General features: G+C 67.0%; 57 protein-coding genes (2 of these 57 running past the window's edge). 42 read left to right on the forward strand and 15 right to left on the reverse strand.

Going from position 1 to position 56,451, the window contains the following annotated elements; genetic code table 11:
* On the reverse strand, positions 1-832 hold the 5' portion of the coding sequence (locus tag ATJ93_RS10105) for a cystathionine gamma-synthase (RefSeq protein WP_120244526.1). It extends 356 nt beyond the left edge of the window; the window shows 832 of its 1,188 coding nt (coding positions 1-832); the start codon lies at positions 830-832; the stop codon falls past the left edge of the window.
* 128 nt (positions 833-960) lie between these two features.
* Between ATJ93_RS10105 and ATJ93_RS10110 the strand changes: the two genes are divergently transcribed.
* From ATJ93_RS10110 to ATJ93_RS10150, 9 genes are all read left to right on the forward strand, one after another.
* On the forward strand, positions 961-1,383 hold the full coding sequence (locus ATJ93_RS10110; protein WP_120244527.1) for a hypothetical protein: 423 nt from the start codon (positions 961-963) through the stop codon (positions 1,381-1,383).
* A 109-nt stretch (positions 1,384-1,492) separates the two neighbouring features.
* Complete coding sequence (locus tag ATJ93_RS10115) at positions 1,493-1,801, forward strand: 50S ribosomal protein L21e (protein WP_120244528.1); 309 nt, start codon at positions 1,493-1,495, stop codon at positions 1,799-1,801.
* 15 nt (positions 1,802-1,816) lie between these two features.
* On the forward strand, positions 1,817-2,173 hold the full coding sequence (locus tag ATJ93_RS10120; protein WP_013881564.1) for an RNA polymerase Rpb4 family protein: 357 nt from the start codon (positions 1,817-1,819) through the stop codon (positions 2,171-2,173).
* 231 nt (positions 2,174-2,404) lie between these two features.
* Positions 2,405-3,001: a DUF655 domain-containing protein gene (locus tag ATJ93_RS10125; RefSeq protein ID WP_120244529.1), complete on the forward strand. Its 597-nt coding sequence runs from the start codon at positions 2,405-2,407 to the stop codon at positions 2,999-3,001.
* Between the two features lie 81 nt (positions 3,002-3,082).
* Positions 3,083-3,559 carry a universal stress protein gene (locus ATJ93_RS10130; protein ID WP_120244530.1) on the forward strand — a complete coding sequence of 159 codons (477 nt, stop codon included), beginning with the start codon at positions 3,083-3,085 and terminating at the stop codon, positions 3,557-3,559.
* A gap of 247 nt (positions 3,560-3,806) precedes the next feature.
* Positions 3,807-4,778 (forward strand): D-2-hydroxyacid dehydrogenase, encoded by a 972-nt coding sequence (locus ATJ93_RS10135; protein WP_120244531.1) that lies wholly within the window; start codon positions 3,807-3,809, stop codon positions 4,776-4,778.
* Between the two features lie 97 nt (positions 4,779-4,875).
* Entirely contained in the window at positions 4,876-5,715 is an 840-nt protein-coding gene (locus ATJ93_RS10140) for a 16S ribosomal RNA methyltransferase A (protein ID WP_120244532.1), read from the forward strand.
* A 91-nt stretch (positions 5,716-5,806) separates the two neighbouring features.
* Positions 5,807-6,967 carry a mechanosensitive ion channel family protein gene (locus ATJ93_RS10145; RefSeq protein WP_120244533.1) on the forward strand — a complete coding sequence of 387 codons (1,161 nt, stop codon included), beginning with the start codon at positions 5,807-5,809 and terminating at the stop codon, positions 6,965-6,967.
* A gap of 1 nt (position 6,968) precedes the next feature.
* Positions 6,969-7,565, forward strand: a complete 597-nt coding sequence (locus ATJ93_RS10150; protein WP_120244534.1) for a HemK2/MTQ2 family protein methyltransferase — start codon at positions 6,969-6,971, stop codon at positions 7,563-7,565.
* On the opposite strand, the gene ATJ93_RS10155 is transcribed toward ATJ93_RS10150, so the two are convergent.
* Entirely contained in the window at positions 7,562-8,953 is a 1,392-nt protein-coding gene (locus ATJ93_RS10155; protein WP_120244535.1) for a GntP family permease, read from the reverse strand. The two genes, ATJ93_RS10150 and ATJ93_RS10155, sit on opposite strands and share 4 nt — an antisense overlap.
* A gap of 278 nt (positions 8,954-9,231) precedes the next feature.
* On the opposite strand from ATJ93_RS10155, the gene ATJ93_RS10160 reads away from it, so the two are divergent.
* The 9 genes from ATJ93_RS10160 (at position 9,232) to ATJ93_RS10200 (ending at position 21,726) form a co-directional block, all read left to right on the forward strand.
* On the forward strand, positions 9,232-10,449 hold the full coding sequence (locus tag ATJ93_RS10160) for an outer membrane protein assembly factor BamB family protein (RefSeq protein ID WP_120244536.1): 1,218 nt from the start codon (positions 9,232-9,234) through the stop codon (positions 10,447-10,449).
* Positions 10,450-10,677: 228 nt separating this feature from the next.
* Complete coding sequence (locus ATJ93_RS10165) at positions 10,678-11,685, forward strand: 5-methyltetrahydropteroyltriglutamate--homocysteine methyltransferase (RefSeq protein ID WP_120244537.1); 1,008 nt, start codon at positions 10,678-10,680, stop codon at positions 11,683-11,685.
* Positions 11,682-12,758: a methionine synthase gene (locus tag ATJ93_RS10170; RefSeq protein ID WP_120244538.1), complete on the forward strand. Its 1,077-nt coding sequence runs from the start codon at positions 11,682-11,684 to the stop codon at positions 12,756-12,758. Before ATJ93_RS10165 ends, ATJ93_RS10170 begins: the two co-directional genes overlap by 4 nt.
* Before the next feature lie 185 nt (positions 12,759-12,943).
* Positions 12,944-13,570, forward strand: coding sequence for a nitroreductase family protein (locus ATJ93_RS10175; RefSeq protein WP_120244539.1), 627 nt, complete (start codon positions 12,944-12,946; stop codon positions 13,568-13,570).
* An 86-nt stretch (positions 13,571-13,656) separates the two neighbouring features.
* Entirely contained in the window at positions 13,657-14,691 is a 1,035-nt protein-coding gene (locus ATJ93_RS10180; protein ID WP_120244540.1) for a hypothetical protein, read from the forward strand.
* Positions 14,692-14,915: 224 nt separating this feature from the next.
* Complete coding sequence (locus ATJ93_RS10185; RefSeq protein WP_120244541.1) at positions 14,916-17,450, forward strand: glycoside hydrolase family 3 protein; 2,535 nt, start codon at positions 14,916-14,918, stop codon at positions 17,448-17,450.
* Between the two features lie 279 nt (positions 17,451-17,729).
* Entirely contained in the window at positions 17,730-19,175 is a 1,446-nt protein-coding gene (locus ATJ93_RS10190) for a short-chain fatty acid transporter (protein WP_120244542.1), read from the forward strand.
* A gap of 5 nt (positions 19,176-19,180) precedes the next feature.
* On the forward strand, positions 19,181-20,635 hold the full coding sequence (locus tag ATJ93_RS10195; protein ID WP_120245241.1) for a TIGR00366 family protein: 1,455 nt from the start codon (positions 19,181-19,183) through the stop codon (positions 20,633-20,635).
* A gap of 104 nt (positions 20,636-20,739) precedes the next feature.
* The gene (locus ATJ93_RS10200; protein WP_120244543.1) at positions 20,740-21,726 is read left to right on the forward strand and encodes a carbohydrate kinase family protein; all 987 of its coding nucleotides are present in this window, start codon (positions 20,740-20,742) and stop codon (positions 21,724-21,726) included.
* Between the two features lie 23 nt (positions 21,727-21,749).
* Here the strand turns inward: ATJ93_RS10200 and ATJ93_RS10205 are convergent, their stop codons facing one another.
* Positions 21,750-22,619: a hypothetical protein gene (locus tag ATJ93_RS10205; RefSeq protein WP_342768858.1), complete on the reverse strand. Its 870-nt coding sequence runs from the start codon at positions 22,617-22,619 to the stop codon at positions 21,750-21,752.
* 204 nt (positions 22,620-22,823) lie between these two features.
* Between ATJ93_RS10205 and ATJ93_RS10210 the strand changes: the two genes are divergently transcribed.
* The 11 genes from ATJ93_RS10210 (at position 22,824) to ATJ93_RS10260 (ending at position 33,613) form a co-directional block, all read left to right on the forward strand.
* Positions 22,824-23,915, forward strand: a complete 1,092-nt coding sequence (locus tag ATJ93_RS10210) for a TrmB family transcriptional regulator (protein ID WP_120244544.1) — start codon at positions 22,824-22,826, stop codon at positions 23,913-23,915.
* A gap of 161 nt (positions 23,916-24,076) precedes the next feature.
* Complete coding sequence (locus tag ATJ93_RS10215) at positions 24,077-25,546, forward strand: substrate-binding domain-containing protein (RefSeq protein WP_120244545.1); 1,470 nt, start codon at positions 24,077-24,079, stop codon at positions 25,544-25,546.
* Positions 25,547-25,553: 7 nt separating this feature from the next.
* Positions 25,554-26,567, forward strand: a complete 1,014-nt coding sequence (locus tag ATJ93_RS10220) for a carbohydrate ABC transporter permease (RefSeq protein WP_120244546.1) — start codon at positions 25,554-25,556, stop codon at positions 26,565-26,567.
* Between the two features lies 1 nt (position 26,568).
* Entirely contained in the window at positions 26,569-27,597 is a 1,029-nt protein-coding gene (locus ATJ93_RS10225; RefSeq protein ID WP_120244547.1) for a carbohydrate ABC transporter permease, read from the forward strand.
* Between the two features lie 6 nt (positions 27,598-27,603).
* On the forward strand, positions 27,604-28,830 hold the full coding sequence (locus ATJ93_RS10230) for an ABC transporter ATP-binding protein (protein WP_120244548.1): 1,227 nt from the start codon (positions 27,604-27,606) through the stop codon (positions 28,828-28,830).
* Positions 28,823-29,026 (forward strand): hypothetical protein, encoded by a 204-nt coding sequence (locus tag ATJ93_RS10235; protein WP_120245243.1) that lies wholly within the window; start codon positions 28,823-28,825, stop codon positions 29,024-29,026. Before ATJ93_RS10230 ends, ATJ93_RS10235 begins: the two co-directional genes overlap by 8 nt.
* A gap of 93 nt (positions 29,027-29,119) precedes the next feature.
* A complete protein-coding gene (locus ATJ93_RS10240; protein ID WP_120245244.1) occupies positions 29,120-30,205 on the forward strand; it encodes a Gfo/Idh/MocA family protein in 1,086 nt (361 codons plus the stop codon).
* A gap of 142 nt (positions 30,206-30,347) precedes the next feature.
* Positions 30,348-30,743 (forward strand): DUF7344 domain-containing protein, encoded by a 396-nt coding sequence (locus ATJ93_RS10245; protein ID WP_147376641.1) that lies wholly within the window; start codon positions 30,348-30,350, stop codon positions 30,741-30,743.
* Between the two features lie 122 nt (positions 30,744-30,865).
* Positions 30,866-31,291 carry a DUF5791 family protein gene (locus ATJ93_RS10250; RefSeq protein WP_120244550.1) on the forward strand — a complete coding sequence of 142 codons (426 nt, stop codon included), beginning with the start codon at positions 30,866-30,868 and terminating at the stop codon, positions 31,289-31,291.
* Between the two features lie 144 nt (positions 31,292-31,435).
* Positions 31,436-32,326 carry an SDR family oxidoreductase gene (locus ATJ93_RS10255; protein WP_120244551.1) on the forward strand — a complete coding sequence of 297 codons (891 nt, stop codon included), beginning with the start codon at positions 31,436-31,438 and terminating at the stop codon, positions 32,324-32,326.
* A 93-nt stretch (positions 32,327-32,419) separates the two neighbouring features.
* Positions 32,420-33,613 carry a DHH family phosphoesterase gene (locus tag ATJ93_RS10260; protein ID WP_120244552.1) on the forward strand — a complete coding sequence of 398 codons (1,194 nt, stop codon included), beginning with the start codon at positions 32,420-32,422 and terminating at the stop codon, positions 33,611-33,613.
* A 3-nt stretch (positions 33,614-33,616) separates the two neighbouring features.
* On the opposite strand, the gene ATJ93_RS10265 is transcribed toward ATJ93_RS10260, so the two are convergent.
* Positions 33,617-34,726 carry a carbohydrate kinase family protein gene (locus tag ATJ93_RS10265; RefSeq protein WP_120244553.1) on the reverse strand — a complete coding sequence of 370 codons (1,110 nt, stop codon included), beginning with the start codon at positions 34,724-34,726 and terminating at the stop codon, positions 33,617-33,619.
* A gap of 212 nt (positions 34,727-34,938) precedes the next feature.
* Positions 34,939-35,109, reverse strand: a complete 171-nt coding sequence (locus tag ATJ93_RS23640; protein ID WP_013881535.1) for an HVO_0758 family zinc finger protein — start codon at positions 35,107-35,109, stop codon at positions 34,939-34,941.
* A gap of 225 nt (positions 35,110-35,334) precedes the next feature.
* Between ATJ93_RS23640 and ATJ93_RS10270 the strand changes: the two genes are divergently transcribed.
* The 5 genes from ATJ93_RS10270 (at position 35,335) to ATJ93_RS10290 (ending at position 40,104) form a co-directional block, all read left to right on the forward strand.
* The gene (locus ATJ93_RS10270; protein WP_120244554.1) at positions 35,335-36,603 is read left to right on the forward strand and encodes a glycosyltransferase family protein; all 1,269 of its coding nucleotides are present in this window, start codon (positions 35,335-35,337) and stop codon (positions 36,601-36,603) included.
* 26 nt (positions 36,604-36,629) lie between these two features.
* Positions 36,630-37,130 carry a DUF7109 family protein gene (locus ATJ93_RS10275; protein ID WP_120244555.1) on the forward strand — a complete coding sequence of 167 codons (501 nt, stop codon included), beginning with the start codon at positions 36,630-36,632 and terminating at the stop codon, positions 37,128-37,130.
* A 5-nt stretch (positions 37,131-37,135) separates the two neighbouring features.
* Positions 37,136-37,723: an NUDIX hydrolase gene (locus ATJ93_RS10280; RefSeq protein ID WP_120245245.1), complete on the forward strand. Its 588-nt coding sequence runs from the start codon at positions 37,136-37,138 to the stop codon at positions 37,721-37,723.
* 182 nt (positions 37,724-37,905) lie between these two features.
* Positions 37,906-38,715 (forward strand): DUF7388 family protein, encoded by an 810-nt coding sequence (locus ATJ93_RS10285; protein ID WP_120244556.1) that lies wholly within the window; start codon positions 37,906-37,908, stop codon positions 38,713-38,715.
* 153 nt (positions 38,716-38,868) lie between these two features.
* Entirely contained in the window at positions 38,869-40,104 is a 1,236-nt protein-coding gene (locus tag ATJ93_RS10290) for an NAD(P)/FAD-dependent oxidoreductase (RefSeq protein WP_120244557.1), read from the forward strand.
* An 8-nt stretch (positions 40,105-40,112) separates the two neighbouring features.
* Here the strand turns inward: ATJ93_RS10290 and ATJ93_RS10295 are convergent, their stop codons facing one another.
* A complete protein-coding gene (locus ATJ93_RS10295; RefSeq protein WP_120244558.1) occupies positions 40,113-40,613 on the reverse strand; it encodes an Hsp20/alpha crystallin family protein in 501 nt (166 codons plus the stop codon).
* 177 nt (positions 40,614-40,790) lie between these two features.
* A complete protein-coding gene (locus tag ATJ93_RS23645; protein ID WP_013881528.1) occupies positions 40,791-40,949 on the reverse strand; it encodes a DUF7559 family protein in 159 nt (52 codons plus the stop codon).
* Positions 40,950-41,114: 165 nt separating this feature from the next.
* Between ATJ93_RS23645 and ATJ93_RS10300 the strand changes: the two genes are divergently transcribed.
* The 3 genes from ATJ93_RS10300 to ATJ93_RS10310 all read left to right on the forward strand — a co-directional run bounded on the left by ATJ93_RS10300 (position 41,115) and on the right by ATJ93_RS10310 (position 44,148).
* Positions 41,115-42,851 (forward strand): radical SAM protein, encoded by a 1,737-nt coding sequence (locus ATJ93_RS10300; RefSeq protein ID WP_120244559.1) that lies wholly within the window; start codon positions 41,115-41,117, stop codon positions 42,849-42,851.
* A gap of 141 nt (positions 42,852-42,992) precedes the next feature.
* On the forward strand, positions 42,993-43,400 hold the full coding sequence (locus ATJ93_RS10305; RefSeq protein ID WP_120244560.1) for a TRAM domain-containing protein: 408 nt from the start codon (positions 42,993-42,995) through the stop codon (positions 43,398-43,400).
* A 346-nt stretch (positions 43,401-43,746) separates the two neighbouring features.
* Positions 43,747-44,148: an SPW repeat protein gene (locus ATJ93_RS10310; RefSeq protein ID WP_120244561.1), complete on the forward strand. Its 402-nt coding sequence runs from the start codon at positions 43,747-43,749 to the stop codon at positions 44,146-44,148.
* A 99-nt stretch (positions 44,149-44,247) separates the two neighbouring features.
* On the opposite strand, the gene ATJ93_RS10315 is transcribed toward ATJ93_RS10310, so the two are convergent.
* The 3 genes from ATJ93_RS10315 to ATJ93_RS10325 form a co-directional block, all read right to left on the reverse strand.
* Positions 44,248-45,081: a YkgJ family cysteine cluster protein gene (locus ATJ93_RS10315; protein ID WP_120244562.1), complete on the reverse strand. Its 834-nt coding sequence runs from the start codon at positions 45,079-45,081 to the stop codon at positions 44,248-44,250.
* A gap of 30 nt (positions 45,082-45,111) precedes the next feature.
* Positions 45,112-45,969, reverse strand: coding sequence for an MBL fold metallo-hydrolase (locus ATJ93_RS10320; protein ID WP_120244563.1), 858 nt, complete (start codon positions 45,967-45,969; stop codon positions 45,112-45,114).
* 131 nt (positions 45,970-46,100) lie between these two features.
* Positions 46,101-46,382 carry a MarR family transcriptional regulator gene (locus tag ATJ93_RS10325; RefSeq protein WP_013881521.1) on the reverse strand — a complete coding sequence of 94 codons (282 nt, stop codon included), beginning with the start codon at positions 46,380-46,382 and terminating at the stop codon, positions 46,101-46,103.
* 224 nt (positions 46,383-46,606) lie between these two features.
* Between ATJ93_RS10325 and ATJ93_RS10330 the strand changes: the two genes are divergently transcribed.
* Complete coding sequence (locus ATJ93_RS10330; RefSeq protein WP_120244564.1) at positions 46,607-47,314, forward strand: class I SAM-dependent methyltransferase; 708 nt, start codon at positions 46,607-46,609, stop codon at positions 47,312-47,314.
* Between the two features lie 199 nt (positions 47,315-47,513).
* Positions 47,514-48,458: a glycosyltransferase family 2 protein gene (locus tag ATJ93_RS10335; RefSeq protein ID WP_120244565.1), complete on the forward strand. Its 945-nt coding sequence runs from the start codon at positions 47,514-47,516 to the stop codon at positions 48,456-48,458.
* An 84-nt stretch (positions 48,459-48,542) separates the two neighbouring features.
* Here ATJ93_RS10335 and ATJ93_RS10340 read toward each other — a convergent pair whose 3' ends face one another.
* From ATJ93_RS10340 to lonB, 3 genes are read right to left on the reverse strand one after another with little or no spacing between them, the layout of a single operon-like run.
* Positions 48,543-48,896, reverse strand: a complete 354-nt coding sequence (locus ATJ93_RS10340) for a hypothetical protein (RefSeq protein WP_120244566.1) — start codon at positions 48,894-48,896, stop codon at positions 48,543-48,545.
* Positions 48,897-48,944: 48 nt separating this feature from the next.
* A complete protein-coding gene (locus tag ATJ93_RS10345; RefSeq protein ID WP_120244567.1) occupies positions 48,945-49,949 on the reverse strand; it encodes a CPBP family intramembrane glutamic endopeptidase in 1,005 nt (334 codons plus the stop codon).
* A 21-nt stretch (positions 49,950-49,970) separates the two neighbouring features.
* Positions 49,971-52,178 carry an ATP-dependent protease LonB gene (gene lonB, locus ATJ93_RS10350; protein WP_120244568.1) on the reverse strand — a complete coding sequence of 736 codons (2,208 nt, stop codon included), beginning with the start codon at positions 52,176-52,178 and terminating at the stop codon, positions 49,971-49,973.
* 243 nt (positions 52,179-52,421) lie between these two features.
* On the opposite strand from lonB, the gene ATJ93_RS10355 reads away from it, so the two are divergent.
* Both ATJ93_RS10355 and ATJ93_RS10360 read left to right on the forward strand, forming a co-directional pair.
* Positions 52,422-52,940 (forward strand): nicotinamide-nucleotide adenylyltransferase, encoded by a 519-nt coding sequence (locus tag ATJ93_RS10355; RefSeq protein WP_120244569.1) that lies wholly within the window; start codon positions 52,422-52,424, stop codon positions 52,938-52,940.
* An 84-nt stretch (positions 52,941-53,024) separates the two neighbouring features.
* The gene (locus tag ATJ93_RS10360; protein WP_120244570.1) at positions 53,025-53,894 is read left to right on the forward strand and encodes an SAM hydrolase/SAM-dependent halogenase family protein; all 870 of its coding nucleotides are present in this window, start codon (positions 53,025-53,027) and stop codon (positions 53,892-53,894) included.
* 46 nt (positions 53,895-53,940) lie between these two features.
* Here the strand turns inward: ATJ93_RS10360 and ATJ93_RS10365 are convergent, their stop codons facing one another.
* Complete coding sequence (locus ATJ93_RS10365) at positions 53,941-54,342, reverse strand: HalOD1 output domain-containing protein (protein ID WP_120244571.1); 402 nt, start codon at positions 54,340-54,342, stop codon at positions 53,941-53,943.
* A gap of 113 nt (positions 54,343-54,455) precedes the next feature.
* Entirely contained in the window at positions 54,456-56,000 is a 1,545-nt protein-coding gene (gene thsA, locus ATJ93_RS10370; protein ID WP_120244572.1) for a thermosome subunit alpha, read from the reverse strand.
* A 192-nt stretch (positions 56,001-56,192) separates the two neighbouring features.
* On the opposite strand from thsA, the gene ATJ93_RS10375 reads away from it, so the two are divergent.
* Positions 56,193-56,451: the 5' end (the start) of an amidohydrolase family protein gene (locus ATJ93_RS10375; RefSeq protein ID WP_120244573.1), read on the forward strand. 581 nt of this gene lie beyond the right edge of the window; the window shows 259 of its 840 coding nt (coding positions 1-259); the start codon lies at positions 56,193-56,195; its stop codon lies beyond the right edge, outside the window.

Genomic DNA, 56,451 nt, shown 5'->3' on the forward strand with positions numbered 1-56,451 from the left:
CCTCGAGCCACTCCGCGATCGCGCGGGCGTTCTCGCAGTGGCGATCCATCCGAACGGGGAGGGTCTTCGTCCCGCGGAGGACGAGGAACGACTCGAAGGGGCCCGGCGTCGCGCCGACGGCGTTCTGGTAGAAGCCGAACTCCTCGTCTAACTCCTCGTCGTTGGTCAGCAGGGCGCCGCCGACCACGTCGGAGTGGCCGCCGAGGTACTTGGTCAGCGAGTGCGAGACGATGTCCGCGCCCAGGTCGAGCGGGCGCTGCAGGTACGGCGTCGCGAAGGTGTTATCGATCGCACAGAGCGCGTCGTGTTCGTGGGCGATCTCGGCCGCGCCTTCGATATCGACGATCGACAGCAGCGGATTGGTCGGCGTCTCGAGCCAGAGCAGTTCCGTCTCTTCGCGGAAAGCGTCCTCGATGGCCTCGAGGTCGGTCATGTCGACGAAACTGAAATCGAGGTCGTAGTCCTCGTAGACCTGCGTGAAGATGCGGTGGGTGCCGCCGTAGACGTCGTTGCCCGTCACGACGTGGTCGCCGGCCTCGAGCAGGTTCAGGACCGTATTGATGGAGGCCATCCCGCTGGCGAAGGCCCGTCCGTACTCGGCGTTCTCGAGGCTCGCGAGGTTCTGCTCGAGGTCGGTGCGGGTTGGGTTGCCGGTCCGGGAGTACTCGTAGCCGCGGTGCTCGCCGGGCGCGTCCTGCTTGTACGTCGAATTGGCGTGGATCGGCGTCATCAGCGCGCCGGTCTCCTCGTCGGGGTCCTGCCCGGCGTGGATCGACCGGGTTTCGATCCGATGGTCGTCGGGCTCGGAGCTGCCGTCGTGCTCGTCGGTCATGGTCGAGACGAGGCGCGGGCGGCAGTTACGTCTGTCCTTCGTCGGCCCGCCGTGTCAGAGAGTGTCCCGCTTTCGGACGGTGTCGACCGGATACGCTTTTCCCGCGTAGTGTGAATGCAACAACACGTATGGGACGACCCTGGAAACGAATCGCGCTCGATTTCGTCGTCGGGATTACGGCACTGATCGCGGCGCGACAGCTCCGTCTGCTCGAGGGCGATGCCGATTCCGACGACGGCGATGACGACGACCGTTCAGTTCGGTTGGATCCCGAATGGGCGCTCGTCGGCGCCGCCTCGAGCGTCGGCTGGACGTACGCATACGATATCGACGCGCTCGGCCTGCGGCGGTCGGCGAAACGACGGCTGGCGCTGACAGCGTGCTGGACCCTCTTCTCCCGCCGGTTCCTTCCGAACGACGTTTCGAACGACGTCTCGAGGACGTACAGTCACACCGTCGGCACGGGCATCGGAGCGCTGTGCTACCGGTTCTGGTTCGGGCTCGTCCGCCCGCGGCCCGGATCGTGGGGCTCGAACGGAGCGAGTGAGTGACGGCATCGGGAACCGCGTCCGTCGAATCCGCGGGGGTCGCCCGCGCGGGCGCTGACGAACCCGGAACGTGCGTTTTATAACCATCACCAAGTAAGAGGGGCGTACGACTATGCCGAACTCTAATGGCCCACGTCAAGGAACCCGAGGCAAACTCTCGAACGATCCGCGAGACCGCGGCTCCTCGCCGCCCCAGCGCGCGATTCAGCAGTACGAGGAGGGCGAGAAGGTCCACCTCAAGATCGACCCGAGCGTCCACAAGGGTCGCTTCCACCCGCGCTTCGACGGACACACCGGCGAAGTCGTCGGCAAGCAGGGCGACGCGTTCAAGGTCCGCATCAACGACGGCGGCAAGGACAAGACGCTGATCGTGACCGCGGCCCACATGCGCGCCCAGGACCGGTCCGAAGACCGGGTCTGAGCCCTACAGAACAAGATGACGATCTTCAAAGAGATCGTCGACGAGGAGTTCCTCACCGTCTCGGAAACCAAGGAACTGCTCGCCGACATCGAAGCCGAACGCGCACTGGACGAGGAGCGCGAACTCCCCTACGAACTCGCGCGAGCGATCGAACACGCCAACCGATTCGCCGTCCTCGAGCCCGAGGAGGCCCAGCAGCTCGTCGACGACCTGCAGGACCTCGAGAAGGTCGACGAGCCGACGGCCTACAAGATCGCCAACCTCCTGCCGCGCAACCGGGACGAACTCCGGTCGGTCTACGCACAGCAGCGGTACTCGCTGTCGGGGGACGAACTCGACGAGATTCTCAACGTCGTGGCGCAGTACGCCTGAGCCGGTGTCTGTTTCGGGCTTCGATTTCCGAGCGTCGGTTGCCGGGCAGGTGTGCAGTGTCGGAGTTCGTTTCGACAGCGACGGCCATAGAGCGCATTCGGCAGTGACGCCCCGGAAGCGAGTGTCGCGGTCGCAGGTCGCCACGGGCGGAGGTCCGCGCGACCCACCCGCGGTGGTGGCTCCTGAACATGGGCCGACTCTTTAAGTACAGCGTACCCGTATTCGGAGATAATGAGCGAAGCCGACGGCGACGAGACGGACGTTCGGCGCGCAGTCGTGTTGGACTACCTCGCACACGGGCTGTCGGACGACGGGCGACCGCAGTACGAGAAGTCTCCAGCGGGATATGCGCTCGAGGTCGACGAGTTCCGCCTCTATCAGGTCGCATTCGACGAGGACGAACGGCTCACGATCGGCAGCGAGGTGGTCGTCGAGCCGCCGGAAGAACGCACGGTCGTCACCAAAGCCCACCGCGTCGACTACGAGGACCTCTCCTCGGGCGCCCAGTCGGAGCTCGAGTACGTGGTCCAGGACTTAGTCGAGGAAAACGAGGAGCGGTTCGTCGACTTCTACAACGAGGCCCAGCCGATCACGCTGCGGCTCCACCAGCTGAATCTGCTGCCGGGCATCGGGAAGAAGCTCCGCAACAGCATCCTCGACGAGCGAAAGCGCAAGCCCTTCGAGAGCTTCGAGGAGCTGTCCGAGCGGGTCTCCGGACTCCACGATCCCGACGAGATCCTCGTCGAGCGTATCCTCGAGGAGCTTCGCGACGACGACCTGAAGTATCAAACGTTCGTCGGTCGACAGGAAGAGGAAAACGCCCGCTAACGTGCCACGCAGCGGGCTGCTCGGACATCCTGCTGACCGGTCACCAGTACGTTTAAGAATACGGGAACTGAAAGGAAAACGATGATTGAGACGATTTTACTCGCGATCGGTCCGAGCGATAGCGACCGCATCGACGAACTGACCCAGCAGACGATCGACGTCGCCGAGCCGACGGGTGCGACCGTCGTTCTGGCACACGTCATCTCGACCAGCGAGTACGAGGACGAGGTCCACAACTACCACGAGGCCATCGACAAGATGGGTATCGACCTCGAGAACCGGGATCTCACACCCGAAGCGCTGGCCCGGGAGACGGAGCCGGTCAGCGAGATTTCCGATCGACTCGAGGAGGCGGGCGTCGACGTCGAGATTCGCGCCGCGGTCGGCGACCGCGCCGAGGAGATCATCGAACTAGCTGAGGATGTCGACGCCGACAACGTCATCGTCGGCGGCCGAAAGCGCTCGCCGACGGGGAAGGCGGTGTTCGGCAGTACGGCCCAGAAGGTGCTGCTCTCCTCGCCGTGTCCGGTCACGTACGTCCGGAGCGGCACGGTCTGAGCACCGCCGGATAGCACCGACTTGCGGGGGGACGGCACGAATCACAACGTAGGTCATCGCCATCGCTCGCGCTTCGGTCAAACGACAGGAGACAGGGGGAGGGAAGATTATCTCGCCGTTGTCACCGCGCTGATCGCAGTATGCGGGCAGAACGTACAGACCGTATCCGTAGCCGTCGAGTACCGACCTTTAATAGCCCAGTCCGTGAACCCTCGCGGCGACGGCCGCCAGCGGCCGCGCTCAGACGATGACTGACATCGACATTCTCGTCCTGCGACGCGGGACGCACGGCATACCGGCGCGGGAGTACGTCGACGCTCTCGAGGACCGACTCCCGGACCGCCGGATCGAACTGGCGACGACGCCCCGAGAAGAACGCGACCTCGCCGAGCAGGCGCGCGTAATCACCTCCACGGACATCGATCTCGACCTGCTCGAGCGAGCAGCCGCCCTCGAAGTGTTCGCGGGCGTCGCGGCCGGCTACGGTCACCTGCCGCTCGAGGAGTTGGCCGAGCGCGGCGTCGCGGTGACGAACGCGTCGGGGATTCACGCGCCCAACATCGCGGAGCAGGTGTTGGCGTACGTGCTGGCCCACACCCGAAACCTCCGGACGGGCTACGAACGTCAGGCCCAACGGGAGTGGCGCCACTTCCAGGCGGGTGAACTGCAGGGGTCGACGGTGACGGTCGTCGGCCTCGGCGCGATCGGGACGGCGATCGCCGAGCGCCTCGAGCCCTTCGGCGTCGAGACGATCGGGGTCCGCTATACGCCCGAGAAGGGCGGGCCGACGGACGAGGTGATCGGCTTCGACGCGGACGCTCTCCACGAGGCGCTGGCCCGGACCGACTACCTGCTGATCGCCGCGCCGCTGACCGAGACGACGCGGGGGCTGATCGGCGAGGCCGAACTCGAGACGCTGCCGCCGGACGCGTACCTGGTGAACGTCGGTCGCGGCCCGATCGTCGAGACGGACGCGCTCGTGACGGCGCTTCGCAAGGGCCACCTCGACGGCGCGGCGCTGGACGTGACGGATCCGGAGCCGCTGCCCGAGGACCACCCGCTCTGGAACCTCGGGAACGTCACGATCACGCCGCACAACGCGGGCCACAGTCCGAAACTCTGGGATCGACTGGCGGATATCGTCGCGGAAAACGTCCGGAAACTGGACGATGGTGCCGACCCCGAAGCGCTGACGAACCTCGTTCGCGCGCCGGAGTAGCGGGTACCGGTGCGAACCTCGAGGCTGGCGACTGCGATCCGCTCGAGCGGAACCCCGAGACGGTGCGTTTACACGCACCCCCGCCCAACCGCCGGCAATGAGAGACCCCGACGCGCTGATCGCCCGGGCCGGCGTCCGCGGCGATCCGGACCGCGACCAGCACTTCCTCGTCGACGACCGCGTCCTCGATCGGCTGCCGACCTATTTAGAGGAGATCGACGCCGATACAAGCCACCTACTCGAGATCGGCGGCGGAACGGGGGCGCTGACCGACCGCCTCCTCGCGATCGCGGACGCGGTGACGGTCGTCGAGCGCGACCGAAAGCTCGCCGCCTTCCTGCGGGAGGAGTTTCGCGAGGCGATCGACGACGGGCAACTCACCGTGATCGAGGGAGACGCCCTCGAGGTCGATCTGCCCGACTTCACGGCCTCGGTGTCGAACCTTCCCTACGGCGTCTCGAGCGAGATCGCCTTCCGCCTGCTGCCGGAAGGGAAGCCGCTCGTGCTGATGTTCCAGCAGGAGTTCGCCGAGCGGATGGTCGCCGAACCCGGCACCTCGGAGTACGGCCGGTTGTCGGTTTCGACCCAGCACTACGCCGACGTGGAAATCGTCGAGTCGATCCCGAAGGAGGCCTTCTCCCCGCCGCCGGCGGTCCAGAGCGCGGTGATTCGCGCGGTGCCGCGAGAGCCCGACTACGAGGTCGACGACGAGGAGTTCTTCCTGCGGTTCGTGAAGGCCCTCTTTACGCAGCGCCGGAAGACGATCCGGAACGCGATCCGGAACACGGCCCACATCACGAACCTCGAGGCACCCGACGCGGTCGTCGAGGCGGCCGACGAGGACCTACTGCAGAAGCGAGCGGACGCGATGGAACCGCAGGAGTTCGCCGCGCTGGCGCAACTGGCACTCGAGGTCGGCGAGCCGGCGGACGACTGATAGCGACTCGCTGGCACGGTCGTCGACTCGAGCGCCGACCGACGAATACTCAAAGCTGCGCGGACGATTCGCTCGAGAGACGACGATCATCATGGTAGGGGCACTGACCGAACTCGACCGGCTGGGGGGAGAGCTGGTCCAGACGACGGAACTCAAGCTCGTCGTCACCTTCGCCGCCGTCGGACTCCTGCTGTTCGTGCTCCTCTCGTACCGGCAGTTGCAGACGCAACTGAGCGAGCGGCTGCGATCGGTGTACGGGGAGCTCATCTCGACGACGATTCTCGTCGGTACCTGCGCGGGGACGGCTGCCGTCGTCCTCGGCGTCTGGGAGCAGGCCAACACGATCGTCGACATCTATCAGCAGCAACTCGGGTTCGGCGAGGACGTCCTCGCGAAGACGATCGTCTCGATCATCCTCCTCATCGCCACCTACCTCTTCACACGGTTCCTCCGCCAGATCCTCGACGAAGTGCTCGGGTCGTCCTCGGCCGTTACGGACCACCAGCGCGAGATCACCCATCGGATCACGCAAGTGATCATCTGGTCGGTGTCGCTGGTCGTCGTCCTCGGCTACTGGGTCGACGACCTCGGCGGCCTGCTGGTCGGGGCCGGCTTCCTCGGTATCGTCGTCGGTATGGCCGCCCGACAGACGCTCGGCACGGTGCTCGCCGGCTTCGTCCTGATGTTCGCCCGCCCGTTCGAGATCGGCGACTGGATCGAAGTCGAGGACGAGCAGGGGATCGTCACCGACATCTCGATCGTCAACACCCGCCTGCGGAGCTTCGACGGCGAGTACGTCATGATCCCCAACGACGTCATCTCCTCGAGCACGGTGACGAACCGGTCGCGGCGCGGGCGACTGCGGCTCGAGGTCGAGGTCGGCGTCGACTACGAAACCGACCTCGAGCACGCCGCTGAAATCGCCGAATCGGTCGTCGGTGACCTCGAGTACTCGCTGGCCGCGCCGGGACCGCAGGTCGTCGGGAAGGAGTTCGGGGACTCGGCAATCGTCCTCGGCGTGCGGTTCTGGATCGACAAGCCGAGCGCCAGACGCCACTGGCGGGCTCGCACCGCCGCGATCAACGCGATCAAGGACGCGTTCGACGACGAGGGGATCAAGATCCCCTTCCCGCAGCAGGAACTGTCGGGACGGGCCGAAACCGGCGGCTTCCGGATCGCCGGCGACGGAGCGGAATCGGCCGGCGCCGACGGCGACCGCGAACAGCAACTAACGCCACCGGAGGGGAACTAACATGGATCTCAGCGACCGACGCGACGTCGAGACCGAGGTGTACCAGCCGGCCGAAGACTCGCAACTGCTGGCCGCGACGACCTGCGAACGACTCAACGAGAACGACGACGAGTCCGATGCCGACCCTCCGCTCGTTCTCGAGGTCGGCACCGGCTCGGGGTACGTCGCCCGCCGCGTCGACGAGGAGACAACGGCTCGCGTGATCGCGTCGGATCTGAACCCCCACGCCGTCCGGCAGGCCCGCGAGGAGGGTCTCGAGACGGTCCGGGCGGACCTCGTCTCGCCGTTCGCCGACGAGGCGTTCGACGCCGTCCTGTTCAACCCGCCGTACCTGCCGACCAACCCCGAAAACGAGTGGGACGACTGGATGGAACGCGCGCTGTCCGGCGGCGAGGACGGTCGCGCGGTCATCGATCCGTTCCTCGAGAACGTCGGCCGAGTGCTCGCACCAGACGGGGTCGTCTACCTGCTGGTCAGCAGCCTCACCGGCGTCGACGAGGTCGTCGAACGGGCCGGCGAGGAAGGATTCAGCGCCGCCGCCGTCGCCGACGAGTCGTTCCCGTTCGAGACGCTGACCGTCCTCGAGCTATTCCGCTAAGCCAGCGGCAGGATCGTCGAGAAGACGAGCGTGCTGATGAGGCCGACGACCCCGATGAGAATTGTCGAGACGGTCCACGTCTTCAGCGTCTCCGCCTGGGTGAGCCCGCCGATCTCCTTGACGATCCAGAAGCCGCTGTCGTTGTACCACGAGCAGAAGGTCGCGCCGGCACCGATCGCCATCACGAGGTAGGCGGGATTGGCGGCCATGGCGTCGGTCAGCGGCGCCGCGATGCCGGCCGTCGTGGTGATCGCGACCGTCGCTGAGCCTTGAACGACGCGGACGCCGGCCGCGATCAGCCACGCCGTCGCGATGACGCCGAGACCGATTTCCTGGAGGCCGCCGGCGATGAAATCACCCGCACCGGCCTGCTGGAGCATGTACCCGAACGCGCCGCCGGCGGCCGTGATCGCCGCGATGTTCCCGCCGCTCTTGAGGGCCTCCGTGAGCTCGTCCGAGAAGTCGTCGCTCGAGAGGTCGCTCATCCGGTAGTAGGTAAACGCCGCCGACAGCGCGGCCACCGTCAGCGCGAAGTTCGGATCGCCGATGAACCCGGTGAAGCCGGCGAGGGCGCTGTCCTCGCCGAGGGCGGTCTCGACGACGGTGTTCGAAGCGACGAGCGCGACGGCGAGGAAGATCGGTAGCTGGGCTTCGAACAGCCCCGGCAGTTCGCTGGTCGGCGTCTCGACTTTCTCCTCGATCTCCGCGACCGTCGTTCCCATCGCGTCGCGCAGCGGAATCTCGATGCGGTTGTTGATCCAGTAGCCGTATCCCAGTCCTGCGACCAGCGCGGTCGGCAGCCCCGTGAGCAGTCCGATGAGGATCGTCGACCCGAGGTCGGCGCCGACCTCGCCGGCCGCGAGCAGCGGGCCGGGAGTCGGCGGGACGAACCCGTGGGTGACCGCTCCGGCCGCGCCGATAGCGACGATAAACAGGGCGTAGTTTCGCCCGGTTCGCGACCGGGCTGCCCGTGCGAGCGGCGCGAGCAGGTAGAACACGTTATCGAAGAAGACCGGGATCGACATGACGAAGCCGCTGCTGAACAGCGACACCTCGGAGTTCTCCTGGCCGAACACGCCGTTGAAGAACCGGACGATACGGTCCGCAGCGCCGCTCTCGATCATCGCTTTTCCGATGATCGCCGCCATCAGGATCGGAATCCCGATCCCCGCCATGTTTTCGCCGAACGCCCCCGCGAACTCGCTGGGGACGTCGGCGAACGCGATGGCCGGCGCGACGACGCCTACGGCGAGCCCCGAGACGACCAGCGCGATGAACGGCGGCAAGTCGAGGACGACCAGCAGGAGAACGATCGTCGCGATCCCCACGACGAGCGCGATGAGCGGTGCCTGTCCGCCGATCTGCAGTGGTGTGGTAACGGGAGCCATATACCGGATCGTTCAATAACGTGCGTGTTAGCAATTATCAACCATTTCCTGAATGTTGGAGCGCGACGAGTGTCGTCGTCGGTGGAATCGAGTCCACGCGTACCGCTTCGAACGCAGTCCCTCCCGCAACTCGAGCGCCCCGGCGAGACGGTTTCGAACCCTCCATCGCCGTCGCCGAGGCGTTTCCTGGTCGGGACGGTGCCGTCCTCGAGCCGTTTCGGAGACCGCGTCGCTCCTCAAAATACTTATTCCTGGTTTGAGAAGTCGACCGAACGGACATGCCCTCTAGACGGACGTTTCTGACGACCGCCGTCGCCGGGAACCTCGCGCTCACCGGATGCTCAGCGTTGTCGCGGACAGCGACTTCGACTCCGGAACCGGACGATCCGCCGCCGTCCGGCGTCGACGAACTGCCCGACCCCGACGGACACGTTGCCGGCGCCACCGGCGACTGGTCTACCTTCGGCTGTAACGCGGCCAATACCCGCGCGGTCGCCGACGGCGAAGCGCCGGTCGACGTCGTCAGCGAGCGCTGGCGCGTCGAGGTTTCCGGGTTCACCCAGCACGAACCCGTCGTTGCTGACGGCCGGGTCTATCAGACGGATCACCGGACGCTCCGGGTTTTCGACGCTGCCGACGGGACGGAACTGTGGACGCTCGAGGACGTCTGGGCATCGCCGCTGCTCTGGAACGACGTGGCCTACGTCCCGACGCGCGGCGGCCTCCAGGCCCTCGAGGCTGCGACGGGCGAGCGGCTGTGGGTTCGCGAGTTCGACACGCCCGGCCGGGTGACGACGCCGGCGACGTACGCCGGCCGCCGTCTGGTTTGTGGGGCGGGCGAACAGGTCGTCGCGCTCGATCCGGCCGACGGCGCTGTCGAGTGGCGACGCCAGGTGTACGGACGACTCCTCGATCATCCGGCCGTCTTCATGGGCTACGGATTCGCCCTTGCGACCGAGGCCGGCGAGGTCTACCTGCTCGAGGAGAACGGCATGGGCTGGCGGCGGTGGCAACTCCCCGCGCCGCCGATGTGTCCGCCGACGGCCGGACCCGACTCGCTCTACATCTCTTGCCAGGACGCGCAGACGTACGCACTGATGGACGAGGGGACGACGTCCGATGCAACGACCGACTGGACGACTGACACCGGCTGGATCAAACACGGAATCGGGCTCGTCGACGGGATCGTCCTCGGCGTCGGCAGTCAGGAACTCCACGCGCTCGATTCTGAGACCGGCGATCGGTACTGGACATACGCGACGGGCGACTGGATACGCACAGCGCCGGCCTACGGCCGGGACACCGTCTTCGTCGGCGGGGATCGACTACGGGCGCTCGACCCGACGCCGGGGGACGACCCGGCCGACGGCCCCGCGCTCCGGTTCGAGCGGGCGTTCGCCGGTCGCGTCGGCCCGGGCCCGGTGCTCGACGACGGCGTCCTCTACGTGATCGCGGAAGTCGACGACGAAACGTACGCGTTGCTGGCGCTCGAGTGACTCGAATCGGACAACAGTCGACCAGCGGCGACGGGAAACGGCGACTCGCTCGAGGGCAGTCGGGCCAATCGAGGAAGAGTCACGTCGGTGCGCGAATTTTCGGCGACGTCCCGTCCGTATCGACGGATGAACCAGCGACTTCTGTCACTATTTTCTCGCATTGATTACTGGGGGGCATTAGATGGTATGGAAAATATTAAGCGTCGGTATAGCTTACCGATGCCTACGATGACCGACTACGTTTCGACCACGCCGGGGCTCTATCCGCTCCCGGACTGGGCGAAAGACGACCTTTCGGACCTCAAGGGGCACCAGAAACACGACCTCATCAGCGGCGACGAAAGCGAGGAGATCACCGCGGCCTACGAGGAGGCCCGCGAGGAAGTGATCGGCGTCCAGCAGGACGCCGACCTCGACCGCATCGTCGAGGGCCAACTGCGCTGGGACGACATGCTCGCGCACCCGCTTGCCGTCCACGACGCCGTCGAGACCCGCGGCATCGTCCGCTACTACGACAACAACAACTTCTACCGGGAGCCCGTCGTGCAGGACGACCTGGACTTCTCCGGCGACGTCGCCTCGGAACTCGAGGCCGCCTCGGAACTGCTGGCCGAGGACGACGACCTGCAGGCCGTCCTTCCCGGCCCGTACTCGCTGGCCGACCTCGCGACCGACGAGCAGTACGGCGACGAAGCCGAGTTCCTCGGCGCGATCGCCGACTTCCTCGAGGGCGAAGTCGACGCCTTCCCCGAGCACGAGACGCTGTTCCTGCTCGAGCCCTCGCTGGTCGAGTCGGCGCCCGAAGACGGCCTCGACGAGCGCGCCAGCGAGGCGATCGATCAGGTCGCCGGCGCCACGAACGCCGACGTCGTCGTCCAGCCCTACTGGGGCGCCCTGGAGGAGAAGGTCTACGCGCACCTGCTCGACGCCGATATCGACGCGGTCGGCTTCGACTTCGTCGCTGAGCAGGACGACAACCTCTACAACATTCAGGAGTACGGCGCGACCGACGACGTCTCGCTGGGTCTGGCGGACGGCCAGAACACGCTCGTCGAGGACCCCGAAGCGATCCGCGACCGCGTCGAGTGGGTCTACGACCAGCTGCCCGTCGCCGAGTTCGAGACGGTCTACCTGACGACCAACACCGAGACGTTCTATCTCCCCTACGGCAAGTTCGAGGAAAAGCTCGAGATCCTTGCCGAAGCCGCGGCCCTCGCGGAGGTGAAAGCAGCATGAGTTCGAACGAAAACAAGGACCAGTTCCGACCCGAGGATCACGAGAACGACCACTTCCTGCTGACGACCGTCGTCGGCTCCTACCCCAAGCCCAAGTGGCTAAATCGTGCGAAGGAGCTGTACCAGGACGAGGACCACGAGTTCGACGAGGACGACTGGCAGGAGGCAAAGGACGACGCCGCCCGCCTGATCACGGACGAACACGAGCGCGCCGGCCTAGACGTGGTCGTCGACGGCGAGATGCGGCGCAACGAGATGGTCGAGTTCTTCGCCCACCGCATCGAGGGCTACGAGTTCAACGGCCCGGTCAAGGTCTGGGGCCACAACTACTTCGACAAGCCCTCCGTCGTCTCGGAGGTCGAGTACGACGACTCCTGGCTCGTCGACGAGTACGAGTTCACCGCCGCCGCCAGCGACCGTCCGGTCAAGGTCCCGATCACGGGCCCCTACACGCTCGCGAACTGGTCCTTTAACGAGGCCTACGACGACGACGAGGAACTCGCCTACGATCTGGCCGACCTCGTCAACGAGGAGATCGAGAAGCTCGTCGACGCCGGCGCCCGCTACATCCAGATCGACGAGCCCGCCCTCGCGACCACGCCCGACGACCACGCCATCGTCGGCGAGTGTTTAGAGCGCATCGTCGCCGACATCCCCGAGGAGGTCCGCATCGGCCTGCACGTCTGTTACGGCGACTACTCCCGTATCTACCCCGAAATCCTCGAGTTCCCCGTCGACGAGTTCGACCTCGAGCTCGCCAACGGCGACTACGAGCAGTTGGACGTCTTCAAGGACCCCGACTTCACGAAGGACCTCGCCCTCGGCGTCTGCGACGCCCACGTCGCCGAGGTCGAGTCCGTCGAGCAGATCGAGGCGAACATCAAGAAGGGCCTCGAGGTCGTCCCGCCCGAGCAACTGGTCGTCTCGCCGGACTGCGGCGTGAAGCTGCTGCCCCGCGAGGTCGCCTACGGCAAGATGGCGAACATGGTGGAGGCGGCCCGCAACGTCGAACGGGACCTGGACGAGGGCAACATCGACATCGAACGCGGCACGGCCGCGACGGCGGACGACTGATCGGTCGACCGCTGTAGCGTCGGCTCCTCCTTTTCTCTCACTTTTCGCCGTCCCTTTCACCGACTCTCGAGATCGGTAGTGAATCGTTCGTCCGTCACACGAGAACACGATCCGGCGACGCGACCGTTACCTGGTCACCCCGCCGTCCGGGAAAATACACGTATATCGAGCCGAAACAAACTGCCATGCAAGAGACCGCGTCGAAACGAGACGGACTCCGCGACGAAGTCGCCGAACACCGCGACCCCGAGCACGACGTCGATCCGCTCTTCGTCAACCGCTGGTCGCCCCGCGCGATGACCGGCGACCCGCTCGCGGAAGCCGAGTATCTTCCGCTGTTCGAAGCTGCCCGCTGGGCGCCCTCGGCCTTTAACAACCAGCACTGGCGGTTTCTGTACGCCGACCGCGAGGACGAGGAGTGGGACACCTTCGTCGGCCTGCTCAACGAGATGAATCAGGCGTGGGCGACCGACGCGGCCGTCCTCGTGGTCATCGTCTCGAAGACGACGTTCGACCACAACGACGAGCCGGCGCCCACACACGCCTTCGACACCGGTGCCGCCTGGCAGAACCTCGCGCTCGAGGGGACGCGCCGCGGCCTCGCCGTCCATCCGGTGGCCGGCTTCGATTACGAACGAGCGGCCGAGGAACTCGACGTGCCCGAAGCGTACGAGGTGCAGGCGATGGCCGCGATCGGCGAGCGCGCCCCGCCGAAGACGCTGCCGGACGACCTCCGGGAGCGCGAGCAGCCGAGCGATCGGAAGCCACTCGAGGAGATCGTCCATCGGGGCGGGTTCGACGGCGAGGAGTAGACACCCGCTCTCCGGCCGAACTGCCGAGCGCTCGAGGGCGAGGCTTCAAGCTGAACCGCTTTTCGTCCGGCGACCGAACGGGCCGTATGGACGAGGACGGCCCGCTGTCGCGGGACACGCTCAGGGGGCGAACGGGCGAGAGCTCGGTCGCACACTGGTTCTTGCTCGATGCCGACCGGTGGCTGCTCGCGGGGGTGCTCTCGGTCGCGGCCTTCGCGACCTTCGTCGGCCTCGGCACGGTCGCCATGCCGCTCCGGGCAGCGATGGAGAGCGGAACGCCGATCGATACGGCGTTTCAGGCGCTGGTCGCCGCAATTCTCACCGGCGTGACGCTCGTCGTCTCGATCAACCAACTGGTACTTTCCCAGGAGCTCGGGCGGCTGGGCGACCAGCAGGCGTGGATGGACGAGGCGATGGAGTACCGCCGCAGCGTCGAGGAGTTGTTCGGCTCGGTCGGCCCGCCCGACCCGTCGCAGTTCCTGCAGGCGCTCGTGCAGACGAGCAGCGACCGGGCCGAGGCGCTGCGGGACGCGGTCGCCGATAGCGACGACGACCAACTCCGACGGCGGACCGAGCGGCTGGTCGAGAACGTCTGTCGCAACTCCGAGGAGATCCGCTCGCAGCTCGAGACCTCTACGTTCGGCGAGTTCGGCGTGCTGCGGTCGGGACTGAACTACAACTACTCCTGGAAGATCTACGCGGTCAGGCGGTTGCGCCACGAACACGAGGACAGCCTCGGCGAGGACGAACTGGCGGCGTTCGACGACCTGATCGACAGCCTGACGCTGTTCGGCCCGGCGCTCGAGCACTTCAAGTCGCTGTACTTCCAGTGGGAACTGGTCCATCTCACGCGGTCGATCCTGTACGCCGGGCTCCCCGGCGTGGTGGCCGCGACGGCGACAGTGCTGTACCTCGATCAGGAGTCGGTACCGGGAACGACGCTCGGCGTGGATAATCTGGTGTGGGTCGTCAGCACCAGCGCGACACTCTCGCTCGTGCCGTTCTTCCTGTTAGCGGCCTACGTCCTTCGAATTGCGACGATTTCGAAGCGAACCGGTTCCCTCGGGCCGTTCATCCTCCGACGCGCCGAGCGGACGGAGGCGATCGATTGGGAGCAGTAACCGAGTCGTCGGCTGCACGGGATCGACGACTCGAGTCGGTAAGCTCGACTCGCGCAGTGTCGGACTCGACCCGACCGAGACGCGCCGTCACTCGAGCGGGCCGCTCGCCGACGAGTAGTCGAGCCGTATCCGACCTGTATCTCGCCGATACGAACCGCACCGCGACCGTATTCGATTGTACGCTGAAAATGTTTATTATATTTCGAGTTCCGTTACCGCCCCGCATGACGGACGGTAACTCACAGGCGACAGAATCGGCCGAAGTAGACGAGTCGCGGCGGACGTTCATGAAGGCCACCGGCGCCGCGACGGCGGCGTCGGGCGTCGGGCTCGGCGCGAACAGCGCGGCTGCGTCGACGGGCGGCGACCGCCGCTCGATCGACCTCGACCGCCTGCTCGAGGAGATGACCATAGAGCAGAAGGTCGGCCAGATGACTCAGGTCGCGATCGACGATCTCGGCGAGGGGTTCGGCCCCGAGACGGCGTTCAACGATCACGAGGAGCCGGCGACGCTCGGCGAACTCTTTACCGAACTCCACGTCGGCTCGATCCTCAACGGCGGCGCCTCCGGCCCGACCTACGACGGCGAGGAGTTCGTCGCCGGGTTGAATCGGCTCCAGCAGTACAACGTGGCCAACAACGGCACCGGAATTCCGTTCATCTGGGGCGGCGACGCGCTCCACGGAAACACGCTGCTCGACGGCTGTACGAGCTTCCCGCAGCGGCTCAACATGGGGATGACCCGCGACATCGACCTCGTCGAGGACGCGGCGACGCACACCGGCGCCGAAATCGCGGCCATGGGCGGCCACTGGATCTTCGGCCCGACGGTCGACCTGCTGCGGGACATGCGCTGGGGCCGGTTCTTCGAAGGTCACAGCGAGGATTCGATGCTGCTCGGCGAGATGGGGAAGGCCCGCGCCCGCGGCTTCGAACGGAACGGCCGCGTCGCCGCGACGGTCAAACACTTCGCCGGGTACGGGACGCCGAACACCGGTAAGGACCGCGCCCACGTTCGCACGTCGATGCGCGACCTTCGCACCAGACAGCTCCCGGCCTACGAGCGCGCGCTCGAGGAGGCGAAGACGGTGATGGTCAACAGCGGCGCGGTCAACGGCAAGCCGGCCCACGCCTCGAGTTGGCTGCTGATCCAGGTGCTCCGCAAGCGCTTCGACTTCGACGGCGTCATCCTGAGCGACTGGGACGACTTCTACCGGCTCGTCTCAAACCACGAGTACCTGCCCGACACGGAGGACGGCTGGCGCGAGGCGGTCAAGCAGGGAATCGCCGCCGGCGTCGACATGCACATGTGCGGCGGCGAGGTCGCTCCCGCGGACTTCATCGAAACCGTGATCGACCTCGTCGAGAGCGGCGAACTCTCGGAAGCGCGGATCGACGCCTCGGTGCGGCGCATCCTCGAGCTCAAGCTCGAACTGGGGCTGTTCGAGGAGCCGATCGTTCCCGAAGATCAGATCACCGAACTCGTCGGCGGTGCCCAGAGCGTCTCCGAGCAGTTGGCCAAGGAGTCGCTCGTCCTTCTGAAAAACGAAAACGACGCCCTGCCGCTCGAGGGCACCGAACGTGTCCTCCTGACCGGGCCCGGCGTCGAGGACGGGACGCCGAACCGGTTCCTGATGCAACACGGCGGCTGGACGCTGGGCTGGCAGGGAATCGAGGACGGCGACCTCACCGAGGACGGGCCGCGGCCGCGCCAGAACACGATCGAGGACGGGCTGGCCGCTCGACTCGGCGACCGGCTCACGCACGTCCCGACCGAGTTCCGCGCGGCACCGTACGAGAGCATCTACGAGAACTTCGACAACGGCTTCTTCGACGTGACCGACGAGCAGGCGGCGGCGATCCGAAACGCCGCACCCCGGTCGGATGCGGTCGTGATCGTCCTCGGCGAGGGGCCGCACAACGAGGGCTTCGGCGACCGCGACAAGATGCGGTTCCCCGAGGCCCAGCGGGAACTCGTCGAACTCGTCGCCGAGTCAACCGACGACGACGTGCCGCTCGTCGGCGTCATCCTCGCCGGCAGTCCGCGCGGGACCGCCGAAACCTTCGACCACCTCGACGCGGTGCTCTTTGCCGGTCAGCCCGGTAGCGACACCGGCGTCGCGGTCGCTGACACCCTGTTCGGCGACTACAACCCCTCCGGCAAGCTGTCGTTCACCTGGGAAGGCAACGTCGGCCACGTGCCCCAGTTCTACGACGACTACCCGCCGCGCCAGTCCGTCGGCGCCGAGGACCAGCTGGTCCAGTTCGAGTTCGGCCACGGCCTCTCCTACACCGACTGGGAGTATTCGGACCTCTCGCTGTCGCCGGCGACCGTCGCCGATCCGGCGTCGACGCCGACGGTCACGGCGCAGGTCACCGTCCACAACACCGGCGACGTGGCCGGCGACCACATCGTCGAGGTGTACAACACCGAGTCCTACGGGTCGGTCCTCCAGCCCCACCGCCGCCTAATGGGCTTCGAGCGCGTCCACGTCGGCGCCGGCGAGAGCGAACCCGTCACGATCGAACTCGACCTCTCGACGCTCGAGGTCGTCCCCGGCGACGTGCCCGGCCACCGGGCGAAGGTCGTCGAACCCGGCGAGTACGAGGTGGCCGTCGGCGACGCGACGGCGACGCTGACGATCGAACGGGCGGGTCACATCACCGATCCCGAACCGATGCCGGGCCGCTACGACATCAACAACGACGGCGAGGAGGACATCGACGACGTCATGGCGCTGTACCGGCGCCTCGAGTAGGGTAGCGCGCGCTCGATTCCGATTCGAACGGGGCGATAAGCGGTACCGAAACTGATGGTTTCAGCTACTATGATCGCTATCGGACGGCGGGGCGTCAGCAGTAGCCCCTGAATTCTCGGCCTGCAGCCGCCAAGGGCCGTCTGTAATCGTGTCATACAGGCAGCGGATTTAACCCCATCAATGTGTCAGTCCGTGGCAAGACATGGTGCATCGGGTGCCCGTTCGATCGCCAGGGGACGACGCGTCGTACGCCGACCGGCCGCAGACGCCATCGTATCCATGAGTGCTCGAGCCGACGATCACGGGCGGGTTCGGGCCTTTTTCACTGCGCTCGGCGACGTCTCGAGTCGGCTCGTCCAGCGGTATCTCCCGGACGCGTTCATCTTCGCGCTCCTGCTGACCTTTCTGACGATGGTCATCGCGGTGCTGGTCACCCCCGAGGGGCCGGCCGACGTCGCGATCCACTGGGGCGAGGGCTTCTGGGAGGTGATCGGGTTCTCGATGCAGGCGTCGCTCGCCCTGCTGACCGGCTGGGCGCTCGCGGACTCGCCGCCGGTCAAGCGCGTCCTCCGATCGATCGCCGCGATTCCGGACAGCCAGCTGCAGGCGATTTTCGTCGTCGCGCTCTGCGGCCAGTTGCTCGGGCTCTTTCACTGGGGCGTCGTCCTGATCGCCGGCGCCATCCTCGCCCGAGAGGTCGGAATCGAGATGGACGAGAAGGGGATCGAGGTCCACTACCCGCTGCTGGTCGCGGCGGCCTATGCGGGGCTGCTTCCGTGGCATCAGGGCCTGTCCGGCGCCTCGCTGTTGCTCTCGGCGACGGAGGGCCACTTCGCCGAGGAGAGCATGGGCGTGATCCCGGTCTCGGAGACGATTTTCCACCCGTTCAACCTCGCGATCGTCGCCGGCGTCGTCCTGGTGACCGTCGTCGTCATGCCGCTGATGGCGCCCAGGCGGGAGAACGCGACGACCGTACCGAAGGAACAGCTTCGCGGCGCCGACGTCAGCGATATGGCGGCCGACGGCGGCACGAACGCGAACGCCGACGCGGCCGCGCGGCTCCCACACCGGACCCGCGAGTCCGCGCTGAAGGAGATGCTGCTCGATAGCCGCCTCGTCTGTCTCGGGATGGGGCTGCTCATCTGGGTCTACCTGGGCTATCTGTTCGCGACGGAGCCGTTCATGGACGTGTTCGACATCAACGTCTTCATCACGGTGATGTTCGGCCTCGGTTTCCTCGCGCACGGTACGCTGCGCAGCTACATCGACGTCTTCTACGAGGCGATCAAGGGGGCCAGCCAGATCATCATCCAGTTCCAGTTCTACGGCGGAATCATGGGCATCATGGTCTTCTCCGGGCTGGTCGAACTGATCGCCGAGACCGCCGCCGCGTACGCGAGCGACACGACGTGGTACCTGTTCGTGTTCGTCTCCGGCGGCATCGTCAACTTCTTCGTCCCCTCCGGCGGCGGCCAGTGGGTCGTCATGGGCGAGATCTACGCCTCGGCCACCCAGCAGATCTCGGGGACCCAGATGAACCACATGCTCATCGCGTTCGCGATGGGCGATCAGTGGACCAACATGATCCAGCCGTTCTGGGCGCTGCCCGTGCTGGGGATCGCCGGCCTCTCGATCCGCGACATGATGGGCTACGTCGTCGTCCTGTTCCTCTTTAGCGGGCTCGTGCTGGGCGCCGGTGCGCTCGCGATCGGGGTGTTCGGGTGATCGCGATGGCGGGTGAACCAACCTCCTCGAGTTCGAGTTCGAATCCGAATCCGAACTCGAGCGCGAACGCCGGCGGAACCGCAGGCGAGACGCGCGCGGACCGGTACCGCGACGCGTTCGTCCCGACCCTCGGCCGGTACTTCCCCGAGGCGCTGAGCAACGCCGTGGTGCTCGCCGCGCTGGCGCTGCTCGTGACCGTCCCCTTCCTCGAGCCGATGACCCAACTCGAGTTGCTGGGGACCGGCTTCTTCGACCTCTTTAGCGTCCAGATGCTGCTGATCCTCTACTGGGTACTGGGCGCCGCGCTCGTCGAATCCCCGCGGGTCGGCGCAGTGCTCGACCGATTCGCCGCGGCTCTGCCGACGAGCCAAGCGGGAGTCATCTACGCGACTGGGGTCCTCTCGCTGCTGCTGGGCTGGCTCAACTGGGCGCTCGGTCTGATCGGCGGCATTTACCTCGGCCAGCGGCTCTGTCGCCGCGCTCGAGAGAACGGCATCGCCGTCCACTACCCGGCCGTGCTCACCGCGAGCCTGCTCGCGCTCGTGCTCACGAACCAGGGTCTCTCGAGCCCCGGCGGCCTCATGCTGGCCGACGAGAGCGGGTTGGCGAATTTCATGGTCGACGAGGTCGGCTCGATCGCGATGTCAGAATTCCTGTTGCATCCGGTCAACCTCGTCTCGACCGCCGTATTCGTGCTCACGCTCCCCGCGCTCCTCGTCGTGCTGGCGCCGGACGCGGACGCGGCGGACGGCACCGACGATGCGATCACGACCCTCGGCGAGCGAAACGCGCTGCTCGACAGGACGGAGTCGATCGCGGCGGCGTTCGACCACTACTCGCCGGCAGTTCCGCCGGCGGACTGGGAGGTCGGCGACCGCCTCGAGAACTCGCGGCTCATCACCGCGCTCGCAGTCGCCGTTGGCCTCATCTCCGCCGGATGGTACTTCGGGACCGGCGGCCGGCTGACGCTGCCGTGGCTGGCGTTTACGCTGTTGATCCTCGGACTCGCGGTCCAGGGGCCGCCGATGGCGTTCAGAAAGAAGACCGAGGACGCGACGCGGTGGGCGCTCCACGTGGCGGTCCCGTTCCTGCTCTACGCCGGCGTCTGGGCGCTGCTCGACGAGGCAGGACTCTACGGAACGATCGGCGACGCGATCGCCGCGACCGGGGTTCCGGCCGCGGCGTCCTACGTCGTCGCGTTCGCGCTCGGCTTGCTGGTTCCGGATCCGGGCTCCCTGTGGGTGCTCCAGGGGCCGGCAGTCGCCGCCGCGGACGTCGATCTGGTCGGCTCGCTCGTCGCGACGATGTACGGCGCGGGCCTGTCGAACCTCTGGCTGGGCTTCCTGTTCGCGAGCCTCCTCTCGCTGTACGGCTTCGACTGGCGGGAGTTCGTGCGCTACGCCGGCGCGGTCACCGTCTACGTGACGGCCGTCGTTGTCGGACTCCTGCTGCTCTTCTGACTTTCGGTCGGGCCGGCTTCGGGCGACTCGAGTCTATTCCGCGACGTCGGTCGGCACCGCGTGGCTCCGTAACGCATTATCCGCGGGACGAGAAATGAGAGCGCATGACTCGCGACGTGTTAGTGGCCGGCGAAACGCTGATCGACTTCCTGCCCGAGCGGCCCGGCCCGATCTCGAGCGTCGAGGGGTTCGAACGACGGGCGGGCGGCGCCCCCGCGAACGTCGCCGTCGCGCTCGCGCGCCTCGAGCACGCGCCGCTGTTCTGGACCCGCGTCGGCGCCGATCCGTTCGGACGCTACCTCGAGTCGGTCCTGACCGAGCACGGCCTGCCGGATCGGTTCCTCGAGCGCGACCCCGACGCGAAGACGACGCTAGCCTTCGTCACTCACGACGAGACCGGCGACCGCAGCTTCTCCTTCTACCGCGACGGGACCGCCGACACTCGCCTCGAGCCCGGCCGGCTCGACGACCCGACCCTCGCTGACCGGGAGTGGGTCCACACCGGCGGCGTGACGCTCTCGAGTGGTCGTGCCCGCGAGGCCACGCTCGATCTGCTCGAGCGGGCCGCCGACGCGGGCTGTACGACCTCGTTCGATCCGAACTTTCGGCCGGAACTGTGGCCCGACGAAGAGACCTTCCGGACGGTCGTCCGCGATGCACTCGAGCACGTCGACGTGCTGAAAGCGACCGACGAGGAACTCGAGACGCTGGGGTTCGGGAGCGACGGAGATGCTGATAGAGGCGGGGACGACCTCGAGACCCGCGCTCGAGCGGCGCTCGCGGCCGGCCCGGACGCGGTCTTCGCGACCCGCGGGGGCGAGGGAGCGATCGCCGTCGCGGCCGAGGACTCGCCGTGGGCGGGGACGGGTGCGAGTACAGTCGAACACCCGGGGTACGACGCCGACGTCGTCGACACCACCGGCGCCGGGGACGCCTTCGTCGCGGGGACGATCGCGGCGCTACACGAGGGCCGCGCCGACCTCGAGGCGACGCTCGCGTTCGCCAACGCGGTCGGCGCGGCCGCGACGACGGCTGCGGGAGCGATGACTGCGCTACCGGATCGCGAGGCGGTGCGCTCGATGCGCGAGTAACGTCGAGTAGACGGCAGACGCGCTCAGGAGTAGGTGAAATACCGCACGTCGCAGTCCGGACAGACCAGCTTCTCCGGCGGCGTTTCGCCGATCGGCGTCACCTCGCCGCAGCAACTCGACTGCGTAATCGTCAGGTCGCGCTCGCAGCGCGGACACGACGCCAGCAGCGAGCGCAGCGGTCGGCCAGCGGCGAGCCGAATCGCGGGGTCGTCGATCCACGACTCGAGGGCGCGAGCGGCCGCGAGTTCGGCGACGGCGATCGGTCGCGTGAGCGACGCGACGCCGCCAGTCGCTTCGTCTCCCTCGAGGACGACCGCCTCGGTACGAAACTTCCGACTCGTTCGCGTCGTGACCGACGGCCCCGTGAGGTCCGCGGCGATCGCGGCGAGGGCCTCGAGGTCGCGGTCTCGCAGCCGGTCCATCTCCGCCCGCCAGTCCTCGCGGAACGAGTCGGCGAGGGTGAGTTCCGGAGCGACGTCGGCGTCGGTATCGTCGCCGTCGTCCGCCGCCGGAATCGGGACGACGACGCCGGCCTCGAGCAGCGCGGTGACGACCTCGTCGCCGGTCGGCTGGGTCGTTTCGGCATCCGTTCCGTCCGCGAGCCCCGACGTCGGTTGCGGGGTCGCCGAATTGCGGTGGCCGAACGGATCGCCCGGAAGCCGCGCCGCGAGTCGCGGCCCGACGCGAGGCGTGTACGGTACGGCGTAGCCGCGGAGCCAGATCGCCGCCGCACCGACCAGTACGGCGCCCGTGGCGACGACCGGCCGATCGACGATCACGAGGCCAATCGCGACGGCCGCGACGAGAACGACGTTGAGGACGGTACACGGCAGACACCTGTTCGCGCCGGTGTAGGCCGGTCGGCGGAGGCGCTCGATCGTGCGACCGATCATACGGCCGCGGTTTCGAGCCGAGCGCCTTCAGTGTGGCGCCGGAGACAGTCTTTTTTACACCCAGTGTGTTATCCGGCCTGAAATGAATGTGAATCTCTCCCGTAGATCGGCCGGCGGTTGTCGGTCGGTTTGCTGGAGCAGCGACGGGGACGCGTCGATCGTCGGTGTACAGCGCGACGGCGTTCGGGGACGAGGTGAACGGTGATGGACGGCGACGAACTGACGGCCACGCTCGAGGAAGCGGGGTTGTCGCCGTACCAGGCTGACGCCTTCGTGACGCTGCTGGAACTCGGCTCGGCGTCGGCGACCGACGTCGCACAGGCCAGTTCGGTGCCGGATCCGCGGATCTACGACGTACTGCGCGGCCTCGAGGAGAAGGGGTACGTCGAGACCTACGAGCAGGACAGCCTCCACGCTCGGGCGCACGACCCGGCGGACGTCCTCGCGGACCTCCGGTCTCGCGCCGATCGCTTCCAGACCGCGGCGGAGGAGATCGAGGACCGGTGGAGCCGTCCCGACCTCGAGGACCACAGAGTGAGCATCGTCAAGCGCCTCGATACGGTGCTGGCGCGGGCCGACGAACTGATCCGCGAAGCCGACAATCAGGTGCAGGTCGGCCTGACGCCCGCCCAGTTCGACGAACTCGCGGACGCGCTCGAGGTCGCCCGGGAGAACGGCGTCAACGTCAAGGTGAGTCTCTTTCCGGAGCTGGATTCCGAGCCGGCGTTGCCGTCGACCGACGCCCTCGCTCGGACGTGTGCGGAGGCGCGGTACCGCACGCTCCCCGCGCCGTTCGTGGCGCTGATCGATCGCTCCTGGACCTGTTTCGCTCCGCACGGCGATTCGACGAACCAGTACGGCGTGATCGTCAACGACCGCACCCTCGCGTACGTCGTCCACTGGTACTTCCTCTCCTGTCTCTGGGAAGTCCACGAGACGATCTACAGCGACCGACGCGAGGAGCCGCCGATTACCTACGTCGATCTCAGGCGGTGTCTTCGGGACGTCGAACCGCTCCTCGCGGACGGCGTCACGATTCGAACGACAGTTTGGGGCTACGACACGAACACCGGACGGGAGGTGACGCAAACGGGGACGATCACGGACGTGTCGTACATCGACGACGTAGACGACTCGAGAGCGGACGCAACGACGGAGTCGATCACGCTGTTACAGCTGTCGGGAAAGGCCTCGCTGACGGTCGAGACGGACGACGGCGAGGTGACGGTCGGCGGCTGGGGCGCGATGCTCGAGGACATCGAAGCGATCGAGATTACGATCACGGCCCTCGAGTAAGCGCACACCCAGCGCAGCTATGAGCGAGTAGAGACCGATCGATCCGCCCGGGAAACCGGAGACCGCTGTTTTCTCGCGTCTCAGTCCCGTTAACGAGTTAACAACACCTGTTGTAACTCGTCCATTAAATATAAGTGATGATGAGTATCATTGTTCTTCATATGAGTGAAAGACACTCACAGGGAGATCGAACCGATGCGAGCGTGTCGCGGCGGACGTTCGTGAAGGCGGCCGGGGCCGGCGGCGCCAGCGTCAGCCTCGCCGGCTGTGTCTACGGTGGCGAGAGCTCGAGCGACGGGGCCGTCGTCTGGGGCTTCGACCCGAACGCCGCGGAAGCGGTGGGCGACGACATCGTCTCGCTCGTACAGGAGAGCGGCGCCGACGGGGTGGACATCGAACTGCAGCCCGGCGACGAGGATACGGGCGCCCGCCGGGAGACGTACACGAACCTGCTCGAGGCCGGCGAGACCCAACCCGACCTGTTCCTGATGGACAGCGGCTGGGTGAACGTCTTCATCCAGCGCGGTCACATCGCGAACTTGAGCGAGGAACTCGACGAGAGCGAACTCTCGACGGTCGAAGACGAGTACTTCGAGCGGTTCACCGCGACGACCCGCGACCCGGGGAACGGCGACCTGTACGGCATCCCGATGTTCCCGGACTACCCGACGATGCAGTACCGGAAGGACTACGCGCGGGAGGCCGGCTACGGCGAGAGCGACTTCGAGGAGTGGGCGACCGAACCGATGACCTGGGCGGAGTGGGCCGAGGTCACCCAGGAGATCGTCGAGGCCTCCGACGCCGAGTACGGCCTCGCGACGCAGTGGGACCAGTACGAGGGGACGGCCTGCTGTACGTGGAACGAGGTCATGTCCTCGTTCGGCGGCGCCTACTTCGGCGGCCGCGACAACGTTCTGGGTCCAGTCGGCGATCGGCCGGTGACGGTCGACGAACCGGAGTTCATCGAGGGACTGCGGATGATGCGCACCTTCGTCGCCGACGAGGCGGACGACCACACCCTCGAGGACGAGTATCCGCTCAGCCTCGCCACGTCGGACATCACCTCGTGGACGGAAGAAGACGCCCGTACGGCCATCCTCAACGGCGACGCGGCCATGCAGCGCAACTGGCCGTACGCGATCAACCTGAACGTCGCGGACGCCGACGACCCGCTTCCGGTCGAGGACTACGGTGCGATGCCGATCCCCTACGGCGTGCCCGAGGAAGAAGCCGCCCAACCCGGTACCGGCGGCACGACCGCGGCGCTCGGCGGCTGGCACCTCGTGCTCAACCCCAACTCCGAACGCAAGGAAGAGGCCCTCGAGGTCATCCGCGCGACGATGACCGACGAGTTCAACCTCGGCATGTTCGATCTCTGGGGCTGGGTCCCGCCGAAGCCGGCGCTGTTCGACGCCGATGAGGTCCAGCAGGCCGACCCGATGGGTAACTACATGGACACCCTCCGCGTCGCCGGCGAGAACGCGATGCCGCGCCCGGTGACGCCGGTCTGGACGAACCAGTCGAGTCTCATCGCCGAGGAGGTCAACCTCGCGGTCGCCGGGGACAAGGCGCCCGATCAGGCGGCGGCCGACCTCCAGAGCGGTCTCGAAGACATCGAAGAACAGGGCTGACGCAAGGATGAGTACCGAAGACCAGACGTCCGGTCCCGTCCGGGAGTCGAGACGATCGGGGCCGGCCGTCGCGATCACGCGCTGGATCGAGAACCTCGGCGAGACGGCGTTCGCCTACCTGCTGCTGTCGCCGATCATCGTCCTGTTGAGCGTGGTCGCGCTGTATCCGCTCTTGCGGACGTTCGAGCTGTCGCTGTACCAGAACGTGCTGACGGATCCGGAGTTCGTCGGCTTCGGGAACTACGTCGAACTGCTGACCGGCGAAGCCAACTCGCGGTTCCCCGGCTCGACGACGTTCCTGCCCAGCGTCAGCGTCGACGGCACGTTCCCGTTCGTGCACTTCGGCGGGCTGCTCCGGAGCGCGCTCGCGGTGACGATTATCTTCACCGCCGTGAGCGTCTTCTTCGAGACGCTGATCGGCTTCGGCCAGGCGCTGGTCCTCGACCAGGACTTCCGCGGCCGACGGTGGGTCCGCACCGCGATCATCATCCCGTGGGCGATCCCGATCGTCATCCAGGGGATGATGTTCTTCCTGATGTTCCATCCCACGGCCGGGTTCCTGACGGACCCGCTCGCGGACTGGGGGATCGTCCAGGCGAACAACACGCTGAACGATCCGGCCAGCTCCCTGTTGATCATCTCGGTCGCGGACATCTGGAAGACGTCGGCGTTCATGGCGCTGCTCATCCTGGCCGGCCTCCAGAGCATCGACCGGAGCCTCTACGACGTCGCGAAGGTCGCCGGGGCGAGCAAGTGGCAGCAGTTCAAACTGATCACGTTCCCGCTCGTCCTGCCGACGCTCGGCATCGCCGTCCTGTTCCGTACCATCGCCGCGATGCGGATCTACGGCCTCATCGACTCGGTCTCGAACTGTTCGACCGTCCCGTCGCTGTCGTGCATGGTCGTCTCGACGTTCAACACCAATCGCGGCCTCGCGTCCGCGGTCGCGTTCGTGACGGCCGGCGTCATCGGTATCGCCGTGATGGGCGTGATCTACCAGCAGTACAAGGAGGGATTCTGAGATGTCGAACGTACCCGAACCCGAACCGGCACACGAGCCCGCACAACCGTCGACCGACGACGAGGACCGCGGGCCGCTCGAGCGCTGGACCCGCGGCGTCATCGAGGACTCGGAGAAGCGCAGCCGGCTCTACCGGGCGCTGTTTTACGTCGTGACGATCTTCTTCCTCGTGACGACGCTGTTCCCGTTCTACTGGCTGTTGGTACTCGCGCTGACGCCGAACGGGTTAATCCAGCAGGGTAACTGGGCCGTCTCGCTCCCCGCAGTCGGCGAGGTCCCGTTCCCGGCGCCGCAGGGATTCAACCCCGCCGCGTTCCTCGAGGTGTTCCAGCAGGTCCCGTTCCACCTCTACGTGTTCAACAGCTTCGTGCTCGCGACGATGACGACGCTCATCGTCCTCGTCCTCGCGAGCCTCGCGGGGTACGTCTTCGGGCGCCTCGAGTTCCCCGGCCGCGGGCTGATGATGCTCGCCGTGCTGGCGATCTCGTACTTCCCGCCAGCGGCGTTTCTCATCCCGCTGTTCGACGCCTTCCTCGGGAACGCGGTGACGCTCCCGTTCCTGGGGATCGAGCTGTTCACGCCGCCGCGGCTGGTCAACACGCCGGGATCGATGATCATGCCCATGAGCGCGCTGTTCCTCCCGCTGGCGATCTTCATCCTCACCACGTTCTACTCGCAGATCCCGGACGGGCTGGAGGACGCGGCGCGCGTCGAGGGGACCACGCGGCTGGGCGCGCTGGTTCGCGTGATCATGCCGCTGTCGGCGCCCGGCGTCGCGACCGCCGCCGTGTTGACCTTCATCTCGGTCTACAACGAGTACTTCTTCAGCTCGATCATGGCGCTGCAGAACGAGCCCGACCAGTGGTCGCCGCTGGTCGGGGGCATCCTGAGTTACCAGACTCAGTACACGACGGATTTCAACCTCATGGCGGCCGCCAGCATCGTCGGCGTGTTGCCCATGCTGATCCTCGTCGTGTTCGCACAGGAGAAAATCGTCAGCGGACTCACCGACGGAGCACTCAAGGAGTGATCATCTATGGCACGCGTAACACTCGATAACGTCACGAAACGCTACGAAGACGTCGTCGCCGTCGACGACATGAACCTCGAGATCGAGGACGGCGAATTCGTCACCCTCGTCGGCCCTTCCGGTTGCGGGAAGTCGACGACGATGGAGACGATCGCCGGCCTCACCAAGCCGACCGAGGGGACGATCCGCATCGGCGACGCGGACGTCACGACCCTCCCGCCGAAGGACCGGGGCGTCGCGATGGTCTTCCAGAACATCGCCCTGTTCCCCCACATGGACGTCTACGACAACATCTCGTTCGGCCTGCGGCTGCGCAAGTACAACGAAGAGGAGATCGACCAACGCGTCGACCGCGCCGCCGAGATCGTCCAGCTCGAGGGGATGCTCGACCGGATGCCCGACGAACTGTCGGGCGGCCAGCAACAGCGCGTCGCGATCGCCCGCGCGATCGTGCGCGAACCCGCGGTCTTCCTGATGGACGAGCCGCTGGCCAACCTCGATGCAAAACTCCGCGTCCACATGCGCACGGAGCTCCAGCGGCTCCACAAGCAACTGGACACGACGATCATCTACGTCACGCACGACCAGGCCGAGGCGATGACCATGTCCGACCGGATCGCGGTCATCAACAACGGCCGGCTCCAGCAGATCGCCCCGCCCCTGGAATGTTACAACGAACCGGCGAACCTGTTCGTCGCCGGCTTCATCGGTTCGCCGTCGATGAACTTCGTCGAAGGGGAGTTGACCGCGAACGGGTTGACGACCGAGCACTTCGATATCGCGTTCGATCCCGCCGACCTCGAGGGCGCCTCGATCGGCGACACGGTGACGATGGGCGTTCGGCCGGAGGACATCTACCGGACCGACGCGGCCCAGTCGCTCCCGACGGCGTCGGCGCCGATCGACGCGACGACGGACGTCCTCGAGCCGATGGGTGACGAGATCTTCGTCTACCTCTCGCTCGACGACGGCGGCGCGGGCGCGACGATGACCAGCGAACAGGCCGCGAGCGCGGCCAACCAGTTGCTGATGAGCGTCGATCCGGACGCGGCGATCGACGAGGACGACGACGTCAGCGTCGTCCTCGACCGCTCGAAGATCCACCTGTTCGACGCCGCCAGCGGCGAGGCGCTCGTCCACGGCCTTGACGAACTAACGACGGGGCCCGCAACGGGTGCGGAGAGTGCGGAAAGTGCAGGCAGTGCGGGCAGCGCGGGTGGTCAGCGTGAGTAACCTCGTCCCGCTGGTCTACTACGGCGGCCTGCTCGTGCTGTTTTTCTTCTGGATCTACGGGATCGTCTCGTTCGCGTTGGATCTAAAGAACACGATCATCCCGGGTATCCGGGCGTACTGGCGCGGTCGAACACAACGGAAACAGCGGCAAGAGAGCGACAATGAACGTTCGGAGCGAGAGAAACAGCTGTACTGACCGATGGCAGCCGACGACGCTGGAGCCGAACGCGGAGCCGACGATGAAGAGATACCCGAGGACGAAGCCGAAGACGGAGGCACAGGTACCCCGATGACGGCGACCGAGACGGACCCCCAGTCCGTTCGCACCGGCATCATCGGACTCGGAAATATCGGCCACCACCACGCCGACCGGCTCGTCGAGCACGGCGTCCCGCTCGTCGGCGGGATGGACGTCGACGCGGGGGCTCGCGAGCGGTTCGCGACCCACTACGACGTCGAGGTCTACGACGACCACCGCGACCTCTTCGACGCCGTCGACGCGGTCGTCATCACCACGCCCAACCGGTTCCACGAGGAGTACGCCGTCGACGCCTTCGAGCGCGACCTCCACGTCCTCCTCGAGAAACCCCTCGCGCACTCCGTAGAGAGCGCCCGGCGGATCGCCGACGCGGTCGTCGACGCCGACGGGGTGTGTATGGTCGGGTTCAACAACCGGTTCTTAAACGCCGTCCGCCTCGTCCGCAACCGGATCGACCGCGGCGAGTTCGGCGAGGTGACCCACGTCGAGGCCAACTACGTGCGCCGGCGGGGCGTCCCCGGTCGCGGCTCGTGGTTCACCCGGCGCGAGGTTTCCGGCGGCGGCGCGCTCATCGATCTGGGCGTTCACGCGATCGACCTCGCAATGTACCTGCTGGACTACCCCGCCGTCGAAGACGTCTCCGGGGTCGCCCGCTCCGAGTTCGGGGCCCGCGATGACTACGCCTACCTCGAGATGTGGGGCGACGATCAGGGGCCGGGCGCCTTCGACGTCGACGACTCCGCGAGCGCCTTCATCCGCTGTGCGGGGGATCGAACCGTCTCCCTCGAGGTGGCGTGGGCGACCAACCGCCCGCCGACCCACGAGTTCGTCGTCCGCGGCACCGAGGCCGCCGCGCGGTTCGACCTCCTGACGAACGAACTGACGATCTACTCGGCGAGCGCGGACGGGCCGGATCACATGCTCGACACGAGCATCGAAACTGCGGAGAACGACACCCACGCCGACGAACAGGCGGCGTTCTTCGACGCGATCGCCGACGGCCGATGCGGCGGCTCCACCGTCGAGGAGGGGCTGACCGTCCAGCGGATCGTCGACGCGATCTACCGCTCGAGCGAGCGCGGCGGCGCCGTCTCGCTCGGCGACGAATCGCCGTAGGGCAACCCTTCTTACCCTGATCGGCGGTTGCAACGGCTGCAGCGGGATCGAATCGGAAACTATCGGTTATTCCGGATCCGAGTTTCCAAAATAGTTTGGAGGAAGGCTTCTATCAATTTTCGTGGTGTATCGCAGACACAGCATGACGTCGGAACGGATGCAGCCAGCGATGGTGGATCGCGTCTACGACCTCCTGTCCGATCGGCGGCGCCGACACCTGCTCTATCTCCTGCTCGACGGTGATCGGCTGCCCGTCGACGAGATTGCGCTCCGACTCGCGGCGTGGGAAGGCGAAACGCCGCTGCCCGCGGTCGAAGACGACCGGAGACGGCGAATAGCCACGGCGTTGCGGCACAACCACCTTCCCCGACTCGCCGACCACGACGTCATCGAGTACGACCCCGACGGGGAAACGGTCGCTCCCGGCCCCGACTTCGACGCGGTCGAATCCGTCGTCCGTCGCGCCTCCGCGATCGAAATCGACGCGAACCCGGCCGACGGTACGAGCAGCACGTGGTCGAACGGGTTCTCCGACTGACCGCGAACCCAGTTGCCGGCTTCGGTCCCCTCCCACTGCCCTCCGTTCCATCGTCTTCCCACTCGTCGAATGCCAGTATGACAATCCACTTGAGGGCGTCCGCTGTCACTGTCGGATACGAGATGTTCCACGAACAGCGACGGACCGTTCCCGGCTCGCCCGACGAACTGCTGGCAGAGTACCGCGACGACCTCGCGGCCGCCGTCGAGGAGTACGGCCCCGAGGCGGCCGCCGCCGACACCGACGTCGATCGCGACGCGATCGACCGGTTGCTCGAGGGCGACCGTCCCGAGTTCACGCTCGAGGAGGCCGCCCAGTTGCAGGCGCTTTCCGAGCGCGCGCCGGACGCGGAAACGATCGTCGACATGGGCTGTGAACACCTCCTGCTGGGGATGTCGACGGCGGTGCTCGACGTCGACGCCCTCGAAACCGAGGTGGCGCTCGAGATGGACGCCAAGGAGATCCAGCAGAAGATCGAACAGCGCGCGCCGATGTCCTTCGCGGAGTACGCCCACATCCAGTACGCAATCGCGGATAACACGCCCTGAGTACGTCTCCGGACTGTTCACCATCGTTCGATCGATCGCCCGCCGGCTCGTTCCGTTCGTCCAGAAATCAGCAAATATGGCCGAACGGTTGGCCGTACTACCCGCGAGCGGTGCCATTATGTGTATCCGCTCGCGAATTCGAGTATGGAAATCGCAATTCTGGGCTGCGGGTATATCGGCCTCGAGTTGGGCCGCCAGCTGACGGCCCGAGGCCACGACGCCGTCGGCGTTCGCCGGTCCGACGCGGGCCTCGAGGCGATCGGGGACGCCGGCTTCGAGGCCGTCCGGGCCGATATCACCGACCGCGACGAACTCGAACGAGTACCCGACGTCGACGCGATCGTCTTCGCCGCGAGCAGCGGCGGCCGCGGCGCCGACGCGGCCCGCGAGGTCTACGTCGAGGGACTGCGCACCGCGATCGAGGCCTTTGGCGATCGCGAGGACGCTCCCGAGCGATTGATCTACACTTCCTCGACTGGCGTCTACGGCGACCACGACGGCGACTGGGTCGACGAGACGACGCCGATAGAGCCGACGACCGCCAAGACCGAGGTGCTCGCCGAAGCCGAACGGATCGCCCGCGAACTCCCGTCCGAGTACGGATACGACGGCACCGTCGCCCGCTACGCCGGCCTCTACGGGCCGGACCGCTACCGTCTCGAGCGCTATCTCGAGGGACCGGTCACTGAAGGGTACCTGAACATGGTCCACCGAGACGACGCGGCCGGTTCGGTCCGATTCCTGCTCGAGGCGGACCTCGCCCGCGGCGAAGTCGTGCAAGTCGTCGACGACGAACCCGCACCCAAGTGGGAATTTGCCGACTGGCTCGCCGACCAGTGCGGTCTCGAGGAGCCGCCCAAGCGGACGAAAGACGACCGCCTCGAGGACGACGACCTCTCCGAGGCGGCCCGACGGCGCATCCTGACGAGCAAGCGCTGCTCGAACGCCAAACTGCGCGAGTTGGGCTACGAGTTCGCGTACCCGACCTACCGGGAGGGGTACCGCGACGCGATCGACGCCTACCGAGCCGACTGAGTGACACGATCGTCGGCCCACGCGGCTCGCGCGGCGTCCGCAGACGCGTCAAATCGGGGGAACCTTCATAGTTGTTCGATTTGAGTGTCCGGTATGGGCGATCCGGGCGCCGGACGCACCGATGCGGCCGTCGAGCCGATCGCGACCGTCTCGGTCGTCGACGAGGCGATCGAGATGGCGACCTCCCTCGAGCCGCTGGTGCTTTCGCTGCTGGTTCTCGCGCTCGTCGCGCTCGTCCTCGGCGGCTGGTGGCTGATTCGGTGGTTCCGCCGCCCGCCCGGCGCACGCTTCCGGCGCGTCCTCGAGGGCCACGAGGAGGTGTCGGTGCTGATGCACCCCAACCCGGATCCGGACGCGATGTCGTGTGCGATGGCGGTCAAGGCGATCGCCGACGCCGTCGGCACCGACACAACGTTGCAGTACGCCGGCGAGATCCGCCACCAGGAAAACCGCGCGTTCCGGACCGTCCTCGATCTCGACCTCGAGAGCATCGAGTCCAGTTCCGAACTCGCGACCGACGCGGTCGTTTTAGTCGATCACAACACGCCGCGGGGTTTTACCGGCGCGCAGACGATCGAACCGATCGCGGTCGTCGACCACCATCCCGGCAACGGGACCGGAACGGAGTTTACGGACGTCCGGACCGAGTACGGCGCCGCGGCGACGATTTTCGTCGAGTACCTGGAAGACATCGGCGCGACGACGCCCGACGAGGACGGCGGGGCGTTCGAACTCACGCCGGAGCTCGCGACCGGACTCCTCTACGGCGTCCAGGCCGACACGAACCACCTGACCAACGGCTGCTCGCAGGCCGAGTTCGACGCCTGCGCGTCGCTGTACGACGGGATCGACGAGGACCTCCTCGACCGGATCGCGAACCCGCAGGTCAGCGACGACGTGCTCCAGATCAAGGCGACGGCGATCACGGAGAAACGCGTCGAGGGCTCGTTCGCGGTCTGTGACGTCGGCACGGTGTCGAACACCGACGCGATTCCCCAGGCCGCGGACGAACTCATGCACCTCGAGGGGGTCACTGCGGTCGTCGTCTACGGGGAGAACGACGGCACGCTGCACCTCTCCGGGCGCTCTCGAGACGACCGGGTCCACATGGGCGAGACCCTCCGCCACGCGGTCAGCGACATTCCGATGGCCAACGCCGGCGGCCACGCGCGGATGGGCGGCGGCCAGGTTTCGGTCGAGCACATGCGCGGCATCGGCCCCTCCGACGGGATCGACAGGGCGGAGTTCGAGGAGCGGCTCTTTTCCGCGATGGCCGGCGAGCGCTGAGCGCTAGGGCCCGCCGTCGTCGCGACCGATACCGTGTTCTCGAACGAACGACCGAAGCGCCGCCGGATCCGCCGTCGCCGCGCTCTCGACGAACGCGGCGGCACACGCGTTGCCGAGCGCGAGCGCGGTTTCGAACGGCCACTCGCGAGCGAGCGCGGAGGCCAGCCCGCCGGAGAACCGGTCGCCCGCGCCGGTCGACGTCCGCGGCGATTCGATCTCGAGCATCGGCACCGAAACTGCATCCGAGCGCGTCGCGCCGACGGCCGCCGCAGAGCCGTGGGAGACGACGCCCGACACCGCGAGCGCCGAGCGGAGCGATTCGACGCGCTCCGGTGTCGGCTCGGGCGCCGACTCCGATGCCGGTTGCGCTGCCCCGTCCTCGAGTGCGACGGCCGCTGCGGCCTCGAACTCCGTCGGATTGACGCTGATGACCAGTTCGACGCCCGAATCGGCACTCGGATCCGCGTCGCCTGAGTCAGCTTGCGAAAGCGCGTCGAAAAAGTCCGCGAGCGCCGACGGCTCGACCGTCTCGAGGGCGCCGGGATCGACGACCACCGGGAGCCGGTGATCGATCGTCGACGATCCAAGTCGCTCGAAGACCGCGGTGAGCCCGCGGACCGACACCCAGTTCGGACAGCACAGCGCGTCCGCGCCGGTCAGGCGTTCCCACTCGATAACGGCGAGCAGGTCCTCGAGACGCCACTCGGCGGTCGGCCCGGGTTCCGCGAGCAGGACGTCGTCGCCGTCGAACGCGAGCACGCGGATGTGCGCGGGGCTGCCCATCGATCGCGCGTCGAAGGGCAACTCGTCGAACACCGGGTGATCGAGGTGGCCGACCAGCGTCACGTCCTCGCCGAGCGCGTGGGCCTGTAGTGCGGCGTTGACGGCCTGGCCGCCCGGCCGAACCTCGAGCGGTTCGAGCGAGACGGTCTCGAGCCCGGACTCCAACTGGCGGGCAAAGGCAGCGGGCGACTCGAGGCGCTCCCCGCCCTCGCCGACGACGGCGTACCAGTGGTCGACGCTACCGTCGGGGAGGGCGACGATAGTTTGGGGATCGTTGGCGCCGCCGCTGGTGAGGCGCTCGAGACGAGTCAGTACGTCGTCGTAACTCACGTCGACTACTGCACCGGTCGGTTACAAAAGGCTACACCCGGCACTCGGCAGTCGGTAGCCGGTACCTATATTCCGGGATTTCGGATCGCTATCCGGTGCAACGACCGGATGTCTCCGCTGACTGCTACTACCGATCGCGTTCGTCGCGAGCGCGCCGCCGAGCGGTCCCGGCCAGCGGGGGTCGCACACGTCGTCGCGCCGATCGATTTCCTCTAGCGAATCTCCTTCCACTCCGAATCGCAGTCCGGACAGATCCGGACCGTCTTGATGGAATCCGGATCGTTCTCAGTCTTCAGCGGCTTCTCGCACTCGCCGCAGACGAGCCGATCGTAGGTGTCCTTGTCGAGTTCGCCATCGCGGAGTGCCTTCCGGACAGATTTCATGTTCCGTCTGTAGGAAGGTAGGGGAGAAAAAGACCGGGGCTTTATCGAACGCTGTATTATCAAGCAGGTTATTATACTACTGCCCTCGAAGCCGCCTCGAGTCGGCTACTCGAATGCTCGCGCGCCTTTTCTTGTCGGCTGTCGCTGACTTTGGCTGGCGCTGACTACCGGGTCGGCTTCGCCGGAGTCGTGGCCGTTTTACCGGTTCGGGCGAACACACGACTAATGGAGTACGTACAGGAGCGGATCGCGACGCTCCACGAGTTCGGCGACGCGGGGGCGCCGGGGTCGGAAGCCGAAACCGGGGCCGAGGCGTCGACGGCCAGTGGGGGTACCGCACGCTGTGCCTTTGGCGACGCCCTCGAGGCGGGCCTGCGCGAGACGGCCGTCGTCGTCCCGATGACCGACCGCGAGCACGAGAACCCCGCCGCCGAGCGCGTGCTCTCGGAACTCGAGACGCTCGAGCCCGCTCCCGCCGCCGTCTTCGTCCCCGTTCGGGCCGACGCCGACCGGATCGAGCCGTTCCGCGAGTGGCTCGAGTCGTTTTCGCTGCCGATCCGCGTCCTGTGGTGCAACGCGCCCGCGGTCGACGAGCTACTCGACGACGCCGGTCTCGGCGGCGAGTTCGGCAAGGGCCGGGACGTCTGGCTCGCCTTAGGCGCGGCCGCAGCGGCGGGCGAGTACGTCGTCGTCCACGACGCCGACGCGCGCAGTTACGAGGGCGACCACGTCCGGCGGCTGCTCGCGCCGCTGACGATGGACTCGAGCGCGAGCGCCTCCGGTTCCGGCTCCGATTCGGGCTTCGAGTTCTCGAAGGGCTACTACGCCCGCATCGAAGACAATCGCCTCTACGGCCGGCTCTTTCGCCTGTTCTACGAACCCCTGCTACGCGCGCTCGCGACCGACAGCCACGCGCCGATCCTCGAGTACCTGCGGTCGTTCCGGTACGCGCTGGCCGGCGAGTTCGCCATGACCGCCGCGCTCGCCCGGCGGCTCCGCGCGCCCCGCGCCTGGGGCCTCGAGGTCGGCACGCTCGGGGACGCGTTCGCCTACGCCGGCTTCGAGGGGACTGCGCAGGTCGACCTGGGCCGGCACGTCCACGACCACCGCGCGGTCGCCGGCGACGCCGGCCTCGAGGGGATGAGCCGCGAAGTCGCCGCGGAGTTGCTGCGCGTTCTCGAGGAGGGCGGCGTCGAGCCCGAATACGGGACGCTGCGAGAGCGATACCGCACCGCCGGCGAGGAACTGATCGAGCAGTACCGCGTCGACGCCGAATTCAACGCCCTCGAGTACGATCCGGCCGGCGAACGCGAGCAGATCGCCCGCTACGCCGAGTCGATCGCGCCGCCGGGGCCGGACCGCCGGCTCCCCCGCTGGACGGAAGCGCCGTTCGAACCGGCTGCGGTCGTCGACGCTGCTCGGCCGTGGGCCGACACCGAGACCGACGGCGAATCCCGGAGCGGGCGGCGACTCGACTCTCGCGCACAAGACTAATCCGGGACTCGCCCGTGTAGCCGCGTATGGACGCGACGGCCGACGAACTGGCTGGCGTGGTCGACCTCTTCGGCGGGTTGACCCGAGCGGAACTCGAGCGCGCGCTCTCGGAGGCCGCCTACCGAGCGGACGGGCAATCCGTCGACGAGGACGCCCTCGAGGCGGCGATCGACGACGCGCTGGCGTCGTTCGCGCTCGTTCGGTACGCGGGTCACGGCGTCGAAGACGCCGGCGACGAACCGCTGCTCGTCGCTGGCCCGACCGCCTTCCCGACCGTACCCGAGCACGCCGAGGACGTCCCGCACATTCTCGGCGTCGAGCGGCGGCGACTCGATCGAGCGGCGCTCGGCGAGACGGCTCGTGAACAGTTCCGCGAGTCCCTCGAGGAGGCGTTACCGGACGACTCGAGCGGCGATGTGAGCGAAGAGCGCCTGCACCGACTGCTCGACGTCAGCTACGACCTCGAGGCGTGGGCGCCGGTCGAACTCGACGAAGAACGCCGGCGACTGGAGGACGCGCTCGAGTGACGCGCATGCAACGGCGACTCGACCTCGAGCCGGTCGCGGGCCACGAACCCCGGGAGATCGACGACCAGCCCTACGACGCGGCCGTCCTCGCGCCGATCGTCGACCGCGGCGAGGAGGACTACCTGCTGTTTACCAGACGCGCCGACGACCTCGGCGAGCATCCGGGCCAGATGAGTTTCCCCGGCGGCGGCGCCGAGCCGATCGACGACTCGATCCTCGAGACCGCGCTCCGGGAGGCCGACGAGGAGATCGGCCTCGCACCCGCGGAGGCCGACGTGGTCGGCCAACTCGACGACATCCGGACGGTCACGGAGTACGCCGTCACGCCGTTCGTCGCCCGCGTGCCGGACCGGGAGTACGAGCGCGACGGCCGCGAGGTCGCCGAAATCGTCCTCCTGCCGCTGTCGGGGCTGCTCGACCCCGAAAACTACGAGTACGAACGGCGCGAGCACCCCTACTACGGCGACATCGTCATCCACTACTTCCACGTCGACGGCTACACCGTCTGGGGCGCGACGGGCCGGATTCTGGTGCAACTGCTCGAGTTGGCCACCGACTTCGAGGCGCCCGAGCGGATCGATCGGTCGCAGTGACGGCCGCCGAACGCCCGGCGTTCGCGGTGTGGCACAACGCCGAGTCGAGGCAGCGTCTGAACGGAACGTCAAGCTTTTGCGCGCGCCGCGCGCAGCACACGTCCATGGTCGCACAGACGATGGATCGAGTTCCGCACCGCCGATAACCACACCAGTTGCGTCGTCGTGCGAGGTGAGTCTCAATGCTAAGCCCGAGTACCAGCGCCGACGAGAGCGAGAGTACCGTCGCCCGCGCCGGACTGGACGCGGTCGCGCTCAAACCGGCCGAGTGCGACGTCGCCGCCGCCGCGTCGATTCCCGCCGAGACCGTCGCGATCGACTACGAGGGCCGCGAGCACCTTCCGGACCCGGAGACGCTCGCTACCCTCGCGAGCGACGGCGACGCCGAGGTACTGGTGACCACGCCGGTCCGCGCCGACGGCTTCGACCCGCTGGGCGACGACTCGCTGGCGCGGGCGTTGCCCGACGCGGTCGGTCGCGTGCTGGTCGCGGGCCACCCCGCCTACCTCACCGACGACGAGTGCCACCGGGCCGTCGCGCCTCGCCTCGGCGCCGCCCTCGAGGACGAACCAGACGCCTGGGTCGGCACCGAGAACGTCGAGCGGATCGCGATGGCGACCGGCGCGACCCAGTACGATCTGCTCACGCGGACGACCGAGCGCGAACTCCGGGCGCTGCGGGCGGCCGGCTTCGCGGGCGACGTCGCGATCTACGCGCCGACCGTCCTCACCGACGACGAGGACGCGATCCTCGACGCCGTCGGCGCGTACGTCGCACGCCGCCGGCCCGTGGCCGAGACGCTGCCCGACGACGCGCCGACCGACGCGAGCGCGACCGGCCGCGCCCGCGAGGTGCTGCTCGAGGCGGCGACGGACTACGCGCTGGTCGGCGCCGAAGCCGAGGTCCGCGAGCAGACCGACGCGCTGCGCGAGGCCGGCGCGACGACGGTCGTCGGCTACCCGGCGCGGGGACTCGAGGCGTTCGCGGAGTAACGCTTCAGTTCGCCCGCGGTTTGCTTCAACCGATCCCGTCAGAGAGTATAAGTCGCTTCGACCGACAGGGGTAGCTATAGCTATGACTGGAGTCGACGCGGACGCGACGGCGGCCGACGCTGCGGGCGACCCGCGGCGGCCGGGTGATGTGCGATGAGCGGCGACGGGACGCCATCGGCGCCGGAATCCGAACTCGCCGTCGGTGCCGACGCGTTCACCCAGCAGGGTGCGGGGCTCGAGATCGCCGTCGTCGGGGCCGGCGCCGTGGGTGCGACGGCGGCCTACGACCTCGCCCGCGAGGGCGCGGACGTGACGCTGTACGACCGCGGGTCGGTCGCCAGCGGCTCGAGCGGCCGCGCCGCGGGGATCTGCTACGACGCCTTCGCGGACCCGCTCGACGCCGAGATCGCGGGCGACGCGATTGAGCGCTTCCGGGCGCTGTCGGGCGACGACACCTTCCCGTTCGTCGAGTGCCCCTACGTCTGGCTCGCCCGCGAGGGTGACGACGAGCGCGCGAGTGCCGTCCGCGAACAGGTCGAGCGGATGCAGGACAACGGCGTCGTCGCCCTCGAGATGGACGCCGATGCGCTGGCGGACCGGTTCCCGACGCTTCGCGCGGACGACGTCGAAGTTGCCGCAATCGCGGGCGCGGCGGGCTACACCGATCCGGCGAAGTACACGGCCTGTCTCGCCGCCGCGGCCGACGGCGCCGGCGCGACGCTCGCGCCCGACACGCCGGTCGAGGTGCGGACCGATCCCTCGCGGGTCGTGCTCGAGGACGGGACGGAGCGCGAGGTCGACGCCGTGCTCGTGGCGGCCGGCGCGCACACGAAGCGGGTGCTCGCGGACGCCGGCGTGCCGATCGCGATGAAACCGTATCGGGTGCAGGCGCTGGTTGCGAGCGTCGACGGCGGTAACGAAACCGGCGCGGCTGGCCCCCTCGAGGAACCCACCTGCTACGACGCCACCGGCGGCTTCTACGTCCGCCCTCACCCCGACGGCGTCCTCGCCGGCGACGGCACCGAGGAGGTCGAAGCCGATCCGGACGACTACGAGCGCGACGCCGATCCCGACTTCCCCGCCGATCTGCTCGAGCGCGTCCGTCACCGGTTCCCCGACCACGAGTTCGAGGTCGATCGGTCGTGGGCCGGACTCTGTACGGCGACGCCCGATCGCGATCCGCTCGTGGGTCGACTCGAGGACGGCCTCTACGTCGCGACGGGGTTCCAGGGACACGGCTTCATGCGGGCGCCGGCGATCGGCGCACGCGTCGCTGGGGAAATACTCGGCGGTGACGGGATCGACGCCTTCGATCCGACGCGGTTCGACGGCGACGAAGAATTCGGAATCAACGAGGGGATGACGATCGACTGGGAGGACGAGCCGTAGTTCGCCGGTCAGTCGTCGACGGTGACCCCTTCGGTTTCGGCGCCGGGTTCGGGCCGTCCCGCCTCGGACCCGCTGTCGGTGCGGTCGGCGCTGACGATGTCTTCGTCGGCCTCAGCAGTTGTATCGGTTGCCGAGTCTGCTTTCGGAATCTCGATCCGAACGGTCCCGCTCTCGGTCAGCGTCGCCGTCCCCGCATCGGGGTTGACGAGCGCGTCAGAGGGTAACTCGGCCTCGCCCTCGAGTTCCATCCCGCGGCCGGGGAACCGCATCTCGTACCCCTCGCGGAACTCGCGGAACCGTTCGATGTGGATTCTGACGCTGCCACTCAGGTACCGGACCTGGACGTCGTCAGGTTCGGCCCCGGGTGCGTCGAAGACGACGAGGTAGGCGGTCTCGTTCTCGAGGACGTCGACCGGCAGCGAGCGGTGGCGCTGGACCTGTCCGTTGGCGCGCCCGACCTGCCGATAGAGCGCGTTACCGACCGATCGACCGAGGTCTTTGAGGGTCACTTCCCCTCACCCCCGGCGCGTGGGCTGCGCGCCGGCATCGAAGCGGGAACGCGGCGGAAAACGTGGCAGTACGCGATAGGCATGTCCGGATATCACGGTATGTGAGCCACGTTCTTATTGGTTGTGATGCCAAAAAATAAACGTCTGACGAACGGCTGACGCGATCGCGTTTTCTTTTCAGAGTTCGACGACCTCTAGACAGTCCGTGCCCCCGCAGACGGGACAGGAAAGCTCCGACACGTCGAAATCGTCCGGCACGTCGTACGTGTAGTGATTCTCGAACAGGTCGAGAAAGCAATCGTCGTCGGTGCATACGATCTCTTCCGTCGGTGGCATGTTCGATACTCCGCGTGCCGAACTAATCAACATTCGGCTCGAGGCGAAGCCGTGTGGCTCCTCGCAGCAGGTGGCGTGGGCCGAACGGTCGAGCGGCCAGCGGCCGCACCCTCGCCCCGCGCCCGTGTAGTCACCGTTTTACTACTCGAGGGGCTAACGCTGCCTATGACTGACCCCGAGACGCTGTCGGTAACGATCGTCGACGGCTACGTCGACGAACCCGCGCACTTCGGGGTGCCGCCGTACATCTCGACGTACCCGCGCTACGCGGCCGGGGCGCTCGTCGACGCGGGCGTCCCCCGCGAGCAGATTACGTACCACACGATCGACGGGCTGCGCGACGAACCGAACCGCTGGCGCGACGTCGACGAGGCCGATCTCATGATCTACCTGGGCGGGATGACCGTCCCCGGGAAGTACGTCGGCGGCACGCCTGCCGAACCCGACGAGGTGCGCAAGCTCGCCTGGACGGCAAGCGGCACGAGCCTGATGGGCGGCCCCGTCAAGTTCGGCGTCGGCGACGAGAACGCCGGCGCCACCGAAACCGAACGGCAGGACTTGGACTTCGATTTCGTCGCCAAGGGCGACGTCGAGGCCGCCGTCCACGACCTCGTCGAAAACGGCCTCGAGGGCTTTAACAACCGGATGCGCGACGTCGACGAAGTTTCGCGGTGGGCCCAGGAGGGCGCCTTCATCGTCGAACAGCACCCGAACCATCCCGAGTATCTCATCGCCGAACTCGAGACCTCCCGCGGGTGCGCGTACCGGTGTTCGTTCTGTACGGAACCGCTGTACGGCAACCCCTCGTTCCGGCCGCCGCCGACGGTCGTCGGCGAAGTCGACGCGCTCTCCGATTACGGCGTTCAGCACTTCCGGCTCGGCCGGCAGGCCGACATCCTCGCGTACGGCGGCGACGGCGAAGCGCCCAATCCGGACGCCCTCCGACAACTCTACAGCGGCATCCGCGAAGTCGCGCCCGACCTCGAGACGCTCCACCTCGACAATATGAACCCCATCACCATCGTCGAGTGGCCCGAGAAGTCTCGGGAGGGGATCCGGATCATCGCCGAGCACAACACGCCCGGCGACACGGCCGCGTTCGGCCTCGAGTCCGCGGACCCGGTGGTCCAGGAGGAGAACAACTTGAACGTCAGCGCCGAGGAGTGTTTCCAGGCGGTCAAGATCGTCAACGAGGAAGCCGGCTGGCGTCCGGGCGAAGAGCCCGCAGACGCGCCCACCTTCGGCGACGACGCGCCGCGTCGACTCCCTAAACTGTTGCCCGGCATCAACCTCCTGCACGGCCTCAAGGGCGAGCGGGAGGCAACCTACGAGCACAACATGGAGTTCCTGCAGCGGGTCTACGACGAGGGCTACATGCTCCGCCGGGTCAACATCCGGCAGGTGATGGCCTTCGCCGGTACCGACATGAGCGATACCGGCGCCGAGATCGCCAAGGAACACAAGAAGCTGTTCAAGCAGTACAAGCGGGAGGTCCGCGAGGAGATCGACAACCCGATGCTCCGGCGCGTCGCGCCGCCCGGCACCGTGTTGCCGAACGTCCACCTCGAGTACCACGAGGACGGCCGGACCTTCGGCCGCCAGCTGGGGACGTATCCGCTGTTGGTCGGGATTCCGGGCGAGCGCGAGCTCGGGCGGACGATCGACGTAGCCGTCGTCGACCACGGCTATCGCTCGGTGACCGGCGTCCCCTACCCGCTCGACCTCAACGATGCGTCGATGGACGAACTCACCGCGATCCCGGGCATCGGCGACCGGACCGCGGGCGACCTCGTTATTAACCGGCCCTACGAGTCCGTCGCGGACGCGGACGTGGGGACCGACCTCGATCTCTCGCGGTTCGCGACGACGGTCCGCGGGCAGGGGCAGGAGCGCGCGAATTGAACGATCCCGAACCCGTCCCCCGATTTGACCCGTTGGAATCGTTCGTTCGGGCGAGAACTGGCGCATTTCGTCGGCGATCATGACCATAGGTCGGTAGTTCTATTACGGAGGGGACGCAGAGACCGAAGTGAGGGTCTACCTGTGGAAATATCTGAAAAACTCCTGTGTCTGTTCAGTACGGACGTGTCAGCAGAGGAGGATCGGTACGTCATCGAGGTACCGCGTCAGGAAGTTGAAACCGGCGACATCGATCCGGGCGAGGTCTACCGCGTCGCACTCATCTCGCGCGATGAGGCGGGCGGGGCCGACACCGAGGCGTCGGCCCAGCCACAGAGTGCGCCGTCGGAACCGCAACCGCCAGTCGACGTCGGCGAAACGCGCTACGTCGAGATCGAAGACATCGGCAAACAGGGCGACGGGATCGCCCGCGTCGAGCGCGGCTACGTCATCATCGTCCCGGGCGCCGATGTCGGCGAGCGCGTCAAGATCGAAGTCACCGAGGTCAAATCGAACTTCGCCGTCGGCGAGATCATCGAGGAGACCTTCTAGAGCCGACCTTTTTACTCGGGTCCGCGAGCGGTCTGCGAGCGCGCTCGAACCCGAGCAAAAACGCCCTCAGAATCGAAGATTTCTGATGGGCCCGCGAGACCGGCGTTCTCGCGGACTTTGATGAAAAAGATCGAGCGCGCCTGCAGCGTGCCGTTTGCTCGCTTGCTCTCTTTCCGTCCGTCGTTCGGACGATGCCACCGATCCGGAACTCGTCTCCGGTTCGCCGTCGACGCAGGCATTGCCGATCATGTCCACGCTGGTCTCAGGCCACCTCCTCGAGACTCCCCGAAAACGGGTCAATCGAACGACAAGCAGAAGCGGATGCACGCCCTACGTTGAAGGTGTTATGAGCGAGACCGACCGCGACGGCACGCTAGTACTGGCAGAACGAACGGCGGGACTCACAGCGGGAATCAGTGCCTTTGTCATGATCTCGGTGGCCGTGTTTACCATCACCGGCTGGATTGGGATCCACAACTTCCTGATCGGGGCGACGATGAGCGCGCTCGCGTCGATCCACGCGCTTCGAATTAGCGAGGACAAACCGATCATCGTCCTCGCCGGTCTGTTGGCGTTGCTCGGCATCTGGACCGCCGCAGCGCCGTTCGTCCTCGGCGTCAGCCGCCCACTCGTGTTGCAGGTAAACGGCGTGACCGGCGTCCTCATCGCGATCCTGTCTCTCGTCAGCGCGTACGGGATCTTGCAGACGTCGCGTGCCGGACGGACGACGACGTCAGCGGGCGCATAACTGATTCCCGTCGACTGTCCGTTTTTCCGCCGTGACGACCCCGTTCCGATAGCCGTCGAACTCGAGTTCGGCCGCCGAGCGCGAGCGAGACGGAACGCGTTAGCGACGGTCCCCCTCCGAACCCGTCTCCGTGTCGGCCTCCAGCGGTGTGCCGTCGATCCGTTTCGCACCCTCCGAGTCGTGGACGACGACCTCGCCCGCATCCGGGTTCGCGGGCGCGTAATTGTCCCGAACGGCGATCGCCTCCTCGAGTTCTCGGACGGCCCGCTCCTTTAGCGCGCGAGCGAGGTCCTCGGCATCCTCGCGGGCGATGTCGCGGCCGAGGCCCTCACACTCGTGGGCGTGGACGACGCCCGCCTCGCCGGCCCCCTCATCGCCGGTGTCGTCGGCGCCGCCGACGCTACCGGCGCTCCCTTGTGCCCCCAACGCGACGCTGTCGACGGTCTCGCCCATCGGCTGGCTCGTCCCGGCGAACCCGACGCTAAAGGGGTAGGTGCGACAGATCAACGGCCGATCCTCGTGAGCGACGCAGGCACCCGTGCCGTCGTCGTCCTCGGCGTAGAAGACGCAGTCCCCGCAGCCGTCGGTCTGCAGCGCCCACTCGAAGGTCTCGCCCTCGAGGCCGTCGTCACCGTCTGCGAGTCCGTACGGCATCGGCCGCGCAACGTCGCGCCACTCTCGTTCCGCCGCCGGCGGGACCAGATCGGTTTTGCCGAGCGTCACCGCGCCGTCAGTCACGTCGGTGTCGACGGCTGCGTCCTCGAGCCGTCGCGCTTCGTCCGGGAAGACCGTCGCCGTGTGGTCCTCGTCGCCGTGGCCCGTACAGCAGGCGCCACAGCGGGTACACTCGAAGCCGATCGACTCGATCGCGTCCGCGAGGTCGTCGACCGACAGCTCCCGCGCCCCGTCGAGTTCGGCCTCGAGCGATTGCACGGGTCGATCGAGGTCCCGCCGGAAGAAAAGTCAGTCGCTGTCCGCTCGGTTCCGATCCAGCACCGCGTCCGGGGTCAGACGAGCACGCTCACCGTCCCACTCGAGGCGGTCTTCGACGTCGAGTTTCTCGAGGTGCGCGACGACCGTTGCCTTCGCGAGGTCGCGAACACCGGTCAGATTCTTGTCGTAGGCCTCATCGAGGATCGCCTCGAGCGTCGTCGCACCGCCCGCGATCGCCTCGAGGATCCGCCGCTCTCGCCTGCGCCGGTGGGCGAGCAGCCGCTCGCACGCGTCCCGCGGCGCGTCGATCGGCGGCCCGTGGCCCGGATACAGTCGGGGTGGATCGATCGCGCGCAGTCGACGAAGGGTCGTCAGATACGCGCGCATGTCGCCCTCCGGCGCGGTCACAGCCACGCTGCCGTCGCGGACGGCGCAGTCGCCACAACAGATCGGTCCATTGCGCCCGGCCTCGAAGGCGATGTGATCGGACGTGTGCCCGGGCGCGTCGAGGATGCGAATACGCTCGTCGAGGCTTCCCGTTCCCTTGGTTCCGGTACCCTCGAGTTCGATGATCGTCCCTGGCCGCAACTCTCGATCGGGGTCGACGCCGGTCGCCGCTCGGAAGCCGGCCGCGCGGCCCGTCCTGGCCCAGACGGTCGCGTCCGTCTCAGCGGCGTACGCCGCGAGGGCCCCGACGTGATCCGGATGCGGATGTGTGACGACGATGTGCTCGATCTTCGCGTCGGCGACCAGTCGGTCGAGCGCGGCCGATCGGCCGGCGGGGTCGACGAGCACCGCCGGATCGCGACCGAGGACGTACGCATTCGTCTCGCCCCCCGGCGCGCTCGTTCCGGACGGCGGCGAGACGGAACAGCGACGGATCTCCATGCGTCGCAGTTACGGCGGGCAGAAAATGAAACCCCGTCTCGAGATCGAAATTGACCCCGGCCCCGACCCCCGTGTCACCCCTCGAGACACGAGCAGTCGCGCTCGCGTTCTTGGGCGCGAGCAACCCGGCGTTAGTGTTTCAGGTAGTACACTTGCTTGCGGGCGTCGCGGAAACTGTAGCGAGACCCGACGAGGTCGACGTCCTCGAGTCGATTCAGCGCGTAGCGGACGGTACGGTCGGGAAGTAGCGATTCTTCGGCGAGTTGCCCCTGTGAGAGCGGTGAATCGGTCTCCAGCACCTTCGCGACCAACTTCGCGCTCGGTGGCAGATCGCGAAGGCGGTCGCGGTATTCCTCCTCCGACAGCGTCTCCTCGGCAGCGACGTCGCGGTCCTCTGCGGTACTCATGCTCATACCACACTCGGCGGCCCGATAGGTGGTAAAGCTTCCCTATATGTGGATACGAATACTGTAGTTTGTATAAGGGATATTAATGTGGTCAATGGGCATTATCATCGGCCCGCACGTATTGCGATTGTGTCGTGCTACCGAGGTTCCGATCGACGGATCAGATGCAGGACCTGTCTCGATAAAGTCCAGTATCGTTTTATCCTCCGGCTACTGTAGTTGCGCCCAGTGTGAAAGGACAGGAGTGGTACCAGGCCGACGACGTCGCCGAGGAGTACGACGATAAGCGCTTCTCCAAGGGCGGACAGCTGATCGACCGCCGGGAGAAGCAGGCGGTCCTCGAGGCGATCATGCCCGTCGAGGATCGATCGATCCTCGAAATCGCCTGTGGTACCGGGCGATTCACGGTGATGCTGGCCGAGCAGGGCGCCGACGTCGTCGGACTCGACATTTCAGCGGCGATGTTACAGCAGGGGCGGACGAAGGCCCAGAACGCGGACCCGGCGGGAACCCTCGAGTTCCTGCGCGGTGACGCCGGACGGCTGCCGTTCCCCGACGATCACTTCGATACGGTCATCGCGATGCGGTTTTTCCACCTCGCGGACGACCCCGAGGCGTTCCTCCGGGAGATGCGACGCGTCTCGCGCGAGCAGATCGTCTTCGACACGTTCAACCGATTTAGCGCGCGCAGCGTCTACAACTGGGCGCTGCCGATGGGGTCGCGCCTCTACTCGAAGAGCGAGGTCAGCGAGTTGCTCGCGAAGACGAACCTAACGCTGGTCGACGTCGAAGACGACTTTCTCGCTCCCTACGGGCTCTACCGGTCGATTCCGAACGCGCTCGCGTCGCCGATCCGAGCGATCGACAAGGCGGTCGGCGGCCACCCGGTGACGGATCACTTCGCGTCGGTCTCGTACTGGAATACGGAACTTCGCTGAGATCTGGGCGATCGGGTCGTCGCATTCGCGCTCCGACCCTCGAAGCGACGGTTCCTCGCGTCGGTCCGCGTTACGCCTCACGGGACGAACGCTCTGAGACCGCCGTTTGTCGGCGCGACGGCGGCGGTGATGAGACGCCGTGTCGGGGTCACCGTCGAACCCATCCTATTTTTACGCTCGAGCGGTTCTACTGTGATATATGCAGCTCTCGGTAGTCGTCTCGACGCTGAACGACCGAGAGCAGTTACTCTCGTGTCTCGACGCGCTCCGCGAGCGAACGCCGCCTGCGACGGAGGTGATCGTCGTCAACGGCCCCTCTTCGGACGGCACCACCGGCGTCGTCCGCGAGCGCTCGGACATCGACGTCCTCGTCGAAATCTCCGAACGGAACCAGAACGTCTCCCGGAACGCGGGCCTCGAGGCCGCGACCGGCGACGCCGTCGCGTTTCTCGACGGCGAGTACACGATCGAACAGGGGTGGCACGGCGCCATCGAACGGCACCTCGGGGACGCCGACGGCGACGAGAATACTAGCGCCGACGTCGTCACGGGACCCGTCACCGGCGAAGAGCGGTTCGACGACGTCGACGATCCGCGAGACTCGCGAACGGTCGCCGGCCGCGACGTGACCCTCTTCGACGGGGACAACGTCGCCTTCGACCGCACCGTCCTCGAGGCGTTAGACGGGTTCGACGAGTACTTGGAGACCGGCGGCGCGTGGGACTGTGCCCACCGCGTCGCGGCGCTGGGATTCGAGGTCGACTGGGCGATGGAGATGGCCGTCCGTCGGGACGTCGGCACCGACGGGGGGACCGCGGAACGCGACTGGGGAGCGGCCTACCGGTCGCTGGCCTACCGGCTCGCGAAGAACTACGGGCTGCGGCCGACGGTGCTCGCACGCACGCTCGGCAGTGCGCTCCGGGACGGCGTCGCGAGCGTTCGAGGCATCCTCTCGGGCGACGCGACGCCGACGGGCTGGCTCTCGAACGGGATCGACGTGGTCACGAACGTCGGCGGCGGGCTCCGGGATGGCGTTCGCGCCCGGTACACCGACCGGTCGACGCGGCGGAATCCGAACGGCGTCTCGGTTCGACACGATCGGGCTGTCCGGGTGTACGATCGGCGCGAGCACGAGTCGTCGTAGCTCGACGGACCGTTCTTCCCCTTTCTCCGCGTCTGAACTACGCTCGAGTCGTGACTACACCTGTAATTGCAACTGCAACGGCGGCTATTCGACCGTCCACGCAGCGTAAATATACAGCCCGACGCCGGCGAACACGACCAGCGACGAGAGGTTATCGAGCGCCGCCGACCGCGAAAACAGGTAGGCGAACTGGAGTACGCCACCGGCGACGAGACAGACCGCAGCGCCGAGCACCGTCGACGATCGTCGTCCCCATCGGCGGTAGAGGACCGTTCCGAGGCCGACGGCGATCGCGCCGAAGACGAACTCCGCGGCGTACGTTGCGAGCGGTTCGCTCGCGATCGTCCCGTAGACCAGCAGCGCGAAGTAGAGTGCAACCGCCAGAAAGACCGCGCGACTGATCGTCGCCGAACCGTCGCTGAGATCGGTTCCGTCCATTCCTGCTCGAAAGCGTCGGCCCCGACCCCCTTAGCCCTTGACGTTCGCTCACCGCTCGAGTCCGTTCGCCCACTCGAGGTCGAGCCCCTCGTGAACGGCGAACTCGAGGGCGTTGATGAGGTAGTGGGCGACGACGACCACCAGAAAGCTGCCGGAGACGACGAAGATCGCCGCGAGGACGAACCCGAGCAGCCCGGTGACGACGACGCCGACCGAGCCCTGCATGCCGTGGCCGACCGCGAACGCGAGCGACGAGACGACCGCGAGCGCCCACGGCGAGACGCCGAAGCCGGTCGAGACGGCGCCGATGATCGCCGCCCGAAAGAGCAGTTCTTCGAAGCCCGCGATGATCGGCAGGACGCCGAGCAGGAGGACCAGCCAGCTGGCGAGCGAATCGGGCGCCAGCAACTCTCGCAGTTCTTCGTCGTGGTCGAAGCCGAGTCGCGTCGCGGCCGCCGCGCCGAGTTCGTTCGCGACGTAGAGGACGAGACCTGCGCCCGTCCCGAGCACCAGGCCCTGACGGAGGTACGGGACGGAGAATTCGATCCCCAGCGCGTCGGCCGGGACGCCCGTGTAGATTACCGCGCCGAGCAAGACGAGCGCGAACAGCCCCTGGGACAGCGCGACGTTCGCGAGCAGCATCCCCGTCGAGAGGTCGCCCGGATCGATCGCGTCGTCGCCGGGACCGCGGCTGTGTCTCCCGCTGTACGCCGAGCCGTTCTCGAGTCCCACTCGTTGGCCGCCGTTCGGGCGTTCGTCGGTTCGCCTCGAGCGATCGTCGGCTCGAGACCCCACGTTGGTATCGGCACCAGCACTGTTTTCGAACGCGTCGGCGTCGGGCAAGAGATCGGGATCAGGCTCGTCAGCGTCGGTCGTCGCGTCGAGCCCGGAGCCGGTCGCGTCGGCATCGATACCCTCGGCACCGTCACTATCGCTACCGGAATCGGTTTGGGAATCGACGTCGGCAAACGTCGACTGCGTCAGGTGGGATAAAACGAGCAGCAAGACGAGGACGACGCCCGTGATACCGGTGAACGCCGCCCAGTCAGCCATTGCTATCGTTATGGCGTCGGGTTACTGCGGACTCGGGTTCGACCCGCTCGCGGAGCCGACGCCCTGGTTCTGTTCGAACGCGTTGCTGGTGATCGACTTGAGGCGATCGACCAGCGAGTCCTTCTTCGGTTCGCCCATCAGCGCGACGTCTAGCACTTCGCTGATGTTCGCACAGGGGATGATCTCGATCATCTCCTCGTACTCGTCCTCGATCATCACGTCCTGCTCGTTGGCCTTCGGGATGATGACCTTGTCGCAGCCGGCCTTCGCGGCCGCCTCGATCTTGTGGGTCACGCCGCCGACCGGGAGCACGTCGCCCCGGACCGACAGCGAGCCGGTCATCGCGACCGACTGGTCGACCGGAATGTCCTCCAAGGCGGAGATGACGGCCGTCGCCACCGTGATGGAGGCGGAGTCGCCGTCGACGCCCTGTTGGCCGGCCTGGACGAACTGGATGTGGATGTCCTTCTCCGAGAGGTCGACGTCGGAGAACTTCTTGATGATCGCCGAGACGTTCTGAACCGATTCCTCGGCCATCTCCTGCAGTTTGCCGGTGGCGATCACCTGCCCGCCGCCCTGTGCGGGGGCGATCTCGGCCATCACGGGGAGCATGATGCCGGAGTCTTCGCCCATGACGGCGAGGCCGTTGACGCGGCCCTCGACGCCGCCTTCGTTGACCTGCAGCTCGTAGTCCTTGCGGCGCTCGATGTAGTCGTCGGCGAGCTGTTGCTCGATCGAGCGCGAGCGGTCCTTGGCCTGCAGCACGTCGTCGCGGGTGGTGTACTCGCGGTCCTCGGCGCGGGCGATGTCGCCGGCGACGCGGACCAGGCCACCGAGGCTGCGGAAGTGCAGCGTGAGGTGGTTCTTGCGGCCCGAGCGGCGTTTGGCCTCGAGGATGACCTCCTCGACGGCGTCGTCGGTGAAGTGCGGGAGGCGCCCGTCGCGCTCGACTTCCTGAGCGACGAAGCGGGCGTACTTGCGCCGCATCTCGGGGGTGTCCTCGATGGTGTCGTCCATGTAGACCTCGTACCCGTACCCCTTGATCCGGTTGCGGAGTGCGGGGTGCATGTTCTCCATGGCGTCGAGGTTGCCGGCCGCGATCATGACGAAGTCACAGGGGACGGGCTCGGTCTGGACCATCGCGCCCGAGGAGCGCTCGGACTGGCCCGTGATCGAGAACTCGCCTTCCTGGATCGCGGTCATCAGCTTCTGCTGCGTGCGGACGTCGAGCGTGTTGATCTCGTCGACGAACAGCACGCCCTTGTTGGCCTTGTGGATGGAGCCCGGTTCCACGCGGTCGTGGCTCGGGGTCTCCATGCCGCCGGACTGGAAGGGGTCGTGACGGACGTCGCCCAGCAGCGCGCCGGCGTGGGCGCCGGTCGCGTCCTCGAAGGGCGCGGTGCGCTGATCGCCGTTGTCGACGATCATGTTCGGCACCATCGCGTCCGTGCCGCGGGAGGTGTACCGGAAGATAAGCCAGATGATACCCGCCGCGAGGATGCCCAGCAGGATGTTGGCGGCGAGGATCGCGTACCCGATGACGATCGCGATGATGATCCACATCAGGATCGACCGCATCTGGTTGCGCTTCCGGGCCTCTTCCTTGTGGGCGTCGATGATCTGTTCGCCCTTCCCCGCGGGAACGGTCCGAACCTTCGGCTCGTTCCCGTCGTCGGGGTTGTGGTAGACCAGCACGTCCTGCAGGTCTTCCTGGGGCAACAGCTGGCTCATTGCCTTCGCCAGCATCGACTTCCCCGTCCCCGGGGAGCCGATCATCATGACGTGACGGCGCTGCTTGGCCGCCTTAATGATAATATCTCGTGCCTCGTCCTGGCCGATGACCTGATCGACGAGTCGGTCCGGCACTTCGATGTCGTCCGTCGAGTCGATCTGGAGGCCGCCGAGCAGATCGTCCTCGGCGTTCTCCTCGTCGATCTCGACGCCGGGGTCGACGTCGACCTCGCTGCCGAGGTCGTTGACGGTCTCGACGCCGTCGTCCGTCTCGGATGCGGGTTCGTCGACCTCCGTCGCCGGGCTCACCCCGTCGACCGGGTCGTCGGCGGTCTCGGTGTCGTCGACGTCACCACGCCGACCGTCCTCCTCGAGCGACGATCGGGCTCCCTGACGCTCCGGGTCGCGTGCCTGCTCCTGGGTCTGCTCCTCGTCAGTCTCCTCGGGAGCGGATGGAGCGTCTTCGGGAGGGTCGTCAACGTTCGTATCGTTACTCATAGAACTCTGTTCGGTACCTGTTTCGAAGGGATTGCGACTGATATACTTTCTCCATGCGGAGGATGGTGACAGTGGTGGAAACCGGCCAGTACAGCCGCCTACGAGCAGGTTTTCCGGACCCGATTTCTCGACGAACTTTATACGATTAGGGCGCGACACTAAGTGTCAATTGCCAGTCGTACGAGAATCACTCTCGTCCGCGACTCGCCACGCTTAAGCGCCGGGGCAAAGCAGTTCTCGGCAATGACCCGCGGGTTCTACATCGGACGCTTCCAGCCGTTTCACAACGGCCACCTGAGCATGGTCGAACAGATCGCCGACGAGGTGGACGAACTCGTCCTCGGCATCGGAAGCGCCGACGACTCCCACTCCGTCCGGAATCCGTTCACCGCCGGCGAGCGGATCATGATGATCACGAAGTCGCTCGTCGATTTCGACCTCGTGACCTACGCCGTCCCGATCGAGGACCTCGACCGCAACTCGGTGTGGGTGAGCCACGTCCAGAGCATGAGTCCCGACTTCGACGTCGCCTACTCGAACAACCCGCTCGTCATCCAACTGTTCCGGGAGGCCGGCATCGAGATCCGCCAGTCGCCGATGTTCAACCGCGAGGTCCTCGAGGGTAGCGAGGTCCGCCAGCGGATGATCGACGGCGACGACTGGGAGTCGCTCGTCCCCGAGGCCGTCGCCGGCGTTATCGACGAGATCGGCGGCATCGAGCGGATTCAGATGGTCAGCAAGACGGATTCGAACGGCGACTGACGCCCGGTTCGCCCGGCCGTTTCTCCGACCGTCGTCTCGAGCGCAAACGCGCCGACTTTCAATCCTGACGCCGTACAGCCGCCCATGATTACGATCGCGTCGGACTTCGGGACCCCGTACCCGGCGGCGATGAAGGGCGTAATCCTCCAGCGAACCGACACCCGGCTGGTCGATATCGCCCACGACTTCCCCCGACAGGACGTCCGAGCCGCCGCCTTCTGGCTCCGCGAAGTACTCCCGTACTACCCGCCGGCGACGCACCTCGTCGTCGTCGACCCCGGCGTCGGCACCGATCGTGATGCCGTCGTCCTCCGCGCCGGCGACCACGCGCTCGTCGGCCCCGACAACGGCGTCCTCCGCCCAGTTGCGCGGGAACTCGCAGCCGACGGGCCGTTCGAGGCGTACGTCATCGATGACGCCGAAATCGGACCGATCGAGCCGACGACCGGGGCGTCGGCACCGTCAGCGCCGTCGGCGATCGGGAGCGGTTCGGGTGAGGGCGACGGGGACGGCGACGGCGAGGGACCCGCGAGCAACACCTTCCACGGGCGGGACGTGTTCGCCCCCGCTGCGGCTGACGTCCACGATACTGGCCGCGAAACTCTCGAGGCGCTCGACTATCTCTCGAAGGCTCCAGCCGAGAATCTCGTCGACCTCGAGTTGCCCGTCCCAACCATCTCCGACGACCGCGCCGAGGGCGAAGTGCTCGTCGTCGACGGCTTCGGGAACGTCATCACGAACGTCCCCGGCCGGTTCCTCGAGGGCCGCGATCGGATCGGCGCGAACGATGAGTCGGTCCCCGTCGGCGAGACGTTCGCCGCGGTCCCCGAAGGGGAGCAGCTTGCGACCGTCGGCAGCCACGGCTACGTCGAACTCGACGTCAATCAGGGACGGGGCGACGACGCGTTCGGAATCGAACCCGGCGATCGGGTCGTCCTCGAGGGGTTCGAGTGATCGGGGGCCGCGAGCCCTATAGACGCAGCCTGACGGCGATAGCTGGTTAGCTGAACCGCCGAGGATCGGACTCGCGATCGGATGCGGGTTCCGACGCGGCGCTGGGGTCCGGGTCGATCACGATCTCGCCGTCGCCGTGGATCGTCACGCCACACTGTGAGAAGGTAAACGACACCGTGCCGTTCCCGACTCGCGGTTCATCCGCGCGCCAGTTAGCGAACAGCGAGTTCAGCGCATCGGGATCGACGCACTCCGAGAGGGGCTCGAGGTCGTCCGGTTCGACGCCGAGTACCGACGACACCGTCAGCAACAGCGCCGTACTCACCGGTTCGTAGGCGTCCGCATCGCACCGTGTATGGTACGTCCCGCGGTCGGGGTCGTAGTAGACCGTCCGTTCGGTGGTATCGCCGACCGGCGTCGGTCGATCCGGCGGAGTAGTCCCGGACATAGTCGAAGCTATCGGATGTTAGCACTTAACACTGATGGCCATTGTGATAGATTCGGCACTGCCGACGGGCGACGTACGGCAAAGAAAACGAACGAAAACGGGTAACAGCGACGTTACTCGGCGGCGATGACGTCGTCGATACGAGCGATCATCGTCGCGGCCTCGGTGGCGCTCTCGACGGCCTCGCGCTTGACGTCGGCGGGGTCGACGACGCCGTGTTCGAACGGATCGTCGATCGTGACGTCCTCGCCGCTGGTGATCAGGCCGGCGCGACCCTCGGACTCGTGGGCGGCACGGAGGTCCACGAGCGCGTCGATCGGGTCCTGGCCGGTGTTGGCGGCCAGCGTGCGCGGGATGACGTCGAGCGCGTCGGCGAAGGCGTTGACGGCCAGCTGCTTGCGACCCTCGATGCCGGCGGCCTCCTCGCGGATCTTGTCCGCGATGGCGATCTCGGTCGCGCCGGCGCCGGGGACGACCTCGCCGGAGTCGAGCGCGGTCGCGACGACGTCGAGCGCGTCACCGATCGCGCGCTCGAGTTCGTCGACGACGTGCTCGGTGCCGCCGCGGACGAAGACCGTGACGGACTCGGCGGCCGCGCCGCCCTCGACGAACGCGAGTTCGTCGTCGCCGAAGGAGTCGGTGCGGATGCGCTCGGCCTCGCCGAAGTCGGCTTCCTCGAGGTCCTCGAGGGCGCCGACGCGGGTGGCGCCGGTCGCGGAGACGATCTGCTTGGCGTCGCTGTCGCCGAGGTCGTCGAAGACGAGGACGCCCTCCTTGGCGAGCGCGTTGGCCACGCGGTCGGCGACGTCGTCGGTCGTGAAGACGACGTCGGCGCCGCTGTCGACGATGGTCTCGGCGTAGCCCTGGAGTTCGCTCTCCTCGGCGTCGATGGCGGCGTTGAGCTGGTCGATCGAGTCGATGGCGTACTCGGCGTCGACCTCGCCGGTGCGGACGTCGAGTTCGACGTCGAGGACGGCGATCGAGGCGTCCTCGACTTCGGTCGGCATGGCGTCGTGGGCGGGCTCCTCGTCGACGACGATGCCGGGGACCAGTTCGGTCGCGTTCGAGGACGCGCCGAGCTGGGTGTGGACGTTGATGTTATCGCGCTGGACGCCCGCGTCGGTGTCGACGTGGCGGACGGCCTCGACGACCGTCTCGGCCAGCGAGCGGGCGGTCAGGCCGCCGGTCCCCTTGCCGGTCATGCTGGATTCGGCGACCTGCGTAAGGATCTCGTCGTCGACCTCGGCCTCCTGTACCTGCTCGTCGATGGCCTCGAGGGCGATCTCGGCGGCCTCGTGGTAGCCCTCGACGATGGTGGTCGCATGGACGTCCTGCTCGATTAGGTCCTCGGCTTCGCCGAGCAGGTTGCCAGCGATCACGGCCGCGGTCGTCGTGCCGTCGCCGACTTCCTCTTCCTGGGATTCGGCGACTTCGACGATCATCTGGGCCGCGGGGTGCTCGATGTCCATCTCCTCGAGGATGGTCGCGCCGTCGTTGGTGATGACGACGTCCCCGCCGGAGTCGACGAGCATCTTGTCCATCCCGCGGGGGCCGAGGGTCGTCCGGACCGACTCGGCGACCGCCTTGCCGGCCATGATGTTGGACGACTGGGCGTCGCGGCCCTGCGTTCGCTGGCTGTCCTCGCTCATGATAAACATAGGCTGTCCGCCCATGCGTCGCTGTTGTGCCATAGTTGAATCCTCACTACCTATGTCACCAGCACTTCTATATAAACGTTTCCCTAGCGCCACCGCTCCGTCTGGCGATTGCGGTGTGAACCGTCGCCACACCACTGCACGGCGGCGAAGCCGGTAGCAAAATATGGGTCGCGTCCGAAGCGTGGAGTGGGAATGCTGGAGTTGGAACACGGGTTTCGGGTCGTCGACGTCTACGCCCGGCTCGAGCCGGACGACGGGGACGGGGATGGGGCCCCGCGCGGCTACACGATCACGCCCGATCGACTCGAACGGGAGATGCACCAGGCGGGAATCACCAGATCGATCGTCTTTCCGCCCGCGTCGGCGGAGACGAGCTACCTCGCGTCGAACAACGGCGTCGCGCGCCGCAGCGTCGACCGGCCGTTCGTCGCCTTCGCCCGAATCAACGGGA

The sequence above is a fragment of the Halopiger aswanensis genome (assembly GCF_003610195.1).
GTDB classification, from domain to species: domain Archaea; phylum Halobacteriota; class Halobacteria; order Halobacteriales; family Natrialbaceae; genus Halopiger; species Halopiger aswanensis.

Coding starts and splice junctions, on each gene's coding strand:
- ATJ93_RS10110 (WP_120244527.1), top strand. CDS start 961: ATGGGACGACCCTGGAAACGAATCGCGCTCGATTTCGTCGTCGGGATT.
- ATJ93_RS10115 (WP_120244528.1), top strand. CDS start 1,493: ATGCCGAACTCTAATGGCCCACGTCAAGGAACCCGAGGCAAACTCTCG.
- ATJ93_RS10120 (WP_013881564.1), top strand. CDS start 1,817: ATGACGATCTTCAAAGAGATCGTCGACGAGGAGTTCCTCACCGTCTCG.
- ATJ93_RS10125 (WP_120244529.1), top strand. CDS start 2,405: ATGAGCGAAGCCGACGGCGACGAGACGGACGTTCGGCGCGCAGTCGTG.
- ATJ93_RS10130 (WP_120244530.1), top strand. CDS start 3,083: ATGATTGAGACGATTTTACTCGCGATCGGTCCGAGCGATAGCGACCGC.
- ATJ93_RS10135 (WP_120244531.1), top strand. CDS start 3,807: ATGACTGACATCGACATTCTCGTCCTGCGACGCGGGACGCACGGCATA.
- ATJ93_RS10140 (WP_120244532.1), top strand. CDS start 4,876: ATGAGAGACCCCGACGCGCTGATCGCCCGGGCCGGCGTCCGCGGCGAT.
- ATJ93_RS10145 (WP_120244533.1), top strand. CDS start 5,807: ATGGTAGGGGCACTGACCGAACTCGACCGGCTGGGGGGAGAGCTGGTC.
- ATJ93_RS10150 (WP_120244534.1), top strand. CDS start 6,969: ATGGATCTCAGCGACCGACGCGACGTCGAGACCGAGGTGTACCAGCCG.
- ATJ93_RS10155 (WP_120244535.1), bottom strand. CDS start 8,953: ATGGCTCCCGTTACCACACCACTGCAGATCGGCGGACAGGCACCGCTC.
- ATJ93_RS10160 (WP_120244536.1), top strand. CDS start 9,232: ATGCCCTCTAGACGGACGTTTCTGACGACCGCCGTCGCCGGGAACCTC.
- ATJ93_RS10165 (WP_120244537.1), top strand. CDS start 10,678: ATGACCGACTACGTTTCGACCACGCCGGGGCTCTATCCGCTCCCGGAC.
- ATJ93_RS10170 (WP_120244538.1), top strand. CDS start 11,682: ATGAGTTCGAACGAAAACAAGGACCAGTTCCGACCCGAGGATCACGAG.
- ATJ93_RS10175 (WP_120244539.1), top strand. CDS start 12,944: ATGCAAGAGACCGCGTCGAAACGAGACGGACTCCGCGACGAAGTCGCC.
- ATJ93_RS10180 (WP_120244540.1), top strand. CDS start 13,657: ATGGACGAGGACGGCCCGCTGTCGCGGGACACGCTCAGGGGGCGAACG.
- ATJ93_RS10185 (WP_120244541.1), top strand. CDS start 14,916: ATGACGGACGGTAACTCACAGGCGACAGAATCGGCCGAAGTAGACGAG.
- ATJ93_RS10190 (WP_120244542.1), top strand. CDS start 17,730: ATGAGTGCTCGAGCCGACGATCACGGGCGGGTTCGGGCCTTTTTCACT.
- ATJ93_RS10195 (WP_120245241.1), top strand. CDS start 19,181: ATGGCGGGTGAACCAACCTCCTCGAGTTCGAGTTCGAATCCGAATCCG.
- ATJ93_RS10200 (WP_120244543.1), top strand. CDS start 20,740: ATGACTCGCGACGTGTTAGTGGCCGGCGAAACGCTGATCGACTTCCTG.
- ATJ93_RS10205 (WP_342768858.1), bottom strand. CDS start 22,619: ATGATCGGTCGCACGATCGAGCGCCTCCGCCGACCGGCCTACACCGGC.
- ATJ93_RS10210 (WP_120244544.1), top strand. CDS start 22,824: ATGGACGGCGACGAACTGACGGCCACGCTCGAGGAAGCGGGGTTGTCG.
- ATJ93_RS10215 (WP_120244545.1), top strand. CDS start 24,077: ATGAGTGAAAGACACTCACAGGGAGATCGAACCGATGCGAGCGTGTCG.
- ATJ93_RS10220 (WP_120244546.1), top strand. CDS start 25,554: ATGAGTACCGAAGACCAGACGTCCGGTCCCGTCCGGGAGTCGAGACGA.
- ATJ93_RS10225 (WP_120244547.1), top strand. CDS start 26,569: ATGTCGAACGTACCCGAACCCGAACCGGCACACGAGCCCGCACAACCG.
- ATJ93_RS10230 (WP_120244548.1), top strand. CDS start 27,604: ATGGCACGCGTAACACTCGATAACGTCACGAAACGCTACGAAGACGTC.
- ATJ93_RS10240 (WP_120245244.1), top strand. CDS start 29,120: ATGACGGCGACCGAGACGGACCCCCAGTCCGTTCGCACCGGCATCATC.
- ATJ93_RS10245 (WP_147376641.1), top strand. CDS start 30,348: ATGACGTCGGAACGGATGCAGCCAGCGATGGTGGATCGCGTCTACGAC.
- ATJ93_RS10250 (WP_120244550.1), top strand. CDS start 30,866: ATGTTCCACGAACAGCGACGGACCGTTCCCGGCTCGCCCGACGAACTG.
- ATJ93_RS10255 (WP_120244551.1), top strand. CDS start 31,436: ATGGAAATCGCAATTCTGGGCTGCGGGTATATCGGCCTCGAGTTGGGC.
- ATJ93_RS10260 (WP_120244552.1), top strand. CDS start 32,420: ATGGGCGATCCGGGCGCCGGACGCACCGATGCGGCCGTCGAGCCGATC.
- ATJ93_RS23640 (WP_013881535.1), bottom strand. CDS start 35,109: ATGAAATCTGTCCGGAAGGCACTCCGCGATGGCGAACTCGACAAGGAC.
- ATJ93_RS10270 (WP_120244554.1), top strand. CDS start 35,335: ATGGAGTACGTACAGGAGCGGATCGCGACGCTCCACGAGTTCGGCGAC.
- ATJ93_RS10275 (WP_120244555.1), top strand. CDS start 36,630: ATGGACGCGACGGCCGACGAACTGGCTGGCGTGGTCGACCTCTTCGGC.
- ATJ93_RS10280 (WP_120245245.1), top strand. CDS start 37,136: ATGCAACGGCGACTCGACCTCGAGCCGGTCGCGGGCCACGAACCCCGG.
- ATJ93_RS10285 (WP_120244556.1), top strand. CDS start 37,906: ATGCTAAGCCCGAGTACCAGCGCCGACGAGAGCGAGAGTACCGTCGCC.
- ATJ93_RS10290 (WP_120244557.1), top strand. CDS start 38,869: ATGAGCGGCGACGGGACGCCATCGGCGCCGGAATCCGAACTCGCCGTC.
- ATJ93_RS23645 (WP_013881528.1), bottom strand. CDS start 40,949: ATGCCACCGACGGAAGAGATCGTATGCACCGACGACGATTGCTTTCTC.
- ATJ93_RS10300 (WP_120244559.1), top strand. CDS start 41,115: ATGACTGACCCCGAGACGCTGTCGGTAACGATCGTCGACGGCTACGTC.
- ATJ93_RS10310 (WP_120244561.1), top strand. CDS start 43,747: ATGAGCGAGACCGACCGCGACGGCACGCTAGTACTGGCAGAACGAACG.
- ATJ93_RS10320 (WP_120244563.1), bottom strand. CDS start 45,969: ATGGAGATCCGTCGCTGTTCCGTCTCGCCGCCGTCCGGAACGAGCGCG.
- ATJ93_RS10325 (WP_013881521.1), bottom strand. CDS start 46,382: ATGAGCATGAGTACCGCAGAGGACCGCGACGTCGCTGCCGAGGAGACG.
- ATJ93_RS10335 (WP_120244565.1), top strand. CDS start 47,514: ATGCAGCTCTCGGTAGTCGTCTCGACGCTGAACGACCGAGAGCAGTTA.
- ATJ93_RS10340 (WP_120244566.1), bottom strand. CDS start 48,896: ATGGACGGAACCGATCTCAGCGACGGTTCGGCGACGATCAGTCGCGCG.
- ATJ93_RS10345 (WP_120244567.1), bottom strand. CDS start 49,949: ATGGCTGACTGGGCGGCGTTCACCGGTATCACGGGCGTCGTCCTCGTC.
- lonB (WP_120244568.1), bottom strand. CDS start 52,178: ATGAGTAACGATACGAACGTTGACGACCCTCCCGAAGACGCTCCATCC.
- ATJ93_RS10355 (WP_120244569.1), top strand. CDS start 52,422: ATGACCCGCGGGTTCTACATCGGACGCTTCCAGCCGTTTCACAACGGC.
- ATJ93_RS10360 (WP_120244570.1), top strand. CDS start 53,025: ATGATTACGATCGCGTCGGACTTCGGGACCCCGTACCCGGCGGCGATG.
- ATJ93_RS10365 (WP_120244571.1), bottom strand. CDS start 54,342: ATGTCCGGGACTACTCCGCCGGATCGACCGACGCCGGTCGGCGATACC.
- thsA (WP_120244572.1), bottom strand. CDS start 56,000: ATGTTTATCATGAGCGAGGACAGCCAGCGAACGCAGGGCCGCGACGCC.